The following is a 56,022-nucleotide window of genomic DNA, read 5'->3' as shown; positions in this document are numbered from 1 at the left end:
GCCCCTGACCCTTGAAGCGATTATAGGTATCGACCATCTGCGGCATTTCCTGCATGCAGGTCGCGCAGCTCGTCGCCCAGAAGTTCACGAGATAGACCTTGCCTTTCAGGTCGCCTGCGGTCGAGACCTTCTGGCCCGACAGCAGCGTGAACGTGGCGTCCGGCACGCTGGACTTGCCGTTGAACGCGAAGAAGCCGGCGACGGCGATCGCCGCGACGACGACGGCGGCGACGATGTAGCGGACGGGGCCGGCGCTGCGGCGGGCGGGAGGCGTGGTGTTCATCTGGTGCTCTCGGAGTCGGTCGATGACGCGGATCAAAGCAAAGGACATCGAAATTCGGCGCTCATTTTAGCGCGAATGCGGCGTGAGCACCGACGGCGGCCACACATCCCGGATTTCACGTTCGGCGGATAATGCCCGTTTTGCCTGCCCGATCCACGCCATGCCGAAGGAAGTCACCGATTCGTTGCGCCCCCTTTTTCGTCCGCTGCGACACTTCGCCGCGCTCGCGTGCGTGAGCGTCGTGCTGGCCGCATGCTCGCCGTCGTACGACTGGCGCACGCTGCACAACGACGCTGGCTACACGATTGACCTGCCGGCGAAGCCGACCGTCGAGCAGCAGCCGGTGGCGATCGGCGGCGCGTCGATGCCGATGCGGATGCAGGCCGCGCACGTGGACGGCGCGGTGTTCGCGGTCGGCACGCTGACGCTGCCCGACGACCGCGACGACACGCGCCGCGCGGCGCTCGAATTCCTGCGTGCCGGGCTGTCGCGCAACCTCGAAGGCGCGCCGCAGACGGCTTCGGTGCCCGTGCCGCTCGCGGCCGGCGGAGCAGTGAACGGGCTCGAGCTGCGCATCGCGGGCGCGGCTGCCGGCGGCGATCGCACACGCAAGACGATCGTCGCCCGGCTCGCTGCACGCGGCCGGCACGCGTACCAGGCCGTCGTGATTGCCGACGGGCCGCTTGCACAGGAGCAGCTCGACCAGTTTTTCGGGTCGTTCAAGCTCGACTGACAGCGGGCGGCGAGGGCGCCGGGACACTCTGTGACAACTGAAAGTTCATTCGCAGCTTTCGGCGCTAGTCGTCGGATTTTGCGAGGTTTTTTCGACTATCCACAGCGCATGTGGATAACTTTGTTGAAAAGTCGCCCGGATTTCCCGCCAAGCCGCGCGGGACGGCCTTCCGGCCCGTTTGGTCGCGCGCTCGTGTTTTGAGAAAAATCAATTAAAACAACGAGATACGGATTCCGTGCTGCAAAGGCCCCGCCGAGCCTTGATCCGGGGCCGGATTCGCGAAATTGTGCATAAGTCAAGTCTTGACAGCCGGATTTTGTCCTCCGAGGGCGCTCACAGCGCCGTCAGCGCGCGCCGGTAGCGGATCGCTTCGGCGATCTGCGCGGCCGTCGGCAGCGGGTCGCCGGCCAGGTCGGCGATCGTCCGCGCGACCTTCAGCACGCGGTAATACGCGCGCGCCGACCAGCCGAAGCGCTCGCCGGCTTCGCGCAGCAGCCGTTCGCCTTCATCGGTCGGCCGGCACAGGTCGTCGGTCTCGCGGCCGCTCAGCATGTGATTCGTCTTGCCCTGCCGGCCGAGCTGCAGCGCACGCGCGTGCGCGACCCGCGCGGCCACCGCCGCGCTCGGCTCGCCGGGCGCCGTCGCGCGCGACGCGAGTTCGGCCGGCGATAGCGCGGGCAGGTCGATCTGGATGTCGATGCGATCGACGAGCGGCCCCGACAGCTTGCGCAGGTAGCGCGCGGCGACATCCGGCGTGCAGCGGCAGCGCCCGGACGGATCGCCGTGCCAGCCGCACGGGCATGGGTTCATCGCGGCGATCAACTGGCATGCGGCCGGGAAATCGGCCTGCTGCGCCGCGCGCGAAATCGTGATCCGGCCGGCTTCCAGCGGCTCGCGCAGCATTTCGAGCACGTGCCGGTCGAATTCGGGCAGTTCGTCGAGAAACAGCACGCCGAGATGTGCGAGCGTGATTTCGCCCGGTTGCGGCGGGTTGCGGCCGCCGACCAGCGCGGCGGCGCTCGACGAGTGATGCGGTGCACGGAACGGCCGCCGGCGCCACTGCGCGGGTGAAAAGCCGAGGCGGCTTGCAGAGAGGAGCGCCGCCGAGGTCAGCGCCTCGTCGTCGGTCAGCGGCGGCAGGAGGCCCGGCAGCCGTGCGGCCAGCATCGACTTGCCGGCACCCGGCGGCCCGACCATCAGCATGTGATGGCCACCCGCGGCCGCGACTTCCAGCGCGCGGCGGGCGCCGCGCTGGCCGACCACATCGGCGAGATCGGGGGCGGCCGGCATCGGCAGGCCGTCGAGGCACGGCGCCGCGACCGGTGCGAGCCGGCCGTCAGGCACCCCGGCGAGGTGAGCGCACAACGCGGGCAGGTCCGGCGCGCCGAACACGGTGACGCCCGGCACGAGCGCCGCCTCGGCGGCGCTGGCGAGCGGCAGGTACAGCTCGGGGGCGTTTGACGCGGCGGTGGCGCCCGGCTCCGGGCCGGCCCCTTGGCCACCGTTGCTCGAACCGGAAAGCGCGCCGGCGCGCCAACCGGAAGCCGCGCCGCTTTCCGCGACCTGCCAGTCCCGCGCCAGCCCGCACGCCATCGCGAACGCACCGCGCATCGGCCGCAGCGCGCCCGTCAGCGACAGCTCACCCGCGAATTCGCGGCCGGCCAGTGCGTCGGCCGGGATCTGGCCGTTCGCGGCGAGGATGCCGAGCGCGATCGGCAGGTCGAACCGCCCCGACTCCTTCGGCAGGTCGGCCGGCGCGAGGTTGACGGTGATGCGGCGCACGGGGAATTCGAAGCCGCAGTTCTGCAGCGCGGCACGCACCCGCTCGCGGCTTTCGCGGACCTCGAGATCGGGCAGGCCGACGATCGAGAACGACGGCAGCCCGTTGGCGAGATGGACTTCGACGGTAACGTCCGGCGCACGGCCGGAGGCGGGCGCGCGGCTGCGCACCACGGCGAGCGACATGGCGAGGCTCCTGTAAACAAAACGGACGGGCGACGGCCATTCGTGACCGTGTGCCGCGGAAATCGGAGGAATCGGTGCGCGCTTGCCGGCGTGGCGCGGGAAAAGAACGAGGGACTGCGAAGAGCGAGGGGCTACGAAGAGCGGGGGGGCTGCGAAGAACGAGGGACTGCGAAGAGCGAGGGACTGCGAAGAGCGGGGGGCTGCGAAGAACGAGGGACTGCGAAGAGCGAGGGACTACGAAGAGCGAAGGGCTACGAAGAACGAGGGACTACGAAGAGCGGGGGACTACGAAGAGCGATGAACAGCGAAGAGCGGGGATGCTGCGGAGAACGACGGACGACGAACGGCGGCAGGGCGACTTCAGGGCTTCGGAGGCGGCGGGCGCGGGCCGCACGAGGCGGCCCGCGCCCGGACCTTGCGGCCGGGTGGGGCGTCAGGCTTGCGGTGCGGCGAGCTTCTGCTCGAGTTCCGCAACGCGCTTTTCGAGTTCCTCGAGGCGCACGCGGGTGCGGGCGAGCACTTGCGCCTGCGTGTCGAATTCCTCGCGCGTGACGAGATCGAGTTTCGAAAAGCCTTGCGACAGCATGGCCTTCACGTTGCGCTCGACGTCCTTGGCCGGCGAGTTTTTCAGCAGATCGCTGACGCGCGACTGCAGATCGTTGAAAACGTCGCTGGGTTGCTTCATGTGATTCCCCTTCCTTGCACAAAAAATGTGCATCTTCAGTTGCGTACGTGCCCATGATGCACGCATGACCGGAAATGGTGCGCCCGGAGCGCGAATTCCGGGCATGGCGCCCGCATGGGTGAATGCCCCGGCGATCCGGGACGTGCGTGCACTCTAGCAACGATCCTTTCGCCGCGCCAGCAAACCGGGCCACGTTGGCCATTCGGCCGGGCTTCCGTACCTTACATCACGGGATGCGACCCCTTGATGAAGCCCTTTGAAACGGTGCTCGAACCGACATGGCATGCGAGTTGCTGAGGAGAGTCCGTTACAACATTCCAACCAATTCGACGGGACAACCCAGCGAGAGGACTTCATGAAACTCATTACCGCAATCATCAAGCCGTTCAAGCTCGATGAGACGCGCGAGGCGCTGTCGGCGCTTGGCGTCTCGGGCATCACGGTCACGGAGGTGAAAGGGTTCGGGCGGCAGAAGGGGCACACCGAGCTGTACCGCGGCGCCGAATACGTGGTCGATTTCCTGCCGAAGATGAAGATCGAGGCAGCCGTGTCCGACGATCTCGTCGACCAGGCGGTCGAGGCGATCGAGCGGGCCGCGCGCACCGGCAAGATCGGCGACGGCAAGATCTTCGTCACGGCGATCGAACAGGTGATCCGGATTCGCACCGGGGAGACCGGCGCAGACGCGCTGTAACAGAACACACAAGACAAGCGACAAGAGGAAACCCAAGATGCGCAAACTTCTGATGTCCCTGCTGATGGCCGGCTCGCTGATCGCGGCCGGCGTCGGCTCCGCGCTCGCCGACGACGCGGCGTCCGCCGCGGCTGCGTCCGCGCCCGCCGCAACGGCTTCCGACGCCTCGGCTGCCGCCGCTCCGGCCGCTTCGGCCGCTTCGGCGCCGGCCGCAACCGATGCCTCCGCCACGGCCGCAGCCGCCGCACCGGCTTCGGGCGCCACCGACGCGTCGGCCGCCGCCGCCGCTTCGGCACCGGCCGCACCCGCCGCGCCGACCGCGCCGTTCTCCGTCGATTCGTCGAAGATCAACTCGGGCGACACCGCGTGGATGCTGACCTCCACCGCGCTCGTGCTGTTCATGACGATCCCCGGCCTCGCGCTGTTCTACGCGGGCATGGTCCGCAAGAAGAACGTGCTCGCGACCGTGATGCAGAGCTTCGCGATCACCGCGCTGATCACGGTGCTGTGGACGGTGGTCGGCTACAGCCTCGCGTTCACGCCGGGCAACGGCTTCATCGGCGGCCTGTCGCGCGCGTTCCTGCACGGGATGAACTACATCCACGGCGACAAGGCGACCACGCTGACCGTCAGCCACCTGGCGCCGACGATTCCGGAGACGGTCTACTTCGTCTACCAGATGACGTTCGCGATCATCACGCCGGCCCTGATCTGCGGCGCGTTCGCCGATCGCATGAAGTTCTCGGCGATGCTGGTGTTCATGACGCTCTGGTCGCTGATCGTCTATGTGCCGATCGCGCACATGGTGTGGGAGCCGACCGGCTGGCTGTCGTCGGACGGCGTGCTCGACTTCGCGGGCGGCACGGTGGTGCACATCAACGCCGGTATCGCAGGCCTGATGTCGTGCCTGGTGCTCGGCAAGCGCGTCGGCTACGGCCGCGAATCGATGGCGCCGCACAACCTCGTGCTGACGATGATCGGCGGCTCGATGCTGTGGTTCGGCTGGTTCGGTTTCAACGCGGGCTCGGCGGTCGCGGCTGACGGCCGTGCCGGCTTCGCGATGCTGACGACGCAAGTCGCGACGGCCTGCGCGGCGCTCGGCTGGATGTTTGCCGAATGGGTCGCGAAGGGCAAGCCGTCGGTGCTCGGCATCGTGTCGGGTGCAGTCGCGGGCCTCGTCGCGATTACGCCGGCGGCCGGCTTCGTCGGCGTGACGGGCGCACTCGTGATCGGCATCGCGGCCGGCGTCGTGTGCTTCTGGTCGGCGACGTGGCTCAAGTCGAAGCTCGGCTACGACGATTCGCTCGACGCGTTCGGTGTGCACGGCGTGGGCGGGATTCTCGGCGCGCTGCTGACGGGCGTGTTCGCGGTCAAGGACATCGGCGGCGCCGACGGCAGCCTGCTGCTGCAGGCCAAGGGCGTGCTGATCACGCTGGTGTACAGCGGCGTGCTGAGCTTCGTGCTGCTGAAGGTGATCGACATGACGATGGGCTTGCGCGTGTCGGAAGAAGAAGAGCGCGAAGGCCTCGACGTGATCCTGCACGGCGAGCATGTCGAATAAGTCATAAGGATGACCGGCGGGCCGCCGCGACGACGGCGCCCGCCATGAATGAGCGCAGCGACTTCGGCCCGCCCACCCGGCGGGCTTTTTTTCTCCTGCCGGCTGCTGCCGTAGCGCATAACCCTTCGCGCTATCGGGTCAATAGCCGAAAACTTCCTCCAAACCCTTGCGAAGCCGGGAACAATCCCCAAATGGGCGGGGCAATTGCTCTACAATCTTCATTCTCCCGCTCGCGAGTGATTCATGGTTCCCCACCTCGTTACCGCGTTGAACGGTCCGCTGCTCGAACTCGAGCAGAAGATCCTCGACGCGACGCCTGCGATCGAACGCTGGTTCAGGCTCGAATGGCAGGAACATACCCCGCCGTTCTATTGTTCGGTGGACCTGCGCAACGCCGGCTTCAAGCTGGCGCCCGTCGACGCGAACCTGTTTCCCGGCGCGTTCAACAATCTGCCGTCCGAAGTGCTGCCGCTCGCCGTACAGGCCGCGATGGCCGCGATCGAGAAGATCTGCCCGGACGCGAAGAACCTGCTCGTGATTCCCGAGCTGCCGACCCGCAACGCGTTCTATCTCGAAAACGTCGCACGCCTCGCGACGATCATGCGCCAGGCCGGCCTGAACGTGCGCTTCGGGTCGCTCGACCCGAGCATCACCGACATGACGCCGATCACGCTGGCCGACGGCCAGAAGATCGTGCTCGAACCGCTCGAGCGTTCGCAGCGCCGCCTCGGCCTGAAGAATTTCGACCCGTGCTCGATCCTGCTGAACAACGACCTGTCGGCCGGCATCCCGGGCGTGCTGGAAAACCTGCACGAGCAATACCTGCTGCCGCCGCTGCACGCGGGCTGGGCCGTGCGCCGCAAGTCGACGCACTTCTCGTGCTACGACGACGTCGCGAAGAAGTTCGCGAAGATGGTCGGCGTCGATCCGTGGATGGTGAATCCGTATTTCTCGCACGTGGAAGGCGTCGACTGGCAGGCGCATGAAGGCGAGCAGGCGCTCGCCGAGTCAATCGACAGCGTGCTGAAGAAGATCGCGCGCAAGTACCGCGAATACGGGATCAGCGAGAAGCCGTACGTCGTCGTGAAGGCCGACGCGGGCACGGCGGGGCGCGGCGTGATGACCGTGCACGACGCGGCCGAGATCGGCCGCATGTCGAAGGCCGAGCGCGCGCAGATGGCCGAGTCGAAGGCCGGCCTCGCGGTGCGCGACGTGATCGTGCAGGAAGGCGTCTATACGTTCGAGCGCGTCGGCGACGAAGTCGCGGAGCCCGTCGTGTACATGATCGACCGCTATGTGGTCGGCGGCTTCTACCGCACGCACGCCGGCCGCGAGCGCGACCAGAACCTGAACGCGCCCGGCATGCACTACGTGCCGCTCGGCTTCGAGCACACCGCGCTGCCGGACGCCGGCGCGAAGCCGGGCGCCGCGCCGCCGAACCGTTTCTACATGTACGGCGTCGTCGCGCGGCTGTCGCTGATCGCGTCGTCGATCGAACTGGAAAAGACCGATCCCGAAGCCATCCAGGTGTAACGGACCTTCGCTACGTACAGGACCTCATGGACATTCTCTTTATCGCCGACCCGCTCGAGCGCTTCAAGATCTACAAGGATTCGACCTACGCGATGATGGCCGAGGCGGCGCGGCGCGGGCATGCGGTGTACGCGTGCGAGCCGAACCACCTCGCGTGGACGGGGTCGGCCGTCGAGGCCGACGTGCGGCGCATCACCTTCGTCGGCGAACCGGACGACCTGCATCGCGAGACGTGGTACGAGGCCGGGCTTGTCGAGGCGCGCCGCCTCGAATCGTTCGGCGCGGTGCTGATGCGCAAGGATCCGCCGTTCGACATGGAATACGTGACGTCGACGTGGCTGCTCGAGCTGGCCGAGCGCGCCGGTGCACGCGTGTTCAACAAGGCGCAGTCGATCCGCGACCATTCGGAGAAGCTCGCGATCGGCGAGTTTCCGCAGTTCGTCGCGCCGACGCTCGTCACACGCGACGCGAAACGGCTGCGCGCGTTCCACGCCGAGCACGGCGACGTGATCCTGAAGCCGCTCGACGGGATGGGCGGGATGGGTGTGTTCCGCGTGAAGCCGGACGGCATGAACCTCGGCTCGATCATCGAGATGCTGAGCCACGACGGCACGCGCTCGGTGATGGCGCAGAAATTCATCCCCGAGATCAAGGCCGGCGACAAGCGCATCCTGCTGATCGGCGGCGAGCCCGTACCGTTTTCGCTCGCGCGGATTCCGCAGGGCAGCGAGGTGCGCGGTAATCTGGCTGCTGGCGGGCTGGGTGTCGCGCAGCCGCTGACGGCCCGCGATCGTGAGATCGCCGAAACGCTCGGGCCCGTGCTCGCGGCACGCGGGTTGCTGCTGGTCGGCCTCGATGCGATCGGCGACTGGCTGACCGAGGTGAACGTCACGAGCCCGACGTGCTTCCGCGAGATCATGGAGCAGACGGGCTTCGACGTCGCCGCGATGTTCATCGACGCGCTGGAGCGTGCGGCCGCGTAGGCCGTCTCCCGCGTAACCCCGGCGGCGGCCGCGCAGGTCCCCCGTCGCCGGAGCAGTTCGACCGGCCTGCTACAATGCCCGCTTGCCCGGTGCCGCGATCGCGCACCAAAGGCCCGGCGGTCGGGCCGAAACTGTTGCAAGGCTGAACATGGAACGTTTCCCACACTCGCTACGCTCATTGCCCCGCCGCGGGGTATCGGCCCGCCAGGGGCGGCCGGGAGCGATCTGACATGGCCGGGATCCTGATCATCGCGCACGCCCCGCTCGCCACCGCGCTGCGGGACTGCATCGCGCACATCTACGGCGGCGTGCCCGCCCGCATCGGCTGCATCGACGTGACGGCGGACAGCGATCCGACCCAGGTGATGGCGTTCGCGCACGCGGAGCTCGCTCGGCTCAAGGAAGAGAACGGCGTGGTCGTGCTGACCGACATGTACGGCGCGACGCCCGCGAACATCGCGGGCCAGCTTGCCAAGATCGACAACGTGCGCGTGCTCGCGGGCGCGAACCTGCCGATGCTCGTGCGGGCCGTCTGCTACCGCACCGTGCCGCTCGACAAGCTGGTCGACAAGGCGCTGTCCGGCGGCGCGAAGGGCGTCCACGAGGTGTCGTCCGGTACGCCGCCGCCGCCGACGGAAACCGGCTGCGGCCAGTGCGCACCGATTCCGCCCGAACCGCAGCCGCGCACCGAGTCGCACTGATTTCCCGTTTTCCGTTTTAGACAACACCGCCGACGCGCGCCGCCGGCGGCTCCGACCGACCCGACCGAGAATCATGCTTCAACAAGAAACCACCATCGTCAATAAATTGGGGCTCCATGCGCGCGCATCGGCCAAGCTTACGCAACTGGCCGGCAACTTCCAGTCGGAAGTCTGGATGACGCGCAACGGGCGCAAGATCAATGCGAAGAGCATCATGGGCGTGATGATGCTGGCGGCGGGCATCGGCAGCACCGTGACGATCGAGACCGAAGGGTCCGACGAGCGGGAAGCGATGGACGCGCTGCTGAAACTGATCGCCGACAAATTCGGCGAAGGCCAGTGATCGCCACGCGGGATCGTTGCCGTTTCCAGCCAGAATGCCGCGGATCTCGCGGCATTTTTTTCGCCGGAAGCATTGATGCGGAATGCGCAATGCTGCGGTGCATGCAGTCAGCGGGGGCGCGCGGAATTTATAATCGCTAACCGGGGTCATAAGCGCATCGCAGCAGTGTGCCGCGGCTTTACTTGTACAGAGGAGGTGCGCGTGTCCTTCACGCTGCATGGCATTCCCGTCTCACGTGGTATCGCGATCGGGCGAGCGTACCTGATCGCGCCGGCGGCGCTCGACGTCGCCCATTACCTGATCGACGCAAACCAGATCGATGCCGAGGTCGAGCGCTTCCGCACGGCACTCGAAGTCGTGCATCACGAACTCGAGGCGCTGCGCGCTGACCTGACCGACGATACCCCGAGCGAAGTCGGCGCATTCATCGACGTTCACGCGATGATCCTGAGCGACGAGATGCTCGTGCAGGAAACCATCGACCTGATCCGCGCGCGCCGCTACAACGTCGAGTGGGCGCTGACCGAGCAGCTCGAGCTGCTCACGCGTCACTTCGACGACATCGAGGATGAATACCTGCGCGAGCGCAAGGCCGACATCGAGCAGGTGGTCGAGCGCGTGCTGAAGGCGCTCGCCGGCGCACCGTCCGCGTCGCAGGCACTCGACCGCGCGGCCAGGAACGGCACGAACGATATGATCGTCGTCGCGCACGACATCGCGCCGGCCGACATGATGCAGTTCAAGTCGCAGTCGTTCCAGGCGTTCGTCACCGACCTCGGCGGGCGTACGTCGCACACGGCGATCGTCGCGCGCAGCCTCGGCATTCCGGCCGCGGTCGGCGTGCAGCACGCGAGCGCGCTGATCCGCAAGGACGACCTGATCATCGTCGACGGCGACCAGGGCATCGTGATCGTCGATCCGGCGCCGATCGTCCTCGAGGAATATTCGTACCGGCAGTCCGAGAAGCTGCTGGAGCAACGCAAGCTGCAGCGTTTGAAATTCTCGCCGACGCAAACGTTGTGCGGCACCAAGATCGAGCTGTACGCGAACATCGAACTGCCCGACGACGCGAAGGCGGCCGTCGAGGCCGGCGCGGTCGGCGTCGGGCTGTTCCGTTCCGAATTCCTGTTCATGCATCAGAAGGAGATGCCGGAGGAGGAAGAGCAGTTCGCCGCGTACAAGCGGGCCGTCGAGTGGATGAAGGGCATGCCGGTGACGATCCGCACGATCGACGTCGGCGCGGACAAGCCGCTCGAGGCGCTCGACGAGGGCTACGAGACGGCGCCGAACCCCGCGCTCGGCCTGCGCGCGATCCGCTGGAGCCTGTCCGAGCCGCAGATGTTCCTCACGCAGCTGCGCGCGATCCTGCGCGCGTCCGCGTTCGGCCAGGTGAAGATCCTGATCCCGATGCTCGCGCACGCGCAGGAGATCGACCAGTCGCTCGACCTGATCCGCGAGGCGAAGCGCCAGCTCGACGACGCGGGGCTCGCGTACGATCCGAACGTGCGCATCGGCGCGATGATCGAGATCCCGGCCGCGGCGATCGCGCTGCCGCTGTTCCTGAAGCGGTTCGATTTCCTGTCGATCGGCACGAACGACCTGATCCAGTACACGCTCGCGATCGACCGCGCCGACAACGCGGTCGCGCATCTGTACGACCCGCTGCATCCGGCCGTGCTGCACCTGATCGCCTATACGTTGCGTGAAGCGAAGCGTGCGGGTGTATCGGTGTCGGTGTGCGGGGAGATGGCGGGCGACCCGGCGCTCACGCGCCTGTTGCTCGGGATGGGGCTCACCGAGTTCTCGATGCACCCGAGCCAGCTGCTCGTCGTGAAGCAGGAGATCCTGCGCGCACACCTGAAGGCGCTCGAAAAGCCGACGGCCGACGTGCTCGCCGCGTTCGAGCCGGAGGAAGTGCAGGCCGCGCTGCAGCGGCTGTCGGTCGCCGAGCCGCGCGCGGACGCGGCCGCGTAGGCGAGCGCGTCGCCGCTCGAACGGTAGCGAAGTGTCAACACGCATGCGCCGGCTGGCGCATGCCCGTCGCGCGTCAGTGCCGGCCCCCGCACACGGGGCAGTCGGCCTGGCGCGCGATTTTCATTGTCGTCCATTCCATCCGCAGCGAATCGAGCATCATCAGCCGCCCGTTGAGCGTTTTGCCGATGTCGCCGATCACGCGCAGCGCCTCGGCGGCCTGCATCGCGCCGATGATCCCGACCGTCGGCGCGAACACGCCCATCGTCGCGCATGCGACTTCCTCGAACGGCTGGTCTTCCGGAAACACGCACGCATAGCAGGGCGCGGCCGGGTCGCGGAAATCGAACGTGCTGATCTGGCCGTCGAAGCGCAGCGCGGCGCCCGACACGAGCGGCACGCCGTGCGCGACGCACGCGCGGTTGATCGCGTGCCGCGTCGCGAAGTTGTCGGTGCAGTCGAGCACGACGGTCGCGCGCGGCACGTGCGCGTCGAGCCATGCGTCGTCGACACGCTCTGCGACCGCTTGCACCGTCACCTCGGGGTTCAACTGCGCGAGCGCGTCGCGCCCCGATTCGACCTTGCTGCGGCCGACCGATGCCGTCACGTGCAGGATCTGCCGCTGCAGGTTCGTGAGATCGACCGTATCGGCGTCGACGAGCGTGATCGTGCCGACGCCCGATGCCGCGAGGTACATCGCGGCGGGCGAGCCGAGGCCGCCCGCGCCGACGACGATCGCGTGCGCATCGAGAAAGCGCTGCTGCGCCTCGATGCCGATTTCGTCGACGAGGATGTGACGGGAGTAGCGAAGGAGTTGATCGTCGTTCATGGGGAGTCGTGGGCGAGGCGGCGTACGTGTCGTTATTTTAGGCGCGCATGAAAAACGGGCCATCGCGGTCTTCCCGCGATGGCCCGTCGGATGCCGGCCGGCGCTTACTGCGGTGCCGACGCGGGCTTCGGTGCGGCGGCCTTCGCGCCCGACGCCTTCGCGGCGGACGTGGCCTTGCCGGCCGGGCTCTTCGTCGCGCTCTCGGCGAGCAGCGACTTCGATTCCTGCACCGGCTTGCCTTCGAGCTTGTTGAGCGCCTGCTGCATCATGAAGTCGTCGGCGCTGCCGAACTCGATCGGCTTGCGATCGCGGTCCTTCTGGCGCTGCTCCGGCGTCTTCTTGTCGTTCTGCTCTTCGAGGATGCGCAGCTGATCCATCCGGCGCTGCTCGCGGTCTTCCTGTTCCTTCTTCTCGTTCGGATCCTGCGTGTTCGCGAGGTGGTTCGAGTAGTCGACCTCGCGCGTCACGAGCACGTCGTCCGGATCGCCGTCCGCGTACTGATCGACCGGCACGTCGGGCGTGATGCCCTTGTTCTGGATCGAACGGCCGCTCGGCGTGTAGTAGTACGCGGTGGTCAGGCGCAGCGCGGTGTCGGCCGTCATCGGGCGGACCGTCTGCACCGAACCCTTGCCGAACGTCGTCTTGCCCATGATCTGCGCGCGCTTCGAATCCTGCAGCGCACCGGCGACGATTTCCGACGCCGACGCCGAATAGGCGTTCGTCAGCACGATCATCGGCACCGTCTTGAAGACCGGCGGCAGATTCTTCAGCGGATCGCCGTCGAAGGACGGCAGGCGATAGTTGTCGTACGTATCGCGGTAGACCTGCTTCGAATCGGCGATCTGGCCGTTGGTCGACACGACGACGGAGTCGGGCGGCAGGAACGCGCCGGCCACGCCGACCGCGCTCTGCAGCAGGCCGCCGCCGTTGTTGCGCAGGTCGAGGACGAGGCCCTTCAGGTTCGGCTGCTGGCGTGCGATGTCCTGCAGCTTCTGCGCGAGATCGGGCGTCGTGCGCTCCTGGAAGCTCGTGATGCGGACATACGCATAGCCCGGATCGAGGATCTTCATCTTCACGCTCTGGACCTTGATGATCGCGCGCGTGACCGTGACCGGGAACGTGCGGTCGTCGCTCTTGCGGAAGATCGTCAGCGTGACCTTGGTGCCCGGCTCGCCGCGCATCTGCTTCACGGCCTTGTCGAGCGTCATGCCGCGCACCGGCTTGTCGTTGATGCGCGTGATCAGGTCGCCCGGACGGATGCCGGCGCGGAACGCGGGCGTATCTTCGATCGGCGAGATCACCTTGACGAGGCCGTCTTCCTGCGAGATCTCGATGCCGAGACCCGCGAAGCGGCCCTTCGTCTGCTCCTGCAGCTCGTCATAGTCGGTCTTGTCGAGGAACGACGAATGCGGGTCGAGGCTCGACACCATGCCCTTGATCGCGGCCGTCAGCAGCTTCTTGTCGTCGACCGGTTCGACGTACTCGCGCTTGATCTGTCCGAAGACTTCCGCGAACAGGCGGAGCTGGTCGAGGGGAAGCGGCGCCGTGGCGGTCTGCTCGGCCGATGCGGAAACCTGCAGCGTGGCGAACACGCCCGTGGCGAGGCCCGCGGCAATCAGGCCGATGTTCTTCAATTTCATTCGCATAGAGATCTGGTGCGGTCGGGAAGCGCGTGGCGGTAGCGGGGATGTAGCGGACAAGTATAACTGTTCGTCCGATAACTCAGTGGAACGGCGCGAAAAGCGTCGAAAAGGGCCCCGGGGAAGGCCCGGCGGGGCACCGCCGGACGCGCTGCGGGTTCGAAAGCGGATTCGACAGCGTCGGGCGCGCGAAGGTTCGCGCGGTACGCCGGGCGAGGGCCGGGGCCGGGCATGCCGCGCCGGACGCGGCTCACCCAGCCTGCCCGGCTCACCCGGCCGACGGGCGTCAGCCCGCCTTGCCCTGCTTCGCGACGGCGGCCTGCGCCTGTGCGATCGCGTCCTGGTCGCCGAGGTAATAGTGCTTGATCGGCTTCAGGTTCTCGTCGAGCTCATACACGAGCGGCACGCCGTTCGGGATGTTCAGGCCGACGATGTCGCTGTCCGAGATGCCGTCGAGGTACTTGATCAGCGCGCGCAGCGAGTTGCCGTGCGCGGCGATCAGCACCTGCTTGCCGGCGCGGACCGCCGGGGCGATCGACTCGTTCCACAGCGGCAGCACGCGCGCGACCGTGTCCTTCAGGCACTCGGTGAGCGGCAGCTGCTCGCGCGGCACCTTCGCGTAGCGCGGGTCGTTGAACGGCGCGCGTTCGTCGGTCGGCTCGAGCGCGGGCGGCGGCGTGTCGTAGCTGCGGCGCCACACGAGCACCTGGTCGTCGCCGAACTTCGCGGCCGTTTCCGCCTTGTTCAGGCCCGACAGCGCGCCGTAGTGGCGCTCGTTCAGGCGCCACGAGTGGACGACCGGCAGGTACATGAGGTCCATCCGGTCCTGCACGTGCCACAGCGTGCGGATCGCGCGCTTGAGTACCGACGTGTACGCGATGTCGAACGTGTAGCCGGCCTCCTTGAGCAATTCGCCGGCCTGGTAGGCCTCGTTGCGACCCTGTTCGGTCAGGTCGACGTCGACCCAGCCGGTGAAGCGGTTTTCCTTGTTCCACGTCGATTCGCCGTGGCGGATGAGAACGAGTTTGTACATGGATCTTGCGGTCGGTAGTGAAGGAAGCTGTGGCGCGTCGCGCAGGACCCGACCCGGGCCCGCCATCGCGCAAGACGGTTATTTTATAATGGCGGGATTGTCCTCATCCGATTTCTCTTTTTCCGGCGGAATTCCGTGACGTTCTTTACCGATTACACCAACCTGGCCCTTATCGCGATCCTGGTGGTATCCGGCGGCCTGCTGGCCTGGCCCGTACTGCGCCGCGGCCGCGGCGGCCTGTCGGCCGCAGAGGCGACGCAACTCATCAACCGCCGCAACGCGGTCGTGATCGACGTGCGCGCCGCGTCCGATTTCGCTGCCGGCCACCTGCCGTCGGCACGTCAGGTCGCGGCGGGCGAGATCGGCGCGAAGATCGCGCAGGTCGCGAAGAACAAGAGCACGCCGGTGCTGCTCGTCTGCCAGAACGGCCAGCAGTCGCAGAAGGCGGCGCGCGAGGTCGAGGCGGCGGGCTACGCCGAGGTGCACGTGCTCGAGGGCGGCGTGGCCGCCTGGCAGCAGGCCGGGATGCCGGTCGTCAAACAAGGAGTGGCGAAGTGAACAAGGTTTTGATGTACAGCACGCAGGTGTGTCCGTATTGCATCCAGGCCGAGCGCCTGCTGAAGCTGCGCGGTGTCGAGCAGATCGAGAAGGTGCTGATCGACCGCGATCCGGCCCGCCGCGACGAAATGATGACGCGCACGGGGCGCCGCACGGTGCCGCAGATCTATATCGGCGACACGCACGTCGGCGGCTACGACGATCTGTCGAAGCTCGACCGCGAAGGCGGCCTCGTACCGCTTCTGCAAGCGGCCTGATTAGGGCAGAATGGCCGCCGGCCGCGCTGCGGCTCGAGCGCGCAGGATTCATCCGTGGCGGCCGGCGAGAAGCCGGGCCGCTCCGTCACCACTTTTAGGGAAACACCATGTCCGACGTCGAAAACCAACCGTTCTTCAACATCCAGCGCGTCTACCTGAAGGATATGTCGCTCGAGCAGCCGAATTCGCCGGCGATCTTCCTCGAGCAGGACATGCCGTCGGTTGAAGTCGAAGTCGACGTCAAGGCCGACCGCCTCGCGGAAAGCGTGTTCGAAGTCGTCGTGTCGGGCACCGTCACCGCGAAGGTGAAGGACAAGGTCGCGTTCCTGATCGAAGCGAAGCAGGCCGGCATTTTCGACATTCGCAACATTCCGGACGAGCAGCTCGACCCGCTCGTCGGCATCGCGTGCCCGACGATCCTGTTCCCGTACCTGCGTTCGAACATCGCCGACGCGATCACGCGTGCGGGCTTCCCGCCGATCCACCTGGCGGAAATCAACTTCCAGGCGCTGTACGAACAGCGTCTCGCGCAGCTTCAGCAGCAGGCCGGTGCCGCAGCAGGCGCGCCGAACGGCACGACGCTGAACTGACGTTTTACTCGGAGGACCGGTGCTGGGTATGAAAGTAGCCGTTCTCGGCGCCGGTGCCTGGGGCACCGCGCTCGCGGGCCATCTGGCCGCGCGGCACGATACGCTTCTGTGGGCGCGCGACGCCGCGCTCATCGCCGGGCTGCAGGCCCGGCACGAAAATTCCCGTTATCTGGACGGTATCGCGCTGCCTGACGCATTGCGCTACGACGCCGATCTCGGCGCCGCGCTCGCGCATGGCGCCGCGGACGACGCACTGTGCGTGATCGCCGCGCCCGTGGCCGGGCTGCGCACGCTGTGCCATGCGATGCGCGACGCGGGCTGCGTGCCCGCGCACGTCGTCTGGGTCTGCAAGGGCTTCGAGGCCGACACGCATCTGCTGCCGCATCAGGTGATCGCGGCCGAGCTGCCCGAACAGCAGAGCAACGGCGTGCTGTCGGGGCCGAGCTTCGCGCGCGAGGTCGGGCAGTCGCTGCCCGTCGCGCTGACGGTGGCGAGCACGTCCGCCGAATGCCGCGAGCGCACGCTCGCCGCATTCCATCACGGTGCGATGCGGATCTATACAGGCGACGACGTGGTCGGTGTCGAGGTCGGCGGCGCGGTGAAGAACGTGCTCGCGATCGCGACCGGCATCGCCGACGGCCTCGGCCTCGGGCTGAACGCGCGCGCCGCGCTGATTACGCGCGGCCTCGCCGAAATGTCGCGGCTGGGCGTCGCGCTCGGCGGCCGTGCGGAAACCTTCACGGGTCTGACGGGCCTCGGCGACCTGATCCTCACCGCAACGGGCGACCTGTCGCGCAACCGCACGGTCGGCCTGCAACTGGCGGCCGGCCGCACGCTGAACGATATCCTCGGCGCACTCGGCCACGTGGCCGAAGGCGTGCGCTGTGCGCAGGCCGTGCTGGCCATCGCGCGCGCGCAGTCGATCGAAATGCCGATCACCGAAGCCGTGTGCGGCGTGCTGTTCGACGGTATCGCGCCGCGCGACGCCGTCAGCGGCCTGCTGCGGCGCGACGCACGCGCCGAGTAGCGCGAACCGGCGCTGCCCGGTGCGGTTGCGCCGGGCGCGCGGCGCCAAAGCGGACTACGCTTGAACAGTCTCCGGCGTTCCGGGAGGTTGTCATGCTGCAGATCCATTCCACCACGCTCGATGCGCAGGTCGTCGACATCACGACGCTCGATGTCGACGCGATCGTCAACGCCGCGAACGGCTCGCTGCTCGGCGGGGGCGGCGTCGACGGCGCGATCCACCGAGCGGCCGGCCCCGGCCTGCTCGCCGAGTGCCGCACGCTCGGCGGCTGCGAGGCGGGCGACGCCAAGCTCACGCGCGGCCATGGGCTGCCGGCGCGCTACGTAATCCATGCCGTCGGGCCCGTGTGGCACGGCGGCGGGCGCGGCGAGGCCGACCTGCTCGCGTCGTGTTACCGGCGTGCGATCGAGCTGGCCGAGGAGGTCGCGGCGACGTCGATCGCGTTCCCGGCGATCAGCTGCGGAATCTATCGTTATCCGGCTGAAGAGGCTGTCGACATCGCCGTGGGCACCGTCGCCGAAATGCTGCCGCAGGCGCCGAACCTCGCACGCGTGGTGTTCGCGTGCTTTTCCCCCGACATCTACGACCTGTATCGCGCGCGGCTCGCGCGGGCGTGACGCATCCCGCAGCGCGGGAGGCGCGGTGCGAGTGTCATGCGCCGCCTTCGAAGCCGGCCTGGCGCCACGCCTCGAACACGACCACCGCGACCGTGTTCGACAGGTTCAGGCTGCGGTTGTCCGGCCGCATCGGCAGGCGCACGCGCTGTTCGTTCGGGAAGCGCTCGAGCAGTTCGGCGGGCAGGCCGCGCGTTTCCGAGCCGAACACGAACCAGTCGCCGGGCAGGAACGCATGATCGTGGAAGCGGCCCGAGCCGCGCGTCGTGAACGCGAACATCCGCGCCGGATCCGGTGTTTCCGCCGCGAGGAACGCGTCCCAGTCGCGGTGTACGCGCATCTGCGCGTACTCGTGATAGTCGAGGCCCGCGCGGCGCATCCGCGCGTCGTCGAGCGGGAAGCCGAGCGGCTCGATCAGGTGCAGGTGCGCGCCCGTGTTGGCACACAGGCGGATCACGTTGCCGGTGTTCGGCGGGATTTCGGGGGCGACGAGGACGACGTTGAACATGTTTCGGTTTGGCTGGGCCGGCCGGGGCGGCGCTACGCGCGCGTTCCCGGCCGGCCGGTTCGGGGCGGCCGCCGCCGTGTCCGGTCGGTCGGCCTCTCTATCTAATTAATCCCTGGCGGTGCGCAGCGCAACCAGATTCGTCACGCGTGCGGCGCCGGCCGCCTTCAGCGCGTGTGCGGCGGCCGCGAGCGTCGCGCCGGACGTCATCACGTCGTCGACGAGCGCGACGTGGCGGCCGGCGACGCCACCCGCCACCGCGAATGCCGCCATCACGTTGTCGCGCCGCGCATGCCGGTCGAGCCGCGACTGCGGCGCGGTGTCGGCGACGCGCGCGAGCAGTGCCGCATCCGCGCGCACGCCGAGCCGCCGCGCCAGCGGGCGCGCGATCGCCCACGCCTGGTTGTAGCCGCGCGCGACGAGCCGCCGGTGCGACAACGGCACCGGCGCCACCAGGTCGAAGCCGCTGACACCGGGCGTATCGTCGATCAGCCGCGCGAGCCGTGCCGCGAATTCGGCGCCGAGCGCGAGCTGCCGGTGAAACTTCAGGCCGCGCGCGAGCCCGTCGAGCGGCGCGCGGTAATCCGCCAGCGCGAGCGTCGCATCGAACGGTGGCGGCGCCGTGCGGCACGCGTCGCAACGGTACGCGGCCGCGCGGCCGGCGCTGGCGTGAGCGCCGCGGGGCCGGTGCGAACGCGGTTGACCGACGCCCAGCGGCATGGCGCAGACGTCGCAGCGCAGCCGCGCTTCGTTCCAGTACGCGGCGTCGCAGGCGCCGCAAATCATGGTGTGTGACAAATTGCCGCACAGTGCGCAGCGATTCGGCAGTGCGAGCGCGGCGACGCGCGCTGTCAGCGCGCGAACCTGCGACAAAGCGACGCGCATCGTGCGTCGGGCGGAACTGCGGATCATCGCAACACTCCTGACACCCCGCCTCAATGAAGCCTGCGGGGCGAGCGAGTATACTTCGGGCTCTTCGCCAGTGTGCCCGACATGTCCCCAGCTTCGACTTCAACCGGCCGTCCGGCCAATGACGCAAGGCGCCTGCGGCGGATCTTCGACCGCCGTGCCGCCACGTTCGACGCGGTCGCGTTCCTGCCGCGCGAGATCGCGCAGCGCATGAACGAGCGTCTCGAATACATCAAGGTAAGCCCCGCGGCCGTGCTGGACGCGGGCTGCGGCCCGGGGGACGACCTGCCGGCGCTGCGCGCACGCTTTCCGGAGGCACCCGTATTCGGTGTCGACCTGTCCGGCGCGATGCTCGCGCGGGCCGGTCAGCGCGAGGTCGAGCAGACGAGCTGGCGCCGCTGGCTGCCGGCCTCGCTCGGTCGTGCGCTGGGCCAGCGCGGCCCCCGCGTCGCCCAGGCCGATTTCGCCGCGCTGCCGTTCCCGGGCGGCGCGTTCGACCTGATCTGGTCGAATCTCGCCCTCCACTGGCATTCGCGCCCGGACGCGGTGCTGCCCGAGTGGCAGCGCGTGCTGCGCGTGAACGGGCTGCTGATGTTCAGCACGCTCGGCCCCGACACGCTGCGCGAACTGCGCGCAGCCTGTGCGGACGCCGAAGCGGCGCTCGGCATCGCGCCGCCCGCCGCGCGCGTGATCGATTTCGTCGACATGCACGACCTCGGCGACATGCTCGTCGAGAGCGGCTTCGAGATTCCCGTGATGGATCAGGAAGTGCTGACCGTCACCTACAAAACCCCCGACTCCCTGCTGGCCGACGTGCGCCGCTGGGGCGCCTATCCGTTCGAGCGCGAGGCGCCGCAGCGCGCGACACGGCGCTTTCGCGCGGCGCTCGGCGATGCGCTGGAGGCGCGCCGGCGCGCGGACGGCACGATTGCCCTGACGTTCGAAGTGATCTACGGCCACGCGTGGAAGGCCGTGCCGCGCACGACCGCCGAAGGGCACGGGATCGTGCGCATCGAGGACATCGGCAAGGGACGTCCGAAGAATCGGTAGAGCGGTAAAGAGGGGTTTTGTTATGTCTGAAATTAGCAGCGCAAAGCAGGGTCGAATTGGCGCCTGAAATGGCCGGAAAGCTTGTCGCGCTTGGCTCGCGGGCCGATAGTCGCTTGCTTGTGGATGCCATTGAACCCGCCTATAATGCGTCAGCTTGTCGTCCCGGGGTCCCCGCAATACGGAGCGACGAGTCCGATGCAGGCATGCATCGCATGCCATTCGCGTGAGGCGGCGATGGAAGCAGCGAGGGTTTTGGCGGAGACGACGAACGGCGAGCCGGTCCTCGAAGACTGGCTGATGAAACGCAACTGTTCGGCGTCACCGCGCCAGTTCGTGCTGTTTTACGCGTCGCTCGCGGGTTTCTCGCTGGTGATCGCGACATTGCTGATGTGGCAGGGGGCCTGGCTCGTCATGCCCTTCACCGGAATCGAGTTGCTGGCGGTGGGTGTCGCATTTGCGATCTATGCTCGCCATGCGGTCGATTACGAACGCATCAGGCTGTATCCGCACCGGCTCGTGATCGAGCGGATGGATGCGGAGCGGCTCACGCAGATCGAATTCAACCCGCGCTGGGTGCGGGTCGAGCCGGGTGCGACGCCACGCGATCCGATTCGGCTGGTATCGCGCGGGCAGACCGTCGTAATCGGTCAGCATCTCGCGCAGTACAAGCGTGCGCAGTTCGCCGACGAACTGCGCGTGTCGCTCAGGCGCTGCGGCTGACGAGGCGCGGGCACCGGCCGCATGGCGGACGGTGACTTGCGACGGGGGAGGGTTTGAATGGAAATTTTGGGTAAGGATGCTATGAAAACAATCAAGCGAGCCCTCACGGGCGTGCTGGCATGCAGCGGATTGCTCTTTGCCGGTGCCGCCCTGGCGGTCGGTGATAGCCCGGGCGGCCCCCGCGTCAACGAGATCAACTTTCAGCCGCCGGTCACGAAAATCGCCGAGGAGCTCTACGATCTCCACACGATGATGCTGATCCTGTGCACGGTGATCTTCGTCGGCGTGTTCGGCGTGATGTTCTATTCGATCTTCGCGCACCGCAAATCCAAAGGCCACAAGGCCGCCAATTTCCATGAAAGCACGACCGTCGAGATCATCTGGACGATCGTGCCGTTCGTCATCGTTGTGCTGATGGCGCTGCCGGCCACGAAGGCCGTCGTCGCGATGAAGGACACGACCAACGCCGATCTCACGATCAAGGTCACCGGCTACCAGTGGAAGTGGGGCTACGACTACGTGAAGGGCCCGGGCGAGGGCATCGGCTTCCTGTCGACGCTGAGCACCCCGCGTGACGAAGTGATGGGCAAGAAGCCGATCACCGACACCTATCTGCAGGAAGTCGACAACCCGCTCGTCGTGCCGGTCAACAAGAAGATCCGCATCATCACGACCGCGAACGACGTCGTCCACTCGTGGTACGTGCCCGCGTTCGGCGTGAAGCAGGATGCGATCCCCGGCTTCGTGCGCGATACGTGGTTCAAGGCCGACAAGGTCGGTACGTTTCGCGGTTTCTGTACCGAGCTGTGCGGCAAGGAACACGCGTACATGCCGGTCGTCGTCGAAGTCCTGTCGGACGACGACTACGCGAAGTGGGTCACCGCGCAGAAGGCCAAGCTGGCCAGCGCCGCAGTCGATCCGAACAAGGTCTACACGATGGCTGAACTCGTCGCGCACGGCGAGGAAGTCTACAAGGCGAACTGCGCGGCCTGCCACCAGGTGAGCGGCAAGGGCCTCGGCGCCTTCCCGGCCATGGACGGCAGCCCGATCGTGAACGGCCCGATCGCCGGCCACGTCGAGCGCGTGCTGCACGGCAAGGGCGCGATGCCGTCGTGGGCCTCGCTGTCGGATCTCGACATCGCATCGGTCATCACGTACGAACGCAATTCGTGGGGCAACCACAAGAACGACCTGCTGCAGCCGAAGCAAGTGGCCGACGCGCGTAACGGCAAGATGCCGGAAGACACGGCAGGCGCCGCAGCACCGGCCGAGGCAGCTTCGGCACCGGCGCAAGCCGCGTCGGGCGCAGCCGAGCAGCCGGCGGCAGCGTCGGCATCGGCCGCACTGTCGACCATCTACTTCGAGACGGGCAAGAGCGAGCTGCCGGCCGACGCGAAAGCGGCGATCGCCGCCGCGGCCGACTATGCGAAGGCACATCCGGACGCGAAGCTCGCGCTGTCGGGCTTTACCGACAAGACGGGCTCGGCCGACGCGAACGCCGAACTGGCGAAGCATCGCGCACAGGCCGTGCGCGACGCGCTGAAGGCAGCAGGCGTGGCGGAAGACCACATTATTCTCAAAAAGCCGGAAACGATCTCGGGCGGGGCTGACGCGAAGGAAGCCCGGCGTGTCGAGATCGGGCCGGCGGCTTGACGTGTCGCTGAGTTAGTCGACGTATTCGCATTAGGAGATTCTCATGTCTAGCATCGGGCACGACGTAGCCGCGGACCACGCGCACGACGACCACGCGCACGAAATGCCGCACGGCTGGCGGCGCTGGCTGTTCGCCACCAACCACAAGGACATCGGTACGCTGTACCTGTTGTTCTCGTTCATCATGTTCCTGTCGGGCGGCGTCATGGCGCTCGCGATCCGGGCCGAGCTGTTCGAGCCGGGCCTGCAGATCATGCGTCCGGAGTTCTTCAACGAACTCACGACGATGCACGGCCTGATCATGGTGTTCGGCGCGATCATGCCGGCGTTCGTCGGTTTCGCGAACTGGATGATTCCGCTGCAGATCGGCGCGTCCGACATGGCGTTCGCGCGGATGAACAACTTCAGCTTCTGGCTGCTGCCGGTCGCGGCCGTGCTGCTGGTCGGTTCGTTCTTCGCGCCGGGTGGCGCGACGGCTGCCGGCTGGACGCTCTACGCGCCGCTGTCGACGCAGATGGGCCCGGGCATGGACTTCGCGATCTTCGCGGTCCACATCATGGGCGCATCGTCGATCATGGGCGGGATCAACATCGTCGTGACGATCCTGAACATGCGCGCACCGGGCATGACGCTGATGAAGATGCCGATGTTCGCATGGACGTGGCTGATCACGGCGTACCTGCTGATCGCGGTGATGCCGGTTCTGGCAGGCGCGATCACGATGGTGCTGTTCGACCGCCACTTCGGCACGTCGTTCTTCAACGCGGCAGGCGGCGGCGACCCGGTGATGTACCAGCACATCTTCTGGTTCTTCGGCCACCCCGAGGTGTACATCATGATTCTGCCGGCGTTCGGGATCGTGTCGCAGGTGATCCCGGCGTTCGCACGCAAGACGCTGTTCGGCTATAGCTCGATGGTGTATGCGACGGCTTCGATCGCAATCCTGTCGTTCATGGTCTGGGCGCACCACATGTTCGCGACGGGCATGCCGGTCACCGGCCAGCTGTTCTTCATGTACGCGACGATGCTGATCGCGGTGCCGACGGGCGTGAAGGTGTTCAACTGGCTCGCGACGATGTGGCGCGGCTCGATGACGTTCGAAACCCCGATGCTGTTCGCGATCGGCTTCCTGTTCGTGTTCACGTTCGGCGGCCTCACGGGCCTGATGCTCGCGATGGCGCCGCTCGACATCCAGTATCACGGTACCTACTTCGTGGTGGCGCACTTCCACTACGTGCTGGTGGCAGGCTCATTGTTCGCGCTGTTCTCGGGCTGGTACTACTGGGCACCGAAGTGGACGGGCTGGATGTACAACGAGACGCGCGGCAAGATCCACTTCTGGGCGTCGATGATCTTCTTCAACCTGACGTTCTTCCCGATGCACTTCGTCGGCCTCGCAGGCATGCCGCGTCGTTATGCGGACTACCCGGCGCAGTTCACGGACTTCAACCAGGTGGCGACGATCGGCGCATTCGGCTTCGGCCTCGCGCAGGTGTACTTCCTGTTCGCAGTCGCGCTGCCGGCCTACCGTGGCGGCGGCGAGCTGGAAAAGGCGTCGGACAAGCCGTGGGATGGCGCGACGGGCCTCGAGTGGACGGTGCCGAGCCCGGCTCCCTTCCACACGTTCGAGCAACCGCCGCACGTCGAATAAGTTTTACCCAGCGTTCCGCCGCTGCCTGCCGCGCAGGCAGGCGCGGCGGGCGCGGAATTGAAATTTCAGCGAAGTTTCAGATGACCCGGAATCCACAAGAAAGACGAACGCCCGAGCAGATCCGCGCGGGCAACAAGCGGCTCGGCCTCATCCTGCTCGTCATCGCCGCCGTTTTTTTTGTGGGTGTCGTGATCAAGCAGTGGTGGCTGTCCACTCACTGATGCAGCAACAGACGCAGTAGCGAGGAAGTTGTCGTATGTCGAAGCCGGAAGAGGGCGCCGTCGATCGCGCATTCAATCGTTCGATGCTGGTGAAGCTCTTCGTCGTGGCCGGGCTGATGTTCGGTTTCGGCTTCGCGCTGATCCCGATGTATCGGGCGATCTGCCAGATCACCGGCATCAACAACCTGGTGCAGCGCGACGTCAGCGAGCGCGAGGTGAAGAACTCGCAGGTCGACACCAGCCGCACGGTGTCGGTCGAGTTCGATGCGAACGCGCGCGGGCCGCTCGGGTTCAAGCCGGAGCACAACAGTCTCGACGTGCATCCGGGTGAGCTGACGACGATCGTGTACGACGTGACGAACGGGCAGGGCAGGCCGGTCGTTGCACAGGCGATTCCGAGCTACGCGCCGAAGCAGGCGACGGAGTTCTTCAAGAAGATCGAGTGCTTTTGCTTTACGCAGCAGACGCTGGCCGCGAACGAATCGCGCAAGATGCCGGTGGTGTTCGTGATCGATCCGAAACTGCCGAAGGACGTGAAGACGATCACGCTGTCGTACACGTTCTTCGAGCTGAATACGCCGGCCACGCCGGCGCCGGGCAAGACCGCGGCGCAGGGCGCGGCGAAGCCGGACGCATGACAACGGAGGCGGGGCGATGACGGAGGTCAAGCGGGGCGGGTCGTTCGGCCAGGCGCTGAAAGCCGTGCTGTGGTCGTTCTTCGGGGTGCGCAAGCGGCGCGACCTGGAGGCCGACGCGACGCAGCTCAATCCGCTGCACGTGCTGATCGTCGCGTTGCTGGCGGCCGGTGTGTTCATCGGTGTGCTGATCCTGATCGTGCGTGCCGTCGTGGGCTGAAGCCCGCGGCCACGAAAGAAGAATGCAGTGCGCGGCGCCACGGCGCCGCGTGCAGGAAGGAGCGGTGGTGGTCACGCCGCGCAAGAAATAAAGCCGGAGCGGTTTCCGGTACACAAATTGGACTGAAGTGGAGAATCAAGCATGAGCGGTCAAAACCAGACCCCGTACTATTTCGTGCCGCATCCGTCGCAGCATCCGATCAGCGCGGCCATCGGCCTGCTGGTCATGCTCGGATCGACAGCGCTGTGGATCAACGGTCACGACTGGGCGCCGTTTACGGCGCTGCTCGGCCTGCTTTGGTTGCTCTTCACGCTGTATCACTGGTTCGGCGACGCGATCGCCGAATCGGAAGGCGGTCATTACGGCAAGAACGTCGACAAGTCGTACCGCTGGAGCATGAGCTGGTTCATCTTCTCGGAAGTCATGTTCTTCGGCGCGTTCTTCGGCGCGCTGTTCTATGCCCGTGAAATCGCGCTGCACCAGCTCGGCAGCCTCGACTACAAGCTGATCTGGCCGGATTTCTCCGCCGTGTGGCCGAACGAAGGCCCCGCCGCGCTCGCCGGTCACTTCAAGACGATGGGCCCGTGGCCGATCCCGACGCTGAACACCGCATTCCTGCTGTCGTCGGGCGTGACGCTGACGATCTCGCACCATGCGCTGCGTGACGATCATCGCAAGAAGGCGATCGCATGGCTGGCCGCGACGCTCGCGTTCGGTATCTGCTTCCTGTTCCTGCAGGGCTTCGAGTACTACCACGCGTACAACGAACTGAACCTGACGCTGAACTCGGGCGTGTACGGTTCGACGTTCTTCCTGCTGACGGGCTTCCACGGCTTCCACGTGTTCCTCGGCGGCACGATGCTCGCGGTGGTGCTGGTGCGGATGATCCGCGGCCACTTCAAGCCCGATCACCACTTCGCATTCGAAGGCGCCGCGTGGTACTGGCACTTCGTCGACGTCGTCTGGCTCGGCCTGTACGTCGTCGTCTACTGGCTGTAAATGGAACAACGGCCCGCGCAGCAATGCGCGGGCCGTTTTCATTGGTGTTGACCGGGCAGCGGCTGGCTGCTGGCCTCACCACCCCGGCGCCGCCGCGACTCAGTCAGGCGGCGCTTTTGCTTGGTGGCACGGCCGTGCGGCGAAATGTCACAGCGGCCGTGGCGGCAAACGGATCAACGTCCGATCGGCAGGCCGGTCGAATGGATCCAGCCCATCCAGTTCGCGATCAGGATGAGCAGGAACAGCGACACCGACAGCCCGACGCGGGTGGCGAGCGACCAGACCATGCGTTTCGTGTGGCCGCGGTCGTGCATCATGAAGTAGAGCGCCGAGCCCATGCTGGCAATGATGAGGACGAAGGCGATGGGAACGAGTATGTGCATGACACGAACCGGACGACGGCAATTCGAAAGGAAGAGGATAATTATCGCACTTCGCTTTCCGGCACGTGCCGGGCGGGCCGCATGATGAAGATTCGCTGGCTGCCTGCGCTGCTGATTCTCGTCGTCGTCGCGGTCACGATCCGTCTCGGTTTCTGGCAGCGCGACCGTGCGCACCAGAAGGAAGCGCTGCAGGCGAGCATCGAGCGCTACGAGCAGGCGGTGCCCGTCGACGTCGGCGCGCAGCCGATGCCGCTGGCATCGATCGAGTTCCATCGCGTGCGCGCGAAGGGCCGTTTTTTGCCTGAGCAAGCCGTGTTCCTCGACAATCGGCCGTATAACGACCAGCCGGGTTTTTACGTCGTGATGCCGTTTAAACTCACGGGCGGCGGCGTCGTGCTCGTGAACCGCGGCTGGCTGCCGCGCAATATCTCCGATCGCACGGCGATCGAGCCGTTCGCGACGCCCGCGGGCGACGTCGAGATCGTCGGCATTGCGCGCGCCGACGCGTCGCGTGCGTTCGAGCTCGGCGAAGGCGGGTCGGCGGCGCACCAGAAGATCCGGCAGAACCTGGACGTCGCCGCGTATGCGAAGGAAACCGGGCTGGCGCTGCAGCCGTTCGTGATCCAGCAGACGAGCGACGACGGCGACAAGCTCGTGCGCGACTGGCCGGCGGCGACGACCGGCGTCGAGCGCAATTACGGTTACATGTTTCAGTGGTGGGCGATGGCGGCGGCCGCGCTCGGCTTCGGCCTGTACGCCGCGCGGCGTGCGGCGAAGAAGTCGGCCGGCGCGTGAGCGCCATGCCAGGACGCGGCGCCGGCGCCGCGGGTTCGTTTCGAGAGGTCTGATTTGTCCATGCAATCTTCCCGTCAGGGTCCGGCCGCAGCGCCGATCTCGCCGGCGGCCCGCAAGCGCGGGCGCTGGATGCTCGTACTGCTGGGTCTCGTGTGCGCCGCGCCGATGATCGCGTCGTACTTCACCTATTACGTGATCAAGCCGAAGGGCGGCTCGACCAACTACGGCACGCTGATCGAGCCGCAGCGTCCGATCCCCGCGGATCTGCAGGTGACCGACGAAGCCGGCAAGACCGTGCCGCTGTCATCGCTGCGCGGCGTGTGGCTGTTCGTGATGACCGACCGCAGCGCGTGCGACGATGCATGCGCGCAGAAACTCTATTTCATGCGCCAGATCCGCGTTACGCAGGCAGGCGAGCGGCACCGGATCACGATGGTGTGGCTGCGCAGCGATGCGGGCGCGACGCCGCAGAAGGTGCTGGATGCCTATCCCGATACGCGCCGGCTCGTCGCCGACCCGGCCGCGGTGGCCGCGTGGCTGCCGGCCGACGCGGGCACGAAGGACAGCGACCACATCTACATGGTCGACCCGAACGGCAACCTGATGATGCGCTTTCCGAAGGATCCGAACCCCGGCAAGATCAAGTCGGACGTGACGAAGCTGCTGAAGTGGTCGAGCATCGGCTAAGGCAAGACGAGAGGCAAAGAACCGATGTCGTATCTACTGCAACTCGGCCTGATCGGCTTGTGCATCGCGCTGCTGCCGCTGTCGTACGTGTGGGTGAAGGCCGACGACAACAAGTTTCGCAAGCTGGTATGGATCACCACCTTCCTGACGCTCGACCTCGTGATGTTCGGCGGCTTCACGCGGCTGACCGACTCGGGGCTCGGCTGCCCTGACTGGCCCGGCTGCTACGGCACGTCGTCGCCGTTCATCGCGCACGCCGCGATCACGGCCGCGCACCAGGCGATGCCGACGGGCCCCGTCAGCATGTCGAAGGCGTGGATCGAGATGATCCACCGCTATTTCGCGATGGCGATCGGCGTACTGATCATCGCGCAGGTCGTGATCGCGTGGTCCGCAAGGCTGCGCCGCCGCCCGTTGCACGTGTCGCCGTGGTGGCCGACGAGCCTGCTGCTGCTGATCCTCGTGCAGGGTGCGTTCGGCGCGTGGACGGTCACGATGAAGCTGCAGCCGGTGATCGTCACGATCCACCTGCTGCTCGGCCTCACGCTGCTCGGCACGCTCGGCTGGCTCGCGGCGCGGCAGACGCCGCTGCCGTCGTACGATCCGGAAGCCGGCCGCTATCGCGCGGCCGCGCTCGCGGCGCTCGCGCTGCTGGTCGTGCAGATCGCGCTCGGCGGCTGGGTGAGCACCAACTACGCAGTGCTCGCATGCACCGATTTCCCGACCTGCAACGGCCAGTGGATCCCGCCGATGGACTTCCAGCACGGCTTCCACCTGTGGCGTGCGCTCGGGATGACGAAGGACGGCGAGGCGATCACGCAGGACGCGCTGGTCGCGATCCACTGGACGCACCGCACGTTCGCGTTCGTGGTGGTCGCGTATCTGGTCGCGTTCGCGCTGAAGATGCGCCGCTTCGAATCGCTGCGGCGGCCCGCGAACGGCGTGCTGCTGGTCGTCCTGCTGCAGTTCGTGACGGGCCTGACCAACATCGTGCTGCAGTGGCCGCTGCCGGTCGCCGTCGCGCACAACGGCGGGGCCGCGATCCTGCTGCTGCTCGTCGTCATGTTAAACTTTCGCATCCTTTCAAGCCGCCCCGGCCGTGTCGCGCAGCCTGCGCGCGACGCCGCCCCGGCGTGACCGCCCCCATGCAAAGCACCCTTTCCCAATCGCCCGGTAGCCGGTTTTCGCAGTACATGGCGCTGACGAAGCCGCGTGTCACGCAGCTCGCGGTGTTCTGCGCGGTGATCGGCATGTTCCTCGCGACGCCGGGCATGGTGCCGTGGCACGTGCTGATCGGCGGCACCGTCGGCATCTGGCTGCTGGCCGGTGCGGCGTTCGCGATCAACTGCCTCGTCGAACAGAAGATCGACGCGATGATGCGCCGTACCGCGTGGCGCCCGTCCGCGCGCGGCGAGATCACGACGCCGCAGATCCTGGTGTTCTCGGCCGTGCTCGGCAGTGTCGGCGCATGGACGCTCTATACGTTCACGAACCCGCTGACGATGTGGCTGACGATCGCCACCTTCGTCGGCTACGCGGTGATCTACACGCTGCTCCTCAAGCCGATGACGCCGCAGAACATCGTGATCGGCGGCGCGTCGGGCGCGATGCCGCCGGCGCTCGGCTGGGCCGCGGTCACCGGCGCGGTGCCGGGCGACGCGTGGATCCTCGTGCTGATCATCTTCGTGTGGACGCCGCCGCATTTCTGGGTGCTCGCGCTGTATCGCCGCAAGGATTACGAGAACGCGGGGCTGCCGATGCTGCCCGTCACGCACGGCGAGAAGTTCACGCGGCTGCACATCCTGCTGTACACGGTGATCCTGTTCGCAGTCACGCTGATGCCGTTCATCTCCGGGATGAGCGGGGCCGTCTACCTGACGAGCGCGGTGCTGCTCGGCGCGGTGTTCCTCGCGTATGCGTGGAAGATTCATCGCGACTATTCGGACGAACTCGCCCGCAAGGCCTTCCGCTACTCGATCGTCTACCTGTCGCTGCTGTTCGCCGCGCTGCTCGTCGATCACTATGCACGCCCGCTGCTCGGCGTGTAACCGCACGGTTTGAACGCAATGCTCCACTCACGGTTCGGGCGCCGCGCGCGCCAAGGCTGGATGCTCGCATGCGCATTCACGGCAGCACTGCTGCTCGCCGGATGCGACAACGCGCCGAAATTCCAGAATCTCGACATCACCGGCAACACGCAGTTCGGCAGTGACTTCTCGCTGCCCGATACGGCCGGCAAGGTGCGCACGCTCGGCGATTTCAAGGGCCGTGCGGTCGTGATGTTCTTCGGCTATACGCACTGCCCGGACGTGTGCCCGACGACGATGGCCGAGCTGTCCGAAGCGCTGAAGCAGCTCGGGCCCGATGCCGCGAAACGCGTGCAGGTGCTGTTCGTCACCGTCGACCCGGAGCGTGACACGCCGGCGCTGCTCGGTCAGTACGTGCCCGCGTTCGATCCGTCGTTCATCGGCCTGCGGCCGGCCGACGAAGCCGCACTGAAGAAGGTCACGAAGGATTTCCGCGTGTACTACGCGAAGGTGCCCGGCAAGACGCCCGGCAGCTACACGATGGATCACACGGCCGCGAGCTACGTGTTCGACCGCGACGGCAAGTTGCGCCTGTTCGTGCGCGACGGCCAGGGCCCCGGCCCGTGGGTCCACGACCTGAAGCTGCTGGTCGACTGACCGGCAGCCACCGGGCGCCCGGCCCGGTGATCGCGTGACGGCCGCCACGCGCCGTCACGCTTGTTCTCCCCTCGTTGTTTGCATGCGCCGCCCGTCGGGCGGCGTGTCGGCCTGCGCGCGCATCGCGCATGTGTCGCGTGTCGCGTTACGGCAGCGCCGGCACGTTGAAGCCGGATGCGGCGCGCGTGATCCGGAATTCCGTCACGCGATACGTGGCGAGCCCCTCGGTGACGAACGGATCGGTCTTCAGGATCGCGTCCAGCTCGTCGCGATCGATGCGGGCCGCGAGGATCACGCCGCCTTCGCGCGGCACCTTCGGCCCGGCCGCGATGAAGATGCCCTTGTCGAACTGCGGCTGCAGAAATGCGCGATGGCGCTCGAGCGCATCGTCGATGCGCTCGAGCGATGCGGTGTAGTGGATGTCGATGACGTACATGGATGGCCCCCGGAATGATGCCGGCTCTTGGTGCGCCGGCCAGCCGGTCTTTTTAGCACAGCGGATGCGGGTTGTCGCACGGGCGGTCGCGGTGCGGGCGGTCTGCCGATCGGCGGTTTGCCGCACCCGGGCGTATTCAAGTTGTAAGCCTCGGTGCCGTAAATAAAAGGGCAAGCGTTTGCGCGCGGCAGGCCGTTCGCGCGCAGCGTGCGCATCGACATCGACAAAGGCACGCAGATGAGCAGAATGAGTTTGAACCGCAAGCTGTGGCTCGCGCTTGCGCTGGTATGGATCGGTCTCCTGGGCGTCGGCGCATGGAGCGCGTACGAGACGCGCGCGACGATGCTCGCCGAACGCAAGGCGGGCATCGCGAATCTCGTCGACTCGGCGGCCGGCATCGTGAAGGCGTATCACGCACTCGCGCAGAGCGGCACGCTGCCCGAGGCCGATGCGAAGCGCGACGCGCTCGCGAGCCTGGCCGCGATGCGCTACGGCGATTCGGGCTACGTGTTCGTGATGGATTCGAAGCCGGTCGTGCTGATGCATCCGACGCTGCCGAAGCTGGTCGGCACCGAGGTCGGCGACTATCTCGACCCGGACGGCAAGCCGCTGTTCGTCACGATCCTGAACGCCGCGAAGGAAACCGGCAGCGGCTTCGCCGAGTACCGCGGGCGCCTGCCGCACAGCGAAACCGCCGTGCCGAAGATCAGCTACGTCACGCGCTTCACGCCGTGGGACTGGAACATCTCGAGCGGCGTCTTCCTGAAGGACATCGACACCATCTATTACCGGACGCTGCTCGGCCACCTCGCGGTCGTGTTCGTGATCGGCTTCGTGATCAGCGCGGCGATGCTGGTGATCATCCGCAACGTGCGCGGCAGCCTCGGCGGCGAGCCCGACGAAGCGGCCGCGCTCGCGGCGCGCATCGCGCAGGGCGACCTGACGCAGCCGGTGCCCGTGCGCGCGGGCGACCGCACGAGCATGATGGCCGCGATGCACGACATGCAGGCACGCCTGCAGGCGACGATCGGCGGGATTCGCCAGTCGGCCGGATCGATCGCGTCGGCGAGCCGCCAGATCTCGGCCGGCAACGACGACCTGTCGCAGCGCACCGAGGAGCAGGCCGCGTCGCTGGAAGAAACCGCCGCGAGCATGGAGCAACTGACCGCGACGGTGAAGCAGAACGCCGACAACGCGCGGCAGGCGAGCGGGCTGGCGAACAACGCATCGGAGATCGCGCGCACGGGGAGCGACGTCGTGAACCGCGTGATCGGCACGATGGGCGAGATCGACGACAGCTCGCGCAAGATCGCCGACATCATCGGCGTGATCGAGGGCATCGCGTTCCAGACCAACATCCTCGCGCTGAACGCGGCGGTCGAAGCCGCGCGTGCGGGCGAGCAGGGCCGCGGCTTCGCGGTGGTCGCGGGCGAAGTGCGCTCGCTCGCCCAGCGCAGCGCGACGGCCTCGAAGGAGATCCGCGAGCTGATCGTCGCCTCGGTCGAGCGCGTGCGCAACGGGTCGACGCTGGTCGGCCAGGCCGGCACGACGATGGGCGAGATCCTGCAGGCCGTCGCACGCGTGACCGACATCATGGGCGAGATCGCGGCTGCATCCGAGGAGCAGGCGAGCGGCATCACGCAGGTCGGGCGCGCGGTCACGCAGATGGATCAGGTGACGCAGCAGAACGCGGCGCTCGTCGAGGAGGCCGCCGCCGCCGCCGCGTCGCTGCAGGAACAGGCCGCGCGGCTGCGCGACGCGGTCGGCGCGTTCCGGGTCGTCGATGCCGACGGCCTGTCGCCGCGCCGGGCCGGCGGGAAGACGGGCGAGCCTGCATTCGGCATGAAGGCGGCCGACCAGGAGGCGGTGGCGTGATGGGCACAGGTTGATGTGCGATTTACTAAAACGCAACTAACGGCCGAATCGCGCAGCCTCCGCCAGCACCGCTGCGGTGCATACCCATATGAGCGGGATGTATTTCACTTCCCGCCGATCCTGTGACACCATTTGCGCCTTCCTGCGAGTCGGGGCATACCCGTATCGCGCCCCATTTCCAGTAAGCAAGAAAGCGAGAAACAGATGAAGCGTCGCAGTCTCCTGAAGGTATTTTCCGTGCTGGCCACCGGTGCCGCGCTGACGCTGTCGGCAGGCGCGCACGCCGAAGACAAGGTGATCAAGGTCGGCACGGTCGCCGGCCCGGATTCGGAAGTGTGGCAGCTCGTGCAGAAGGTCGCGAAGGAGAAGGAAGGCCTGAACGTGAAGGTCATCGAGTTCAACGACTACGTGCAGCCGAATGCGGCGCTCGACTCGGGCGATCTCGACGCGAACAGCTTCCAGCACCAGCCCTACCTCGACAGCCAGGTAAAGCAGCGCGGCTACAAGATCGTCAGCGCGGGCCTGACCTACATCTCGCCGATGGGTGTGTACTCGAAGAAGTTCAAGGCGCTGAAGGACCTGCCGCAAGGCGCGAAGCTCGCGGTGCCGAACGATCCGTCGAACGAGAACCGCGCGCTGCTGCTGCTGCAGACGCAGGGCGTGATCAAGCTGAAGGCGGGCGCCGGCACGGGCGGCAACAATGCGACGGTACTCGACATCGCCGAGAACCCGAAGAAGCTGAAGATCTCCGAACTCGACGCCGCGCAACTGCCGCGCGTGCTGTCGGACGTCGACGCAGCCGTGGTCAACACGAACTACGCGCTGGCCGCGAACCTGCAGCCGACCAAGGACGCGATCGCGCTCGAATCGCTGACGAGCCCGTACGCGAACCTGATCGCCGTGCGCGCGAAGGACAAGGACCAGCCGTGGGTGAAGAAGCTGGTCAAGGCGTACCAGTCGCCGGAAGTGCGGGAATTCATCAAGAAGCAGTTCAAGGGCTCGATGGTCGCGTCGTTCTGAACGCCGCACACCGGTCGTACCGCTGAACAACAAGGGCCTGCATCGCGCAGGCCCTTTTTCATTGGCGCGGCCGGTCGAGGGCCGCAGGGTGTCTCGTGTTCAGCGCCGGCTCACATCTCGCCGCGCCGCGAGCAGATCGACATGATCTGCTGGATCGCATAGTTGTCGCGCACGCCCGGCAGCGATTGCACGACGCACTCGTGAAAGCGCCGCTCGCGCGGCAGCAGCATCGCGTTGTTGCGGTACAGCGCGTCGCACGAGCGCTGGATCAACTGGGCCGCCGCGCCGTTGCGGCTCTCGCGCAGCGCATTGAGCATGCAGTCGTCGTATTGCGCGCTGCCGTCGGTCAGTGCGAACGCCGCTCCCGGCAGCGCCAGCGCGACAGCCGCGAATGCGATGGCTCGGATCCCCCGTTTCATGTGGCCTCCGATGGCGTGGATTGGGTCGGCCGACAGCATAACGTAAAGCCGCAAGCGCGGCTGACGCGTTGCGCCGGGGCCGGCTGGAACCGCCGCCGGCCGGGCTTCACGCTCGCTCGCGCATGTCGGTGGGCGCTGCGATCCGGGGCGCGATGCGAAAGCGTGGAGTCAGGCGGTGGTCTGCGGAAATGGTATCCTCGTGCGTTCGCCGCTGCACGCCTTCCCGGGGCGTGCGCGGGCCGCTCGCCAACGCGTCGTACGCATGGCGGCGCCCGCCTGACGGCGGCGGGAATCCATCATCCAGAACCGATACAATACGGGGGAGACACACCCATGAAGCGTTTCAAGACTTTCGCGATCCGTTCGATCACGGCCGGCGTGGCCGCACTCGCGCTGGCCGGTGCCGCGCACGCACAGACCGTCAAGGTGCTGTCGATCGTCGACCATCCGGCACTCGATGCGATCCGCGACGGCGTACGCGCCGAGCTGAAGGCGGAAGGTTACGGCGACGACAAGCTCAAGTGGGAATACCAGAGCGCGCAGGGCAACACGGGCACGGCCGCGCAGATCGCGCGCAAGTTCGTCGGCGACCAGCCCGACGTGATCGTCGCGATCGCGACGCCGGCCGCGCAGGCGGTGGTCGCGTCGACGAAGAGCGTGCCGGTCGTCTATTCGGGCGTGACCGATCCGGTCGCCGCGCAGCTCGTGAAGGGCTGGGGCCCGTCGGGCACCAACGTGACGGGCGTGTCCGACAAGCTGCCGCTCGATCGCCAGGTCGCGCTGATCAAGCGCGTCGTGCCGAATGCGAAGACGGTCGGCATGGTCTACAACCCGGGCGAGGCAAATTCGGTCGTCGTCGTGAAGGAGCTCAAGGAGATCCTCGCGAAGCAGGGCATGACGCTGAAGGAAGCGGCCGCACCGCGTACCGTCGACATCGGCCCGGCCGCGAAGAGCCTGATCGGCAAGGTCGACGTGATCTACACGAACACCGACAACAACGTCGTGTCCGCGTACGAAGCGCTCGTGAAGGTCGCGAACGAAGCGAAGATCCCGCTCGTCGCGGGCGACACCGACAGCGTGAAGCGCGGCGGCATCGCGGCGCTCGGCATCAACTACGGCGACCTCGGCCGCCAGACGGGCAAGGTCGTCGCGCGCATCCTGAAGGGCGAGAAGCCGGGCGCGATCGCGTCGGAAACGAGCAGCAACCTCGAGTTGTTCGCGAACACGGGGGCGGCCGCGAAGCAGGGTGTGACGCTCGCGCCGGATCTGCTCAAGGACGCGAAGACGGTCATCAAGTAAGCCGCGGCCCGACCGCCGCGCTTGCGGGCCCGATCCGGGCCTGAACGACACCGCCGGACGGGCGGCTCCCACCCGGGGCCGCCCGTTCGCTTCGCCCGGCCGTACACGTCCGGCCGGGAAGCAACAGGATTTCCCCATCATGTCTCTGTTCTCGTTACTGGGCGCCCTGGAGATCGGCCTGATCTTCAGTCTCGTCGCCCTCGGGGTGCTGATCTCGTTTCGCATCCTCAACTTCCCCGACCTCACCGTCGACGGAAGCTTTCCGCTCGGCGGCGCCGTCGCCGCGACGCTGATCTCCGCCGGCTACGACCCGTTCAGCTCGACCTGCATCGCGATCGTCGCGGGCGCGGCGGCCGGCTTCATCACCGGCTGGCTCAACGTGCGCCTGAAGATCATGGACCTGCTCGCCAGTATCCTGATGATGATCGCGCTCTATTCGGTGAACCTGCGGATCATGGGCCGGCCGAACGTGCCGCTCATCACCGAGCCGACGATCTTCACCGTGCTGCAGCCCGACTGGATGCCCGACTACGTGCTGCGCCCGGCGCTGCTCGCGATCGTCGTCGTGGTCGCGAAGCTCGGCCTCGACTGGTTCTTCTCGTCGCAGCTCGGCCTCGCCATGCGCGCGACCGGCGCGAACCCGCGGATGGCGCGCGCTCAAGGCATCGCGACCGGCCGTGCGACGCTCGCCGGGATGGCGCTGTCGAACGCGCTCGTCGCGCTCGCCGGCGCCTTGTTCGCGCAGACGCAGGGCGGCGCGGACATCTCGATGGGGATCGGCACGATCGTGATCGGGCTGGCTGCCGTGATCATTGGCGAGACGCTGTTGCCGGCGCGCCGGCTCGTGCTGACGACGCTCGCCGTCGTGCTCGGTGCGATCGTCTACCGCTTCTTCATCGCGCTCGCGCTGAACAGCGAATTCATCGGCCTGAAGGCGCAGGACCTGAACCTCGTGACGGCCGCGCTCGTCACGATCGCGCTGGTGCTGCCGGCAACGCGCAAGAAGCTGTTCGCGCGCAAGAACGGAGGGGCCTGACATGCTGTCCGCACAAGACCTGAAACTCACGTTCAATCCCGGCACGCCGATCGAGACGCGTGCGCTGCGCGGGCTGTCGCTCGAGATTCCTGACGGCCAGTTCGTCGCGGTGATCGGCTCGAACGGCGCCGGCAAATCGACCTTCCTCAATGCGATCAGCGGCGACCAGGCCGTCGATGCGGGACGCATCTCGATCGACGGCACGGACGTCACGCGCAAAGCGGCGTGGGACCGCGCGCATCTCGTTGCGCGCGTGTTCCAGGATCCGATGGCCGGCACCTGCGAGGCGCTGACGATCGAGGAGAACATGGCGCTCGCGATGGCGCGCGGCGCGCGGCGCGGCTTCAAGGCCGCGCTCGACCGGCCGTCGCGCGAACTGTTCCGCGACAAGCTGCGGCTCCTGAACCTCGGGCTGGAAAACCGGTTGACCGACCGGATCGGGCTGCTGTCGGGCGGCCAGCGGCAGGCGGTCAGCCTGTTGATGGCGTCGCTGCGGCCGTCGCGGATCCTGCTGCTCGACGAGCACACGGCCGCGCTGGATCCGAAGACGGCCGCGTTCGTGCTGGAGCTGACTGCGCGCATCGTCGCCGAGAGCAAGCTGACGACGATGATGGTCACGCACAGCATGCGGCAGGCGCTCGACTACGGCGACCGCACGGTGATGCTGCACCAGGGGCAGGTCGTGCTCGACGTGTCGGGCGACGCACGCAAGGGCCTCGACGTGCCGGACCTGCTGCAGATGTTCGAGAAGGTGCGTCACGAGCAACTCGACGACGACGCATTGCTGCTCGGCTGACGGGCGGCCGGCGGGCCGGTGCGGTGCGGGGTGCCGCATCGTGCCGGTTCGCGTGCGGGTTGGCGTGTCGGCCAGGCGAATCGGGTCGGCAAATCGGACCGGCGATTCCGCCCGGATGGCGGTGGAGCGCGTTCGGGCGACATGATCCGGCCACGCCCGCTCCGGTGCGGCGTAACATGACTGCCGCGTCGGCTTTCCCGTCGTTTTTCCTCTGACGAAAACCGGTTTCGCACCGATGCTGTGCGACGCGAGCGCATTGCCATATACTGTATATCCATACAGTTGTGGGTGGCGTCATGCTCGCATCCTCCATTTCTCCCGAATCCCTTCATCCGTCCCTCTGGCGCGGTTCCCAGCTCGCGCGCGGCGGCCCGCGCACGATCGATACCGGCTTCGCGTCGCTGTCGGCCGAGTTGCCGGGCGGCGGCTGGCCGGTCGGCGGGCTCGTCGAACTGCTGGCCGCGCAGCCGGGCTGCGGCGAGATGCGGTTGCTCGCGCCCGCGCTTGCACGCACCGTCAGCGCGCGCCGTCCGCTTGCGCTCGTCGCGCCGCCGCAGTCGCCGCATGCCACCGCGCTCGCCAGTCTCGGCGTGCCGGCCGATGCGCTGCTGTGGCTGCGTGCCGGCAGCCGCACGGATGCGCTGTGGGCCGCCGAGCAGGCGCTCAAGACCGGCTGTTGCGGCGCGCTGCTGCTGTGGCAGGACGCGCGGCCCGATGCGCTGCGGCGCCTGCATCTCGCGGCCGCGCGCACGGGCGATACGCTGTTCGTGATGCTGCGGCCGCTGTCGGCCGCGCGGCAACCGTCGCCGGCCGTGCTGCGTGTCGAGCTGTACCCCGTGCCGGGCGGCGTGTCGCTCGACATCGTCAAGCGTCGCGGCCCCGCACGCAGCGAGCCGCTCGTGCTCGACCTGCCGTCGCCCATCGTGGAGAGCCGCTATGCGCGTCTTGCTCGGCATCCATCTGCCGCGCCTGCCGCTCGACGTGTGCGTCGCGCCGCCGTCTGACGGCGCTGCGGACGACGACGCAGGCTGCGCGGTGCTCGAGCAAGGCGTCGTGCTGATCGCCGATGCGCCCGCGCGCCGGCATGGCGTGCGCGCGGGCATGAAGCGCGGCGGCGTGCTCACGCTCGCGCCGCACACGCAGCTCGTCGAACGCGATCCCGCGCGCGAAGCCGATGCGCTGCGCGCGGTCGCGCTCGCGTTGCTGCGCTTCTCGCCGTGCGTCGCGCTCGACGACGAAGCCACGCTGATCGTCGACGTCGGCCCGAGCTTGCGGCTGTTCGGCGGGTTGCCGTCGCTGTGCCGTCAGGTGCGTGCGACGCTCGCGGCGCTCGGTTATGCGGCGCGCCTGTCCGCCGCGCCGACCGGGCGCGGTGCGTGGCTGCTGGCGCGCGTGTCGGCCCGTGCGCACATCCGGCGCCGTATCGCCGGCCAGATGTCGCTCGTTCGTTCGCTCGACCGGCTGCCGTGCGTGCTGCTGCCCGATGCGCGTCCGTATGCGGGCTGGTTCGACGGCCTTGGTTGCCGCACGCTCGCCGATCTGCGCGGCTTGCCGCGCGCGGGGCTGCAGCGCCGCTGCGGTCCCGCGTTGCTGGCCGCGCTCGATCGTGCGTACGGCGATGCGGTCGAGCCGCTGGCGTGGATGGCGGTGCCACCTGTGTTCGACGTGCGGCTCGAATTGCCGGAGCGCGTCGAATACGCGGAAGCCGTGCTGTTCGCCGCGCGGCGGCTCGTCGTGCAGCTGTGCGGCTGGCTGGCCGCACGGCAACTGTCGCTGGCCGCGATGACGTTCGATCTCGAGCACGAACGCGGCCGCCAGGCCGTGCCGCCGACGCCGCTCGAGCTCGCGTTCGCCGCACCCGTACGGGACGAGGCGCATTTCATGCGGCTGCTCGGCGAGCGGCTCGCGCGCGTCGAGTTGCCGGCCGCGGTGATTGCTGTGCGTCTGAAGGCCACGCGCGTCGAATCGGTCGCGCCGCCGGCTGACGATCTTTTCCCCGAGCCGGGCGGCACGCGCGAGACGCGCGCGCGGCTGTTCGAACTGCTGGTCGCGCGGCTCGGCGCGGAGAACGTGCTGCGCGCGGCACCCGTCGCCGATCACCGGCCCGAGGCCGCGAACCGCTGGCTGCCGCTCGATGCGCAGGCCGGCAAGCCGGCCGGCGGGCCGCCTGCGGTGCCGCCGAGGCCCGCGTGGCTGCTCGCCGAGCCGCTGCCGTTGTTGATGCGCGAGAACCGGCCGGTATTTCATACGCCGCTGAGGATGATGTCGTCAGCGGAGCGGATCGAGGCCGGGTGGTTCGATGGCCGGCTCGCCGCTCGTGATTACCACGTCGCGCAGGACGAAGCCGGTGCGTGCTATTGGGTGTTCAGGGAGCGGGCGGGGAGCGAGTCCGAGCCGCACTGGTTCCTGCACGGCTTGTTCGGGTGAACGGTCATGATTGCGGAATTCAGTTGGCTGCCCGATTACGCGGAGTTGTTCTGCCGCTCGAACTTTTCGTTCCTGCACGGTGCGTCGCATGCGGAAGAACTGGTCGAGCGTGCGGCGGAACTCGGCTATCGCGGGATTGCGATCACCGACGAATGCTCGCTCGCTGGCGCACCGCGCATGCATGTCGCGGCGAAGGCGAAAGGGCTGCCGCTCGTCATCGGTTCGTACTTCGAAGTCACGCCGGATGACGTCGCGCCCGGCCACGATCCGGGCCCCGGTGCGTTCGGGCTCGTGTTGCTTGCACAGAATCGCGAGGGGTACGGCAATCTTTCAGAGCTGATTTCATGGCGGCGGATGGCGTCGCCAAAGGGCACCTACAAGCTGACGTCGCGGATGCTGTCGGCGCCGCCTGCGGAGTTCGCACACCTGCGCGGCATGCCCGACTGCTTCGCGATTCTCGTGCCCGCGTACCCGGTGCGCGCGGACGTGCTCGATGCACAGGTCGCGTGGTTTCGCGCGACGTTCGTCGAACGTGCGCGGCTCGGGCTCGTGCAGTTGCAGCGTGCGCTGGATGGCGCGCAGCGCGAGGAGATTCGCGCGGCCGGCGAGCGGCGTGGCGTGCGCATCGTCGCGCTGGGCGACGTGACGATGCACCGGCGCTCGTGCAAGGAGCTGCAGGACGTGATGACGGCGATCCGCGTCGGGATGCCGGTTTCGGAGTGCGGTTATGCACTGGCGCCGAATGCGGAACAGCATCTGCGTTTGCGACAGCGCATCGGGCAGTTGTACTCGGCGGACGAGATCGCGCAGACGTGCGCGATTCTCGATGCGTGCGATTTCAAACTCAGCTCGCTTCGCTACGAGTATCCCGACGAGATCGTGCCGAAGGGGCTCACACCGACGAGCTATCTGGAACAGGAAACCCGGGCAGGTGCGGCGGAACGCTATCCGCAGGGTATTCCGGAGAAAGTCGAGAAGCAGATCCGCTATGAACTCGACCTGATTGCACGACTGAGCTACGAACCGTTCTTCCTGACCGTCTACGACATCGTCAAATACGCGCGCAGCCAGAACATCCTGTGCCAGGGGCGCGGCTCGGCGGCGAACTCCGTCGTCTGCTTCTGCCTCGGCATCACCGAGGTGAATCCCGAGCAGAGCACGATGCTGTTCGAGCGCTTCATCAGCGTGGAGCGCGGCGAGCCGCCCGATATCGACGTCGATTTCGAGCATCAGCGCCGGGAAGAAGTGATTCAGCATATCTACAAGAAGTACGGGCATGATCGCGCCGCACTTGCGGCCGCCGTATCGACCTATCGCCCGCGTGGCGTGCTGCGCGAGACCGGCAAGGCGCTCGGCGTCGATCCGATGCTGGTCGATCGCGTCGCGAAAGCGCACCGCTGGTTCGACGGCAGCCGCGACCTGCTGCAGCAATTCTCGACGACCGGGCTCGATCCCGAGACGCCGCTCATCCAGGCGTGGGCCCGGCTCGCCGCGCGGCTGCTGAACTTTCCGCGCCACCTGTCGCAGCACTCCGGCGGCTTCGTGATCAGCCGCGGCAAGCTCACGCGGCTCGTGCCGGTCGAGAACGCGGCGATGGACGGGCGGCGCGTGATCCAGTGGGACAAGGACGATCTCGAAGCACTCGGGCTGATGAAGGTCGACGTGCTCGCGCTCGGCATGCTGTCGGCGCTGCATCGCGCATTCGACATGCGCACCGCGTGGCGCGGGCCGCCGGAGCCGGATGGTGAGCCGTTCACGCTGAAGCACATTCCGCAGGATGACGAAGCGACCTACGACATGATCTGCCGCGCCGACACGGTCGGCGTGTTCCAGATCGAATCGCGTGCGCAGATGTCGATGCTGCCGCGCCTGCGCCCGCGTACTTACTACGATCTGGTGATCGAGGTTGCGATCGTGCGGCCGGGGCCGATCCAGGGCGGGGCAGTGCATCCCTACCTGAAACGGCGCCAGGGCATCGAAAAGGTCAGTTATCCAAAGGAGGACTTGAAGCCTGCGCTCGCACGGACGTACGGCGTGCCGATCTTCCAGGAACAGGTGATGCAGATCGCGATGATCGCGGCCGGCTTCACGGCCGGTGAGGCCGACCAGTTGCGGCGCGCGATGGCCGCGTGGAAGCGCAAGGGCAATCTGGAGCAATATCACAGCAAGATCGTCGACGGGATGCGCGAGCGCGACTATCCGCCCGAGTTTGCCGAACAGATTTTCGAGCAGATCAAGGGTTTCGGCGATTACGGTTTCCCCGAGAGCCACGCGGCCAGCTTCGCGAAGCTCGCCTACGCCAGCAGCTGGCTCAAATGCCACGAACCGGCGATCTTCCTCGCGGCATTGTTGAACAGCCAGCCGATGGGTTTTTACCCGCCGTCGCAACTCGTGCAGGACGCGAAGCGCCACGGTGTGCAGGTGCTGCCGATCGACGTCATGCAAAGCGGCTGGGAAGCGTCGCTCGAAGCGCTGCCCGGCCAACTGCCGCCTCACGGCCAGCCTGCAGTGCGGCTCGGCCTGTCGCTCGTGCGCGGCCTCGGCGAAGCCGCCGCGCGCCGCATCGAAATCGCACGCGCAGCCGGCCCCTTCGACAACGTCGACACCCTTGCACGCCGCGCGCAACTCGAACGCCGCGACCTCGAAGCGCTCGCCGCCGCGAACGCGCTCGCGACGCTCGCCGGCCATCGCCGCGACGCGTTGTGGCAGGCCGTCGCGGCGGCGCCGGAGCGCGACCTGCTGGCGACCGCGCCGATCGACGAGGAAGAGAAGCCTGCGCTCGGTGCGCCGTCGGAAGCCGACGACATCCTCGCCGACTATCACACCACCGGCCTCACGCTGAACCGCCACCCCGTCGCGCTGCTGCGGCCCGAGCTACGCGCGCGGCGGCTGTCGTCCGCGGCCGAATTGCACGACCGCCCCGACGGCCGGCTCGCGCGCGCGTGCGGGCTAGTGACCGCACGGCAGATGCCGGGCACAGCGAAAGGCGTGATGTTCATGACGCTCGAGGACGAAACGGGCTGCGTGAACCTGATCGTCCGGCCCGAGCTGCTCGCGCGGCAGCGCCGCGAAACCCTCGATTCGCGGCTGCTCGCCGCGTCCGGCGTGTGGCAGGTCGCGAGCGACGTGAGGCACCTCGTCGTGCAGCATTTCGAGGACCTGACGCCGCTGCTCGGCGGCCTGCGCACGTCGAGCCGCGAGTTCCACTGAAGCATGGCGCCGGCACGCCGCCCGCGTGCTGCCACCCGGTGCATACCAGTCAACTGAACTGGTTCTATTTCGGTATCGTTTCCAGCCCTCCAAACCCGGCAAATCCAGCGCCGGAACTGTCCCCTTGCATACCAATCCGGGTAAATCCCTATCCCGCATCACGTTGTAAACAAAGGATTTATTGCTACTAAAACGCTTGCCTGGCAAGGCTTTCGGCGATTTCCACGCCGCTAATACCAGTTCGTTGACTGGTATTATGGTGGTTATATAATGCGTTCACTTTCGACGGTCCGAGATCGTCGTCCGACACCCGGAGGCACATGGAAACCGGCTGGTCCGAACTGGCGCCCGATCCCCTCAGCGACACGCCGCTCTATCTGCAGCTCGCCCGCAACCTGGCGAGCGCGATCCACGCCGGCGCGTGGCGGGCCGGCGAGGCGCTGCCGTCGGAGCGGCTGCTGTCGGTGTCGGTCGGCGTGTCGCGGATCACGGCCCGTCGCGCACTCGCGCTGCTGGTCGAGCAGGGGCTGATCAAGCGGGCGCGCGGAGCGGGCAGCTTCATCACGCCGCGCGTCGCCGATCCGCTGTCGCGTCTCGTCGGCTTCACCGCGAAGATGAAGCAGCGTGGCTTCGTGCCCGATTCGGTGTGGCTGTCGCGCACGCTGCGCGCCGCGAGCCGTGACGAGATCACGCATCTCGGCCTCGCACCCGGCGCGACGGTGGCGCGGCTCGAACGGCTGCGCCGCGCGGACGGCATCGTGATGGCGGTCGAGCACTCGACGCTGCCGGCCGCGGTGGTGCCCGATCCGCAGGCACTCGGTGCGTCGCTGTACGAGTACCTCGAGGCGCGCGGCATGACCGTCGTGCGCGCGCTGCAGCACTTTCGCGCGGCGAACGCGACGCACGCGATCGCGAAATGGATGGCGGTTCAGCCGGGCTCGGCGCTGCTGGTGATCAGACGGATCGGCTACGGCGCCGACCAGCGCGCGATCGAAGTGAGCGAAACGTATTGCCGCGACGACTACTACGACTTCGTCGCCGAACTGAAACGCTGACGCGCGAGACTGCCCGCGCGCGACAGGCGCGAAGCAACGACACGAATTTGCAAATCACGACGCGGATGCCCGCGTCACCAGATCATCAAGAGAACGTCATGCTGACTGGAAACATCCTTACCCCCGACGGCTGGATTCACGGTTCGCTCGATAGCGAGAACGGCCGCATCACGACGCTCGACGGCAAGCCCGTCGATCCCGCGAAGAACGACGCGCCTTACATCCTGCCCGGCTTTATCGACCTGCATGTCCATGGCGGTGGCGGTGCCGACGTGATGGAAGGCGGCGACGCAATCGAGACGATCGCCCGCACGCACGCGCAATTCGGCACGACGAGCCTGCTCGCGACGACGATGACCGCGCCGCGCGACGAGCTGATGAAAGTCGTCGGCAACCTCGGCAGCGTCGCACGCACCCGCACGCCGGGCGGCGCGCGCGTGCTCGGCGTGCATCTCGAAGGCCCGTACATCAACCCCGGCAAGCTCGGCGCGCAGCCCGACGCGGCCGTATCGGCCGTGCTCGACGAAGTGCTGAAGTACCTGTCGATCGCGCCGATCCGCGTCGTCACGCTCGCGCCGGAAATCGCCGGCCACATCGAGATCATCGGCGAGATGGCCGCACGCGGCGTACGCGTGCAGCTCGGCCACTCGCTCGCGACCTACGACGACGCGGTCGCCGCGCTCAAGCACGGCGCGTGCGGCTTCACGCACCTGTTCAACGCGATGTCGCCGCTGCATCACCGCAACCCCGGCCTGGTAGGCGCGGCGCTTGCTCATGCCGAATACGCGGAAATCATTCCCGATCTGCTGCACGTGCACCCGGGCGCGATTCGTGCTGCGCTGCGTGCGATCCCGCGCCTGTACGTCGTGACCGACAGCACGTCCGCAACGGGCATGCCCGACGGCGAATACCGGCTCGGCAGCCAGCACGTGACGAAGTGCCTCGGCGGCGTGCGGCTGGCCGACGGCACGCTCGCCGGCAGCACGCTGACCATGGACCAGGCGCTGCGCAACCTCGTGTCGCTCGGCCTGCCGATCGCCGACGTGTCGAACCGGATGTCGCGCTACGCGGCCGACTACCTCGGCGTCACCGATCGCGGCCGCCTCGAGCGCGGCGCATGGGCCGACCTCGCGGTGTTCGACCGCGACCTGAACCTCACCGCGACCTACGTCGAAGGAGAATCGATTGTCGAATATGCTTAAGGAAGCGCGCGAGTCCGCCCAGGTCGTCGCCGCGCAGATCGCCGACACCGCGCGCGTCGAAGCGCTCGCCGGCCAATTGCTCGATCACCCGCCGGCCGTTGCGCTGACGGTCGCGCGCGGCAGCTCGGATCACGCCGCGAGCTATTTCGCGAGCCTGACGATGAGCCGCCTCGGCGTGCCGGTCGCGTCGCTGCCGATGTCGGTCGCCACGCTGCAGCAGGCGCCGCTGAAGGTGCAGGACCAGCTCGCGATCGCCTTCTCCCAGTCGGGCAAGAGCCCCGATCTCGTCAACACGATGGCCGCGCTGCGCGAAGCCGGCGCGCGCACCGTCGCCGCCGTGAACGTGCTGCCGTCGCCGCTCGCCGATGCGTGCGAGCACCAGTTGCCGCTGCTCGCCGGCCCCGAATTGTCGGTCGCCGCGACGAAGAGCTATATCGCGATGCTGTCGCTGTCCGCGCAGATCGTCGCCTACTGGCAGCGCGACGCCGCGCTGATGACCGCGCTGCGCGGCCTGCCCGACGTGCTCGCGCAGGCCGGCCAGCTCGACTGGTCGCAGGCCGTTGCCGCGCTGGCGGGTGTCGAGCGGATGATCGTGATCGGCCGCGGCCTGGGCCTCGCGATCGCGCAGGAAGCCGCGCTGAAGTTGAAGGAAACGTCCGGCATCCAGGCCGAGGCGTTCTCGAGCGCAGAAGTCCGTCACGGCCCGATGGAGCTGATCGATCGCGACTATCCGCTGCTCGTGTTCGCCCCGCCGGGGCCCGAGCAGGCCGGCCTGCTGCAGCTCGCCGCAGACATGCGCGCACGCGGTGCCGCCGTGCTGCTCGCGGCGCCGGCCGGCACGCCCGGCCTGACCGGTACGGTGCTGCCGCTCGCGCAGTCCGCCCATTCGGCGCTCGACCCGATCGCCGCCATTCTTTCGTTCTACGTGATGGCGGCGGATCTCGCCGTCGCGCGCGGCCGCAATCCCGACACGCCGCGCCACCTGAACAAAGTCACCGAAACGCACTGATAGCCGAGACAGCCGATGAGACGCGCCGAGGAGTCCCAGTTGAAGAGCCCCACCCATGATCAGATCGTCCTGCTTAGCCCCTTGACCGGGCCGATCGTCGCGCTGGCCGACGTGCCCGATCCGGTGTTCTCCGGCGGGATGTTCGGCGACGGCATCGGCATCGACCCGCTCGCGGGCCAGCTCGTCGCGCCGTGCGCGGGCGTCGTGTCGCATCTCGCGCGCACGGGCCACGCGGTGACGATCACGACGCCGCAAGGCGCGGAAGTGCTGCTGCACATCGGCATCGACACCGTCGAGCTGAACGGGCAGGGCTTCATCGCACACATCGAGGCCGGCGCACGTGTCGAGGCGGGCACGCTGTTGATCGAGTTCGACCAGGATGCGGTGGCGCGCAGCGCGCATTCGCTCGTGTCGGTGATCGCGATCGCAAACTCCGACGCGTTCGAAGTCGTCGATCGTGCCAGCGGTTTCGCGACGGCCGGCGAGACGCCGTTGCTCGCGCTGCGCGGCAAGGGCGAAGCGGCTGCGCAGGCGGCACAAACCGGCGCGGCGGCAATGAACGAAGTGCGCCGCGAGATCGTGCTCGCGCAGCCGGGCGGCCTGCACGCGCGGCCGGCCGCGCGTGCGCGCGAAGCCGTGCGCGGGTTCGACGCGAGCGTCGACGTGCTGTTCGACGGCCGCAAGGCATCGATCGCGAGCGTCGTCGGCCTGCTCGGCCTCGGCGCGGGCGAAGGCGCGACGGTCGAACTGGTCGGTCGCGGCGCGCACGCGCAGCAGGCCGTCGATGCGGTCGAGCACGAGCTGCTGCGCGAAGCGCACGGCGAAGTCGAGGAAAAGCCGGCGCGGCTGAGGTCGCCCGCACCGCAGACGATTGCGCGCAACACCGGCGTGCCAATCGACCCGAACACGCTCGCAGGCGTGTGCGCGGCGCCCGGCATTGCGGTCGGCACGCTGGTACGTCTCGACGATGCGGAGATCGTGCTGCCCGAGCAGGCTTCGGGCACGCCGGCTGCGGAAAGCCGCCAGCTCGACCAGGCGCTGAAGGCCGTCGACGCCGAACTCGACGAAACGGTGCGCAACGCATCGGCGCGCGGGGCGGTCGGCGAAGCGGGCATCTTCGCGGTGCATCGCGTGCTGCTGGAAGACCCGACGCTGATCGACGCGGCGCGCGACCTGATCAGCCTCGGCAAGAGCGCGGGCTTCGCATGGCGCGCGACGATCCGCACGCAGATCGACACGCTGTCGAAGCTCGACGATGCGCTGCTCGCCGAACGTGCGGCCGACCTGCGTGACATCGAGAAGCGCGTGCTGCGCGCGCTCGGTCATACGAACGGTGCCGCGCGAGCGCTGCCCGACGAAGCGGTACTCGCGGCCGAGGAATTCACGCCGTCGGACCTGTCGTCGCTCGATCGCCAGCGCGTGACCGCGCTCGTGATGGCGCGCGGCGGCGCGACGTCGCACGCGGCGATCATCGCGCGACAGCTCGGCATTCCGGCGCTGGTGGCGGTCGGCGATGCGCTGTACGCGATTCCGGACGGCACGCAGGTCGTCGTCGATGCGAGCGCGGGCCGGCTCGAACATGCACCGACCGCGCTCGACGTCGAACGCGCGCGGCACGAGCGCCAGCGCCTGGACGGCGTGCGCGAGGCGAACCGGCAACTGGCAGGCGTTGCCGCCGAGACGGTCGACGGCCGCGCGATCGAGGTCGCCGCGAACATCGCGACCCTCGACGACGCGAACACGGCGGTCGACAACGGCGCCGATGCGGTCGGCCTGCTGCGTACCGAGCTGATGTTCATCCATCGCCAGGTCGCGCCGACGGTCGTCGAACACCAGCAGAGCTACCAGTCGATCGTCGACGCGCTGCAGGGTCGCACGGCGATCATCCGCACGCTCGACGTCGGCGCCGACAAGGAAGTCGATTACCTGACGCTGCCGCCCGAACCGAACCCGGCGCTCGGCCTGCGCGGCATCCGTCTCGCGCAGGTGCGCCCCGATCTGCTCGACGATCAATTGCAGGGCCTGCTCGCGGTGAAGCCGTTCGGCGCGGTGCGCATCCTGCTGCCGATGGTGACCGACGCGGGCGAACTCGTGCGCCTGAAAAAGCGCATCGAAGAATTCGCGCGCGCACAGGGCCGCACCGAGCCGATCGAGGTCGGCGTGATGATCGAGGTGCCGTCGGCCGCGTTGCTGGCCGACCAGCTCGCGCAGCACGCGGATTTCCTGTCGATCGGCACCAACGACCTGACGCAGTACACGCTCGCGATGGACCGCTGCCAGGCCGATCTGGCCGCGCAATCCGACGGCCTGCATCCGGCCGTGCTGCGCCTGATCGACATCGCGGTGCGCGGCGCCGCGAAGCACGGCAAGTGGGTCGGCGTGTGCGGCGCGCTCGGCGGCGATCCGCTCGCGGTGCCGATCCTGGTGGGCCTCGGCGTGACCGAACTGTCGGTCGACCCCGTTTCGGTGCCGGGCATCAAGGCGCGTGTGCGCCGTCTCGATTACCAGTTGTGCCGTCAGCGTGCGCAGGATCTGCTCGCGCTCGATTCGGCACAGGCGGTAAGGGCAGCAAGCCGCGAGGTCTGGCCGCTCGACTGAACGTCGGCGGCGGGCGCGTGGCCCGTTTCGGTACAAGAGCGTAATTAGGTCAACGACGATTAACGACGAGACAAGGATTGGAGGACTGAATGAACGGGAATCCGTTTCTGAAAATACAGGGCCTGGGCCGGGCACTGATGCTGCCGATCGCGGTATTGCCGGTCGCCGGCATCCTGCTGCGACTCGGCCAGCCGGACGTGTTCAACATCAAGATGATCGCCGACGCCGGCGGCGCGATCTTCGACAACCTGCCGCTGCTGTTCGCGATCGGAGTGGCGGTCGGCTTCGCGAAGGACAATAACGGCGTGGCGGCACTCGCGGGCGCGATCGGTTACCTGATCGAAACCGCGATCATGAAGGACATCGATCCCAAGCTGAACATGGGCGTGCTGTCCGGGATCATCGCGGGCGTGGTCGCGGGCTTGCTGTACAACCGCTATAAAGACATCAAGCTGCCGGACTACCTCGCGTTCTTCGGCGGCAAACGGTTCGTGCCGATCATTACAGGCCTGGTCTGCGTGATACTCGGCATCGCGTTCGGGTACGTATGGCAGCCAGTCCAGCATGCGATCGACGCGGCCGGCCAGTGGCTGACGACGGCGGGCGCGATCGGCGCGTTCGTGTTCGGCTTCCTGAACCGCCTGCTGCTCGTCACGGGCCTGCACCACATCATCAACTCGCTCGCGTGGTTCGTGTTCGGCAACTTCACGCCGCCCGCCGGCGGCGAGATCGTGCACGGCGACCTGCACCGCTTCTTCGCAGGCGACCCGACCGCGGGCACCTTCATGGCCGGCTTCTTCCCGATCATGATGTTCGGCCTGCCGGCCGCGTGTCTCGCGATGCTGCATGAGGCGCCGAAGGAGCGCCGCGCGATGGTCGGCGGCCTGCTGTTCTCGATGGCGCTCACGTCGTTCCTGACCGGCGTGACCGAGCCGATCGAATTCAGCTTCATGTTCCTCGCACCGGTGCTGTACGTGATCCACGCGGTGCTGACGGGGCTGTCGCTCGCGATCTGCCAGATCCTCGACGTGAAGCTCGGCTTCACGTTCTCGGCCGGCGCGATCGACTACGTGCTGAACTACGGGCTGTCGACGAAGGGCTGGATCGCGATCCCGCTCGGCATTGCGTACGGCGCCGCGTACTACGGGTTGTTCCGCTTCTTCATCCGCAAGTTCAACATGGCGACGCCAGGCCGTGAGCCGGCATCGGCCGATGCCGCCGCGGAATCCTATGCATCGGGCGGCTTCGTCGCACCGGCTGCGGGTGCCGCCGCGACGGCCGCCGCACCGCGCGCGCAACGCTACATCGCCGCGCTCGGCGGGGCGGGCAACCTGTCGGTCGTCGACGCGTGCACGACGCGCCTGCGCCTGACCGTCGTCGATCCGGAGAAGGTCTCGGAGCCGGAACTGAAGTCGATCGGCGCGCGCGGTGTGCTCAAGCGCGGCGGCAACAGCGTGCAGGTGATCATCGGGCCCGAGGCAGACATCATTGCCGACGAGATGCGTGCCGCGATCGGTAGCGGCGCGACCGGTGCCACGTCGACGGCGACGGCTGCCGCGGCGCAGCCCGTCACGGGCGCGGCCGCTGGCCCGCTCGATCCGGAGCCGACGCGCTGGCTCGCGGTGTTCGGCGGCGCGACCAACGTCGTATCGCTCGACGCGATCGCGACCACGCGCCTGCGTGTGGTCGTGCGCGATCCGTCGGCGGTCGATCGCGATCGTCTCGGTGCGCTCGACGTCGCGTGGGTGTCGCTCGACACGTTCCACATCGTCTGCGGCAACGCGGCGGCACGCTATGCCGAACAACTCGGCGCGCGCCTGCCGCCGTCGGGCAGTGGGGCGGCCGCGCAACCGGCCTGATGCGATGAAGCCGGCCTGACCTGCGATGCGGGTTCGGGCCGGCCGGCAAAACGAAAACGGCTTGCGACGTGTGCGTCGCAAGCCGTTTTTCTTTGGTGCGGGCGATGGCGCGATGCAAGCGTTTGCATCGCGCGTCGCCCGGGTGTTCAGCCGTTCACGGATTCGTCAGCGTGAAGGTCGGCTTCCGGTAGCCGATGCCGGCCCGGTCGAGCTTCGGCAGTTCGCGTTGCGTGAGCAGCGTCGCGAATCCGGCCCAGTCGCGCTGCAGCGCGGCCGTGTCGACGTGATGCGTATCGCCGCGCTTGAAGCGCACGCCGGCCGCATACGGCAGCTCCCAGTCGGCCCGGTGCCACGCGCGCTCGGCGAGCGCGAGCAGCCGCGGATAGGCCATGTATTCGAGGAAGGTGTCGTTGCGCATCACCTCGCCCCACGCCTGCCCCTGCATGCCTTCGATGCGCGGCGCGGGGCCCGTTCCCGTGACCTCGAACGGGTTGCCGTCACGGTCGCCCATCACTTCGGCGTTCTGCGGCAGGTTCTCGGGCGCGAGCGAGAACACCTTGTACTCGTCCGTCGCGTGCGAGCCCCAGTAGTAACCGCGCTCGCGCGGGTTGAGCGTGTACGGGAAGTCGAAGTACAGGTAGTCGGGCAGTGCGAGCACCGTCAGGTAGCCCTTGCCGCTCAGGTCGCGCGCGCTGTCCGATGCGCCCCAGAAGATCGTGTCCCACAGCGACACCATCACGTGGCGCGTGCTGAAGTCCTGCGGCCCGTTCGCATGCTTGATGCCGTCCTGCCACGCGGCCATCGTGTCGATCCCGTTCGCGCTGACCGCCGCGCTCACCTGTTGCGCGAAACGCGTCGGCAGCTCGTCGATCGACTTGATCTCGCCGCGCTGGAGCAGCGCCGTGCACGCGGGCGAACGCGCCCACGGCTTGTCCTGCGCGGCGAGATCGATGCGCCCCTTGGTCGGATCGGTGCCGTTCAGCGGCTGGAAGCCCGCGCCGAGGAAGATGTTCTTCGCCTCGTCGCCGCCGTAATGCCAGATGTGCAGCGGCGCCTGTGCATCCGCATGCATTGCCGCGATCTCGCGGATCACCTTCGACGCGAAATTGAGCGCGCCCGGCACGCACGGGTTCAGGTCGCTGCGCCGGTCGTAGAACTGCACCGTCGTCAGGTTCGACGTGTCCTGCGGATCGAGCAGCCGGTATGCGTTCGCTTCCTGCTCGCGGCCGGCCGCATGCAGCCGCCGGTAACGTGCTTCCATCGTCACGACGGCCGCGCGCGCATGCGCGGGCATGTCGATCTCGGGGATGATCTCGACAAAATGCGCGGCCGCGTAGCGCACCAGTGACACGTAGTCGTCGCGGGTCAGGTAGCCGCCGCCCGAGCGGTTGTCCGGGCCGGAGCCGAGCTGCGGCAGCAGGCAGCGCGTCTCGCTCGGGTCGTGGCAGCGACGCGAGCCGATCCCGGTCAGCTCGGGCAGGCCGGGAATCTCGATGCGCCAGCCCTCGTCGTCGGACAGATGCAGGTGCAGGCGATTGAGCTTGTACGCGCTCATCTGGTCGATCAGGCGGCGCAGCGTCGCCGGGTGCTTGAAGTTGCGTGCGAGGTCGACGTGCATCCCGCGATGCGTGAAGCGCGGTGCATCCTCGACGAGCATCGCCGGGATCGGGCCGCCGCCGCCGGGGGTGAGCGAGTAGAGCGTCTGCACGCCGTAGTAGAGGCCGGCGCGATCGTAGCCTTCGATCAGCACGCCGCGCGGCCCGATCGCGAGCCGGTAGCCGCCCGGCGTCGCGATGTCGGCCGGCAGCCGGCGCGGCGCGACGGCGCCCCACACCGGCACGCGCGCGCCGTCGAGCCCGAGTGTCGTCGCGCGTTCGCGCAGCGCCGCGACCTGCGCGTCCGGCAGATCGGGCAGTGTGAGCTCGACACCGCGCAGGTCGAGCGTGCCGGGCAGCGGCTGCTCGCGCTTCACGCTCGGTAGCGCGCGGCTCGCGTCGGGCCGTGCGGCCACCGGCGGCACATTGCCGGTCGAGTTGTTCTGCGCGTCGGCGGGCAGCGATTCGACGTAGCGCAGCTCGTCGTCGGTGTCGTTGTAGCGGAGCACGGCGGGCGGTGCGCCATCGACGACCACGTACGGGCGCGGGATCACGTCGCTGTAGCGCAGCAGCCAGTATTCGGCGACGAACGGCAGTTCGATGCGTTCACCCGGCGCAAGCCGCACCGAGCCGGGTTGCGGTGTCAGTTCGTACAGGTCGCCGGTGAGCCGGCGCAGCGCGAAGCCGGGACGATCGATTCGCAGCAGGCGGCGGATGCTGTGCAGGTAGAGCTTCCAGCCGCCGTCGGCGATCGCCTGGTGGCCGCGGTTCTGCAGGATCAGGCGGCCCGTCGCGCAGGCCGCGCCGTCGGCGCCGAGTGAGGCGCACGGCACGCCGGCCGCGGCCGCGTGATTGTTGTCGACAGCGACACGCAACGCGAGGCCGTTCGACAGCCGCGCCGCGAGATCGGCCGGCGGCACGGGTGGACGGACGGCACCGGCCGCCGCGACCGCAGCGCTCGACGCTGGCGGCGCGCCGAGCGCGACCGGCGACAGTGCCGCGATCAGCAGGCCGGCAAAGAGGGTAGACAAGGTACGGTTCATGCGGACTCCTGAGAAAAAAGGGGGGCGTAGCGGCGTCACGGGATGACGTCGCTGCGTGCGGGTCTTTCAACGGAGCTGCGGGGACAACAGGGTGCGCGGGCAATGCGGCTGCCTCGCGCGCAGTCGGCACGCGGGCGCGTGCGTTACGGAACGGGGGGCGGGCAGGCGTGCCGGTCGGATCGGCGCGGGCGGGTGCATGTCTTCATCGGCGGCGCACGGCAGCGGCTGCCGCTGCCGCTGATGTTGATGCGGTGGCGATGCGCCCGGCGGCAAAGGCGCACGCGCGACCTGCGCGGACGATGATGGCGTCGCTCGCCGACGAAGCGCAACCGGCCGCCGTGCGGCGACGGCGAGATGGCGCGCACGCGCGCGCCACATACGGGATTCGCATGTCTCCCCCACCCAGATGGATTCGGCCTGTCAGCGACCGTGTCCAAAGATCTTATGAAACCTTTTATTGGTATTCAAGTGGTATCAATCTGGCGCTAAATTGGCATCGGCGTGTCGGGCCTGCCCGGCCGGCCTGAGCGAAAAAAAACCTCGCACGAGGCGAGGTTCCTTCCGGACGGCGGCCGCTAGTTCGGCCGTACGTGTCAGTCGCGGGGCACGCGTGCTTCCTGCGTCTTCTGCCGCGCTTCGAGCCACATCGCATTGACGATGCCGAACGACAGCGCGACGCCGATACCGAGAATCCAGCTGAAATACCACATGATCCGACTCCTTGCGAAACGGGGCGGCGGGGCGCCTGCGCGCCCCGGCCGGGTTCAATACATCGAATGCTTGTTCTCTTCGAGCACCTCGCGCGTGACCTTGCCGCGCATCACGCGATACACCCAGGCCGTGTAAAGCAGGATGAGCGGCAGGAACACGATCACCGCGAACAGCATCACCTGCAGCGTCATGTGGCTCGACGTCGAATCCCACACGGTCAGGCTGCTCTTCGGGTCGAGCGACGACGGCATGATGAACGGGAACATCGAGAAGCCCGCGGTGAGGATCACGCCGACGATCATCAGGCCCGTGCAGAAGAACGCCGTCTTTTCCTGCTTCGAACCGGCGAGCAGCAGCGCGAGCAGGCCGCCCGCGATGCCGACGACGGGCGCCGCGATCATCCACGGGAATTCGCTGTAGTTCGCGAGCCACAGGCCCGAGCCGGCGGCGACGTCCTTGAGCAGCGGGTTCGCGACCGTGTCGGTCGGCGCGGCGTGCGTGATGTGGAAGCCGCCGATGGTCGACGCGATCAGTACGCCGGCCAGCACGAACAGCACGACCGCGAGGAACGATGCCACGCGCAGCGCGACCGACGCGCGGCGTGCGATCACGCCTTCCGTCTTCATCTTGATGAAGGCCGCACCGTGCGCGACGAGCATCGTGAGGCTGACGAGCCCGCACAGCAGCGCGAACGGGTTCAGCAGCGCCCAGAAGCCGCCGTAGTAGGTCACGCGCAGGTCGCTGTCGAACTTGAACGGCACGCCTTGCAGCAGGTTGCCGAACGCGACGCCGAACACGAGCGCCGGCACGAAACCGCCGACGAACAGGCCCCAGTCCCAGCCCGCGCGCCAGCGCGGGTCAGGGCGCTTGCTGCGGTAGTCGAAGCCCACCGGCCGGAAGAACAACGCGAACAGCACGAGCAGCATCGCGAAGTAGAAGCCGGAGAACGACGCCGCGTAGACGAGCGGCCAGGCCGCGAACATCGCGCCGCCGGCCGTGATCAGCCATACCTGGTTGCCTTCCCACGTCGCGCCGACGGTGTTGACGATGATGCGGCGTTCCTCGTCGGTCTTGCCGAGGAACGGCAGCAGCGCGGTCGCGCCCATGTCGAAGCCGTCGGTGACGGCGAAGCCGATCAGCAGCACGCCGACGAGCAGCCACCAGATCAGCTTGAGAGTTGCATAGTCCATAGCGATTCCTTGTTCCGTTTCGGGTGCGTGCTCAGGCCGGGGCGCGCTCGCTGGCGGCCGCGAGTTCGTGGTGATAGCGGCCGGTATGCAGCGACGACGGGCCGAGGCGCGCGTACTTGAACATCAGCTT

The 56,022-nt window shown here is 67.6% G+C and carries 54 protein-coding genes (2 of these 54 only partly in view); 39 read left to right on the top strand and 15 right to left on the bottom strand.

The genetic code is table 11. From position 1 onward, the window contains the following. Positions 1-283 carry the 5' portion of a TlpA disulfide reductase family protein gene (locus tag ACPTTF_RS15575; protein ID WP_166965148.1) on the bottom strand. The gene continues 254 nt to the left of window position 1, outside the view, so only the first 283 of its 537 coding nucleotides appear in the window; its start codon is at positions 281-283; its stop codon lies off the left edge, out of view. A gap of 160 nt (positions 284-443) precedes the next feature. Here ACPTTF_RS15575 and ACPTTF_RS15570 point away from each other — a divergent pair, with 160 nt between their 5' ends. Next, on the top strand, positions 444-1,016 hold the full coding sequence (locus ACPTTF_RS15570) for a hypothetical protein (RefSeq protein ID WP_423371649.1): 573 nt from the start codon (positions 444-446) through the stop codon (positions 1,014-1,016). Positions 1,017-1,349: 333 nt separating this feature from the next. Here the strand turns inward: ACPTTF_RS15570 and ACPTTF_RS15565 are convergent, their stop codons facing one another. Further along, positions 1,350-2,981, bottom strand: a complete 1,632-nt coding sequence (locus ACPTTF_RS15565; RefSeq protein ID WP_423371648.1) for a YifB family Mg chelatase-like AAA ATPase — start codon at positions 2,979-2,981, stop codon at positions 1,350-1,352. 433 nt (positions 2,982-3,414) lie between these two features. Next, positions 3,415-3,666, bottom strand: coding sequence for an accessory factor UbiK family protein (locus ACPTTF_RS15560; protein ID WP_006489451.1), 252 nt, complete (start codon positions 3,664-3,666; stop codon positions 3,415-3,417). Positions 3,667-4,021: 355 nt separating this feature from the next. On the opposite strand from ACPTTF_RS15560, the gene ACPTTF_RS15555 reads away from it, so the two are divergent. The 7 genes from ACPTTF_RS15555 to ptsP (ACPTTF_RS15525) all read left to right on the top strand — a co-directional run bounded on the left by ACPTTF_RS15555 (position 4,022) and on the right by ptsP (ACPTTF_RS15525) (position 11,455). Further along, complete coding sequence (locus ACPTTF_RS15555) at positions 4,022-4,360, top strand: P-II family nitrogen regulator (RefSeq protein WP_027789049.1); 339 nt, start codon at positions 4,022-4,024, stop codon at positions 4,358-4,360. A gap of 37 nt (positions 4,361-4,397) precedes the next feature. Further along, a complete protein-coding gene (locus ACPTTF_RS15550; RefSeq protein ID WP_423371647.1) occupies positions 4,398-5,921 on the top strand; it encodes an ammonium transporter in 1,524 nt (507 codons plus the stop codon). A 243-nt stretch (positions 5,922-6,164) separates the two neighbouring features. Continuing rightward, positions 6,165-7,454, top strand: a complete 1,290-nt coding sequence (gene gshA / locus ACPTTF_RS15545; protein ID WP_166965139.1) for a glutamate--cysteine ligase — start codon at positions 6,165-6,167, stop codon at positions 7,452-7,454. A gap of 26 nt (positions 7,455-7,480) precedes the next feature. After that, the gene (gshB, locus tag ACPTTF_RS15540) at positions 7,481-8,437 is read left to right on the top strand and encodes a glutathione synthase (RefSeq protein WP_423371646.1); all 957 of its coding nucleotides are present in this window, start codon (positions 7,481-7,483) and stop codon (positions 8,435-8,437) included. 230 nt (positions 8,438-8,667) lie between these two features. After that, positions 8,668-9,138, top strand: a complete 471-nt coding sequence (locus tag ACPTTF_RS15535; RefSeq protein ID WP_166965136.1) for a PTS sugar transporter subunit IIA — start codon at positions 8,668-8,670, stop codon at positions 9,136-9,138. 73 nt (positions 9,139-9,211) lie between these two features. Further along, positions 9,212-9,481: an HPr family phosphocarrier protein gene (locus ACPTTF_RS15530; protein ID WP_031401331.1), complete on the top strand. Its 270-nt coding sequence runs from the start codon at positions 9,212-9,214 to the stop codon at positions 9,479-9,481. 201 nt (positions 9,482-9,682) lie between these two features. Continuing rightward, entirely contained in the window at positions 9,683-11,455 is a 1,773-nt protein-coding gene (gene ptsP / locus ACPTTF_RS15525; protein WP_423371645.1) for a phosphoenolpyruvate--protein phosphotransferase, read from the top strand. Between the two features lie 73 nt (positions 11,456-11,528). On the opposite strand, the gene ACPTTF_RS15520 is transcribed toward ptsP (ACPTTF_RS15525), so the two are convergent. From ACPTTF_RS15520 to gpmA, 3 genes are all read right to left on the bottom strand, one after another. Further along, positions 11,529-12,281 (bottom strand): HesA/MoeB/ThiF family protein, encoded by a 753-nt coding sequence (locus ACPTTF_RS15520; RefSeq protein WP_423371644.1) that lies wholly within the window; start codon positions 12,279-12,281, stop codon positions 11,529-11,531. A gap of 104 nt (positions 12,282-12,385) precedes the next feature. Continuing rightward, a complete protein-coding gene (locus tag ACPTTF_RS15515) occupies positions 12,386-13,927 on the bottom strand; it encodes a S41 family peptidase (RefSeq protein WP_423371643.1) in 1,542 nt (513 codons plus the stop codon). 280 nt (positions 13,928-14,207) lie between these two features. Further along, on the bottom strand, positions 14,208-14,954 hold the full coding sequence (gpmA, locus tag ACPTTF_RS15510; RefSeq protein WP_021164239.1) for a 2,3-diphosphoglycerate-dependent phosphoglycerate mutase: 747 nt from the start codon (positions 14,952-14,954) through the stop codon (positions 14,208-14,210). A gap of 135 nt (positions 14,955-15,089) precedes the next feature. On the opposite strand from gpmA, the gene ACPTTF_RS15505 reads away from it, so the two are divergent. The 5 genes from ACPTTF_RS15505 (at position 15,090) to ACPTTF_RS15485 (ending at position 18,003) form a co-directional block, all read left to right on the top strand. Further along, positions 15,090-15,512, top strand: coding sequence for a rhodanese-like domain-containing protein (locus ACPTTF_RS15505; RefSeq protein ID WP_166965128.1), 423 nt, complete (start codon positions 15,090-15,092; stop codon positions 15,510-15,512). Next, a complete protein-coding gene (grxC, locus tag ACPTTF_RS15500; protein WP_039346228.1) occupies positions 15,509-15,769 on the top strand; it encodes a glutaredoxin 3 in 261 nt (86 codons plus the stop codon). Before ACPTTF_RS15505 ends, grxC begins: the two co-directional genes overlap by 4 nt. A 107-nt stretch (positions 15,770-15,876) precedes the next feature. Then, a complete protein-coding gene (gene secB, locus ACPTTF_RS15495) occupies positions 15,877-16,359 on the top strand; it encodes a protein-export chaperone SecB (protein WP_011353285.1) in 483 nt (160 codons plus the stop codon). Positions 16,360-16,387: 28 nt separating this feature from the next. Continuing rightward, entirely contained in the window at positions 16,388-17,386 is a 999-nt protein-coding gene (locus ACPTTF_RS15490) for an NAD(P)H-dependent glycerol-3-phosphate dehydrogenase (protein WP_423371642.1), read from the top strand. A 92-nt stretch (positions 17,387-17,478) separates the two neighbouring features. Beyond that, positions 17,479-18,003 carry an O-acetyl-ADP-ribose deacetylase gene (locus ACPTTF_RS15485; protein WP_423371641.1) on the top strand — a complete coding sequence of 175 codons (525 nt, stop codon included), beginning with the start codon at positions 17,479-17,481 and terminating at the stop codon, positions 18,001-18,003. A 34-nt stretch (positions 18,004-18,037) separates the two neighbouring features. Here the strand turns inward: ACPTTF_RS15485 and trmL are convergent, their stop codons facing one another. Together trmL and ACPTTF_RS15475 are read right to left on the bottom strand one after the other, a co-directional pair. Continuing rightward, entirely contained in the window at positions 18,038-18,508 is a 471-nt protein-coding gene (trmL, locus tag ACPTTF_RS15480) for a tRNA (uridine(34)/cytosine(34)/5-carboxymethylaminomethyluridine(34)-2'-O)-methyltransferase TrmL (RefSeq protein ID WP_166965124.1), read from the bottom strand. A 105-nt stretch (positions 18,509-18,613) separates the two neighbouring features. Beyond that, positions 18,614-19,390 (bottom strand): ComF family protein, encoded by a 777-nt coding sequence (locus ACPTTF_RS15475; RefSeq protein WP_423371895.1) that lies wholly within the window; start codon positions 19,388-19,390, stop codon positions 18,614-18,616. A gap of 108 nt (positions 19,391-19,498) precedes the next feature. On the opposite strand from ACPTTF_RS15475, the gene ACPTTF_RS15470 reads away from it, so the two are divergent. The 8 genes from ACPTTF_RS15470 (at position 19,499) to ACPTTF_RS15435 (ending at position 26,563) form a co-directional block, all read left to right on the top strand. After that, positions 19,499-20,464, top strand: a complete 966-nt coding sequence (locus ACPTTF_RS15470; protein ID WP_166965120.1) for a methyltransferase domain-containing protein — start codon at positions 19,499-19,501, stop codon at positions 20,462-20,464. A gap of 195 nt (positions 20,465-20,659) precedes the next feature. Next, positions 20,660-21,184: a DUF2244 domain-containing protein gene (locus ACPTTF_RS15465; RefSeq protein ID WP_046196288.1), complete on the top strand. Its 525-nt coding sequence runs from the start codon at positions 20,660-20,662 to the stop codon at positions 21,182-21,184. A gap of 57 nt (positions 21,185-21,241) precedes the next feature. Next, on the top strand, positions 21,242-22,837 hold the full coding sequence (coxB, locus tag ACPTTF_RS15460; protein WP_423371640.1) for a cytochrome c oxidase subunit II: 1,596 nt from the start codon (positions 21,242-21,244) through the stop codon (positions 22,835-22,837). Positions 22,838-22,880: 43 nt separating this feature from the next. Then, on the top strand, positions 22,881-24,488 hold the full coding sequence (ctaD, locus tag ACPTTF_RS15455) for a cytochrome c oxidase subunit I (protein WP_031401318.1): 1,608 nt from the start codon (positions 22,881-22,883) through the stop codon (positions 24,486-24,488). Between the two features lie 80 nt (positions 24,489-24,568). Further along, a complete protein-coding gene (locus tag ACPTTF_RS15450) occupies positions 24,569-24,709 on the top strand; it encodes a cytochrome oxidase small assembly protein (RefSeq protein WP_034179107.1) in 141 nt (46 codons plus the stop codon). 35 nt (positions 24,710-24,744) lie between these two features. Continuing rightward, complete coding sequence (locus tag ACPTTF_RS15445; RefSeq protein WP_059663344.1) at positions 24,745-25,347, top strand: cytochrome c oxidase assembly protein; 603 nt, start codon at positions 24,745-24,747, stop codon at positions 25,345-25,347. 16 nt (positions 25,348-25,363) lie between these two features. Then, positions 25,364-25,564, top strand: a complete 201-nt coding sequence (locus ACPTTF_RS15440) for a DUF2970 domain-containing protein (RefSeq protein WP_021163748.1) — start codon at positions 25,364-25,366, stop codon at positions 25,562-25,564. Positions 25,565-25,705: 141 nt separating this feature from the next. Further along, a complete protein-coding gene (locus ACPTTF_RS15435) occupies positions 25,706-26,563 on the top strand; it encodes a cytochrome c oxidase subunit 3 (protein ID WP_011353274.1) in 858 nt (285 codons plus the stop codon). A gap of 173 nt (positions 26,564-26,736) precedes the next feature. Here the strand turns inward: ACPTTF_RS15435 and ACPTTF_RS15430 are convergent, their stop codons facing one another. Next, positions 26,737-26,946: a twin transmembrane helix small protein gene (locus ACPTTF_RS15430; RefSeq protein ID WP_011353273.1), complete on the bottom strand. Its 210-nt coding sequence runs from the start codon at positions 26,944-26,946 to the stop codon at positions 26,737-26,739. A gap of 84 nt (positions 26,947-27,030) precedes the next feature. On the opposite strand from ACPTTF_RS15430, the gene ACPTTF_RS15425 reads away from it, so the two are divergent. From ACPTTF_RS15425 to ACPTTF_RS15405, 5 genes are read left to right on the top strand one after another with little or no spacing between them, the layout of a single operon-like run. Continuing rightward, positions 27,031-27,741, top strand: coding sequence for an SURF1 family protein (locus ACPTTF_RS15425; protein WP_423371894.1), 711 nt, complete (start codon positions 27,031-27,033; stop codon positions 27,739-27,741). Between the two features lie 60 nt (positions 27,742-27,801). Continuing rightward, positions 27,802-28,428 (top strand): SCO family protein, encoded by a 627-nt coding sequence (locus tag ACPTTF_RS15420; RefSeq protein WP_423371639.1) that lies wholly within the window; start codon positions 27,802-27,804, stop codon positions 28,426-28,428. 24 nt (positions 28,429-28,452) lie between these two features. Further along, positions 28,453-29,565: a COX15/CtaA family protein gene (locus ACPTTF_RS15415; RefSeq protein ID WP_166965112.1), complete on the top strand. Its 1,113-nt coding sequence runs from the start codon at positions 28,453-28,455 to the stop codon at positions 29,563-29,565. A gap of 8 nt (positions 29,566-29,573) precedes the next feature. Beyond that, positions 29,574-30,476 carry a heme o synthase gene (gene cyoE / locus ACPTTF_RS15410; protein ID WP_085042142.1) on the top strand — a complete coding sequence of 301 codons (903 nt, stop codon included), beginning with the start codon at positions 29,574-29,576 and terminating at the stop codon, positions 30,474-30,476. Between the two features lie 18 nt (positions 30,477-30,494). Continuing rightward, entirely contained in the window at positions 30,495-31,112 is a 618-nt protein-coding gene (locus tag ACPTTF_RS15405) for an SCO family protein (protein ID WP_423371638.1), read from the top strand. A gap of 145 nt (positions 31,113-31,257) precedes the next feature. Here ACPTTF_RS15405 and ACPTTF_RS15400 read toward each other — a convergent pair whose 3' ends face one another. Continuing rightward, a complete protein-coding gene (locus tag ACPTTF_RS15400; protein ID WP_039346187.1) occupies positions 31,258-31,548 on the bottom strand; it encodes a YciI family protein in 291 nt (96 codons plus the stop codon). A gap of 237 nt (positions 31,549-31,785) precedes the next feature. On the opposite strand from ACPTTF_RS15400, the gene ACPTTF_RS15395 reads away from it, so the two are divergent. Together ACPTTF_RS15395 and ACPTTF_RS15390 are read left to right on the top strand one after the other, a co-directional pair. Next, positions 31,786-33,423: a methyl-accepting chemotaxis protein gene (locus ACPTTF_RS15395; RefSeq protein ID WP_423371637.1), complete on the top strand. Its 1,638-nt coding sequence runs from the start codon at positions 31,786-31,788 to the stop codon at positions 33,421-33,423. A gap of 204 nt (positions 33,424-33,627) precedes the next feature. After that, entirely contained in the window at positions 33,628-34,443 is an 816-nt protein-coding gene (locus ACPTTF_RS15390) for a MetQ/NlpA family ABC transporter substrate-binding protein (protein ID WP_423371636.1), read from the top strand. Between the two features lie 110 nt (positions 34,444-34,553). On the opposite strand, the gene ACPTTF_RS15385 is transcribed toward ACPTTF_RS15390, so the two are convergent. Further along, positions 34,554-34,862, bottom strand: a complete 309-nt coding sequence (locus ACPTTF_RS15385; protein WP_021164244.1) for a VF_A0006 family four-cysteine protein — start codon at positions 34,860-34,862, stop codon at positions 34,554-34,556. Positions 34,863-35,195: 333 nt separating this feature from the next. Between ACPTTF_RS15385 and ACPTTF_RS15380 the strand changes: the two genes are divergently transcribed. The 11 genes from ACPTTF_RS15380 (at position 35,196) to nagE (ending at position 51,353) form a co-directional block, all read left to right on the top strand. Further along, positions 35,196-36,161, top strand: a complete 966-nt coding sequence (locus ACPTTF_RS15380; protein WP_027789070.1) for an ABC transporter substrate-binding protein — start codon at positions 35,196-35,198, stop codon at positions 36,159-36,161. A gap of 139 nt (positions 36,162-36,300) precedes the next feature. Next, on the top strand, positions 36,301-37,197 hold the full coding sequence (locus ACPTTF_RS15375) for an ABC transporter permease (RefSeq protein WP_128846758.1): 897 nt from the start codon (positions 36,301-36,303) through the stop codon (positions 37,195-37,197). 1 nt (position 37,198) lies between these two features. Continuing rightward, on the top strand, positions 37,199-37,993 hold the full coding sequence (locus ACPTTF_RS15370) for an ABC transporter ATP-binding protein (protein ID WP_423371635.1): 795 nt from the start codon (positions 37,199-37,201) through the stop codon (positions 37,991-37,993). 296 nt (positions 37,994-38,289) lie between these two features. After that, positions 38,290-38,997, top strand: coding sequence for a translesion DNA synthesis-associated protein ImuA (imuA, locus tag ACPTTF_RS15365; protein WP_166965100.1), 708 nt, complete (start codon positions 38,290-38,292; stop codon positions 38,995-38,997). Then, a complete protein-coding gene (locus ACPTTF_RS15360) occupies positions 38,930-40,420 on the top strand; it encodes a Y-family DNA polymerase (protein WP_423371634.1) in 1,491 nt (496 codons plus the stop codon). The genes imuA and ACPTTF_RS15360 overlap by 68 nt, the downstream gene beginning before the upstream one ends. Positions 40,421-40,426: 6 nt before the next feature. Next, positions 40,427-43,630, top strand: coding sequence for an error-prone DNA polymerase (locus ACPTTF_RS15355; protein WP_423371633.1), 3,204 nt, complete (start codon positions 40,427-40,429; stop codon positions 43,628-43,630). Between the two features lie 320 nt (positions 43,631-43,950). Beyond that, positions 43,951-44,685: a GntR family transcriptional regulator gene (locus ACPTTF_RS15350; protein ID WP_423371632.1), complete on the top strand. Its 735-nt coding sequence runs from the start codon at positions 43,951-43,953 to the stop codon at positions 44,683-44,685. Between the two features lie 98 nt (positions 44,686-44,783). Continuing rightward, positions 44,784-45,887, top strand: a complete 1,104-nt coding sequence (gene nagA / locus ACPTTF_RS15345; protein ID WP_041492962.1) for an N-acetylglucosamine-6-phosphate deacetylase — start codon at positions 44,784-44,786, stop codon at positions 45,885-45,887. After that, a complete protein-coding gene (locus ACPTTF_RS15340) occupies positions 45,880-46,896 on the top strand; it encodes an SIS domain-containing protein (RefSeq protein ID WP_166965225.1) in 1,017 nt (338 codons plus the stop codon). The genes nagA and ACPTTF_RS15340 overlap by 8 nt, the downstream gene beginning before the upstream one ends. A 15-nt stretch (positions 46,897-46,911) precedes the next feature. Beyond that, positions 46,912-49,494: a phosphoenolpyruvate--protein phosphotransferase gene (gene ptsP, locus ACPTTF_RS15335; RefSeq protein ID WP_423371631.1), complete on the top strand. Its 2,583-nt coding sequence runs from the start codon at positions 46,912-46,914 to the stop codon at positions 49,492-49,494. A gap of 89 nt (positions 49,495-49,583) precedes the next feature. Continuing rightward, the gene (nagE, locus tag ACPTTF_RS15330) at positions 49,584-51,353 is read left to right on the top strand and encodes an N-acetylglucosamine-specific PTS transporter subunit IIBC (RefSeq protein WP_423371630.1); all 1,770 of its coding nucleotides are present in this window, start codon (positions 49,584-49,586) and stop codon (positions 51,351-51,353) included. A 154-nt stretch (positions 51,354-51,507) separates the two neighbouring features. Here the strand turns inward: nagE and ACPTTF_RS15325 are convergent, their stop codons facing one another. The 4 genes from ACPTTF_RS15325 to ACPTTF_RS15310 all read right to left on the bottom strand — a co-directional run. Next, the gene (locus tag ACPTTF_RS15325) at positions 51,508-53,991 is read right to left on the bottom strand and encodes a family 20 glycosylhydrolase (protein ID WP_423371629.1); all 2,484 of its coding nucleotides are present in this window, start codon (positions 53,989-53,991) and stop codon (positions 51,508-51,510) included. A gap of 593 nt (positions 53,992-54,584) precedes the next feature. Next, entirely contained in the window at positions 54,585-54,701 is a 117-nt protein-coding gene (cydX, locus tag ACPTTF_RS15320; protein ID WP_166965086.1) for a cytochrome bd-I oxidase subunit CydX, read from the bottom strand. Positions 54,702-54,755: 54 nt separating this feature from the next. After that, entirely contained in the window at positions 54,756-55,892 is a 1,137-nt protein-coding gene (gene cydB / locus ACPTTF_RS15315) for a cytochrome d ubiquinol oxidase subunit II (RefSeq protein ID WP_166965084.1), read from the bottom strand. Between the two features lie 31 nt (positions 55,893-55,923). After that, positions 55,924-56,022 carry the 3' portion of a cytochrome ubiquinol oxidase subunit I gene (locus ACPTTF_RS15310; protein WP_423371628.1) on the bottom strand. 1,482 nt of this gene lie beyond the right edge of the window, so 99 of the gene's 1,581 nt are visible here — the last part of the coding sequence; the start codon falls outside the window, past its right edge — the gene reads right to left on this strand; the stop codon is at positions 55,924-55,926.

Source organism: Burkholderia crassaminum, assembly GCF_964265005.1.
Taxonomy (GTDB): domain Bacteria; phylum Pseudomonadota; class Gammaproteobacteria; order Burkholderiales; family Burkholderiaceae; genus Burkholderia.
Note: the sequence above shows the minus strand (reverse complement) of the source record. Positions and strands in the feature narration are given on the sequence as shown.

Bases quoted from the DNA above. Each gene is read 5' to 3' on its own strand.
- ACPTTF_RS15485 (WP_423371641.1), top strand. From the start codon at position 17,479: ATGCTGCAGATCCATTCCACCACGCTCGATGCGCAGGTCGTCGACATC.
- ACPTTF_RS15380 (WP_027789070.1), top strand. From the start codon at position 35,196: ATGAAGCGTTTCAAGACTTTCGCGATCCGTTCGATCACGGCCGGCGTG.
- ptsP (WP_423371631.1), top strand. From the start codon at position 46,912: ATGAGACGCGCCGAGGAGTCCCAGTTGAAGAGCCCCACCCATGATCAG.
- nagE (WP_423371630.1), top strand. From the start codon at position 49,584: ATGAACGGGAATCCGTTTCTGAAAATACAGGGCCTGGGCCGGGCACTG.
- imuA (WP_166965100.1), top strand. From the start codon at position 38,290: ATGCTCGCATCCTCCATTTCTCCCGAATCCCTTCATCCGTCCCTCTGG.
- ACPTTF_RS15515 (WP_423371643.1), bottom strand. From the start codon at position 13,927: ATGCGAATGAAATTGAAGAACATCGGCCTGATTGCCGCGGGCCTCGCC.
- gpmA (WP_021164239.1), bottom strand. From the start codon at position 14,954: ATGTACAAACTCGTTCTCATCCGCCACGGCGAATCGACGTGGAACAAG.
- ACPTTF_RS15550 (WP_423371647.1), top strand. From the start codon at position 4,398: ATGCGCAAACTTCTGATGTCCCTGCTGATGGCCGGCTCGCTGATCGCG.
- ACPTTF_RS15440 (WP_021163748.1), top strand. From the start codon at position 25,364: ATGACGGAGGTCAAGCGGGGCGGGTCGTTCGGCCAGGCGCTGAAAGCC.
- ACPTTF_RS15530 (WP_031401331.1), top strand. From the start codon at position 9,212: ATGCTTCAACAAGAAACCACCATCGTCAATAAATTGGGGCTCCATGCG.
- nagA (WP_041492962.1), top strand. From the start codon at position 44,784: ATGCTGACTGGAAACATCCTTACCCCCGACGGCTGGATTCACGGTTCG.
- ACPTTF_RS15390 (WP_423371636.1), top strand. From the start codon at position 33,628: ATGAAGCGTCGCAGTCTCCTGAAGGTATTTTCCGTGCTGGCCACCGGT.
- ctaD (WP_031401318.1), top strand. From the start codon at position 22,881: ATGTCTAGCATCGGGCACGACGTAGCCGCGGACCACGCGCACGACGAC.
- ACPTTF_RS15535 (WP_166965136.1), top strand. From the start codon at position 8,668: ATGGCCGGGATCCTGATCATCGCGCACGCCCCGCTCGCCACCGCGCTG.
- ACPTTF_RS15470 (WP_166965120.1), top strand. From the start codon at position 19,499: ATGTCCCCAGCTTCGACTTCAACCGGCCGTCCGGCCAATGACGCAAGG.
- ACPTTF_RS15445 (WP_059663344.1), top strand. From the start codon at position 24,745: ATGTCGAAGCCGGAAGAGGGCGCCGTCGATCGCGCATTCAATCGTTCG.
- gshA (WP_166965139.1), top strand. From the start codon at position 6,165: ATGGTTCCCCACCTCGTTACCGCGTTGAACGGTCCGCTGCTCGAACTC.
- ACPTTF_RS15555 (WP_027789049.1), top strand. From the start codon at position 4,022: ATGAAACTCATTACCGCAATCATCAAGCCGTTCAAGCTCGATGAGACG.
- ACPTTF_RS15560 (WP_006489451.1), bottom strand. From the start codon at position 3,666: ATGAAGCAACCCAGCGACGTTTTCAACGATCTGCAGTCGCGCGTCAGC.
- trmL (WP_166965124.1), bottom strand. From the start codon at position 18,508: ATGTTCAACGTCGTCCTCGTCGCCCCCGAAATCCCGCCGAACACCGGC.
- ACPTTF_RS15395 (WP_423371637.1), top strand. From the start codon at position 31,786: ATGAGCAGAATGAGTTTGAACCGCAAGCTGTGGCTCGCGCTTGCGCTG.
- secB (WP_011353285.1), top strand. From the start codon at position 15,877: ATGTCCGACGTCGAAAACCAACCGTTCTTCAACATCCAGCGCGTCTAC.
- ACPTTF_RS15360 (WP_423371634.1), top strand. From the start codon at position 38,930: ATGCGCGTCTTGCTCGGCATCCATCTGCCGCGCCTGCCGCTCGACGTG.
- ACPTTF_RS15370 (WP_423371635.1), top strand. From the start codon at position 37,199: ATGCTGTCCGCACAAGACCTGAAACTCACGTTCAATCCCGGCACGCCG.
- ACPTTF_RS15475 (WP_423371895.1), bottom strand. From the start codon at position 19,390: ATGCGCGTCGCTTTGTCGCAGGTTCGCGCGCTGACAGCGCGCGTCGCC.
- coxB (WP_423371640.1), top strand. From the start codon at position 21,242: ATGGAAATTTTGGGTAAGGATGCTATGAAAACAATCAAGCGAGCCCTC.
- ACPTTF_RS15405 (WP_423371638.1), top strand. From the start codon at position 30,495: ATGCTCCACTCACGGTTCGGGCGCCGCGCGCGCCAAGGCTGGATGCTC.
- ACPTTF_RS15420 (WP_423371639.1), top strand. From the start codon at position 27,802: ATGCAATCTTCCCGTCAGGGTCCGGCCGCAGCGCCGATCTCGCCGGCG.
- ACPTTF_RS15425 (WP_423371894.1), top strand. From the start codon at position 27,031: ATGAAGATTCGCTGGCTGCCTGCGCTGCTGATTCTCGTCGTCGTCGCG.
- ACPTTF_RS15375 (WP_128846758.1), top strand. From the start codon at position 36,301: ATGTCTCTGTTCTCGTTACTGGGCGCCCTGGAGATCGGCCTGATCTTC.
- ACPTTF_RS15520 (WP_423371644.1), bottom strand. From the start codon at position 12,281: ATGAACGACGATCAACTCCTTCGCTACTCCCGTCACATCCTCGTCGAC.
- cydB (WP_166965084.1), bottom strand. From the start codon at position 55,892: ATGGACTATGCAACTCTCAAGCTGATCTGGTGGCTGCTCGTCGGCGTG.
- cydX (WP_166965086.1), bottom strand. From the start codon at position 54,701: ATGTGGTATTTCAGCTGGATTCTCGGTATCGGCGTCGCGCTGTCGTTC.
- ACPTTF_RS15325 (WP_423371629.1), bottom strand. From the start codon at position 53,991: ATGAACCGTACCTTGTCTACCCTCTTTGCCGGCCTGCTGATCGCGGCA.
- ACPTTF_RS15570 (WP_423371649.1), top strand. From the start codon at position 444: ATGCCGAAGGAAGTCACCGATTCGTTGCGCCCCCTTTTTCGTCCGCTG.
- ACPTTF_RS15385 (WP_021164244.1), bottom strand. From the start codon at position 34,862: ATGAAACGGGGGATCCGAGCCATCGCATTCGCGGCTGTCGCGCTGGCG.
- ACPTTF_RS15465 (WP_046196288.1), top strand. From the start codon at position 20,660: ATGCAGGCATGCATCGCATGCCATTCGCGTGAGGCGGCGATGGAAGCA.
- cyoE (WP_085042142.1), top strand. From the start codon at position 29,574: ATGCAAAGCACCCTTTCCCAATCGCCCGGTAGCCGGTTTTCGCAGTAC.
- ACPTTF_RS15415 (WP_166965112.1), top strand. From the start codon at position 28,453: ATGTCGTATCTACTGCAACTCGGCCTGATCGGCTTGTGCATCGCGCTG.
- ACPTTF_RS15340 (WP_166965225.1), top strand. From the start codon at position 45,880: ATGCTTAAGGAAGCGCGCGAGTCCGCCCAGGTCGTCGCCGCGCAGATC.
- ACPTTF_RS15450 (WP_034179107.1), top strand. From the start codon at position 24,569: ATGACCCGGAATCCACAAGAAAGACGAACGCCCGAGCAGATCCGCGCG.
- ACPTTF_RS15490 (WP_423371642.1), top strand. From the start codon at position 16,388: ATGAAAGTAGCCGTTCTCGGCGCCGGTGCCTGGGGCACCGCGCTCGCG.
- ACPTTF_RS15430 (WP_011353273.1), bottom strand. From the start codon at position 26,946: ATGCACATACTCGTTCCCATCGCCTTCGTCCTCATCATTGCCAGCATG.
- ACPTTF_RS15435 (WP_011353274.1), top strand. From the start codon at position 25,706: ATGAGCGGTCAAAACCAGACCCCGTACTATTTCGTGCCGCATCCGTCG.
- gshB (WP_423371646.1), top strand. From the start codon at position 7,481: ATGGACATTCTCTTTATCGCCGACCCGCTCGAGCGCTTCAAGATCTAC.
- ACPTTF_RS15350 (WP_423371632.1), top strand. From the start codon at position 43,951: ATGGAAACCGGCTGGTCCGAACTGGCGCCCGATCCCCTCAGCGACACG.
- ACPTTF_RS15355 (WP_423371633.1), top strand. From the start codon at position 40,427: ATGATTGCGGAATTCAGTTGGCTGCCCGATTACGCGGAGTTGTTCTGC.
- ACPTTF_RS15565 (WP_423371648.1), bottom strand. From the start codon at position 2,981: ATGTCGCTCGCCGTGGTGCGCAGCCGCGCGCCCGCCTCCGGCCGTGCG.
- ACPTTF_RS15400 (WP_039346187.1), bottom strand. From the start codon at position 31,548: ATGTACGTCATCGACATCCACTACACCGCATCGCTCGAGCGCATCGAC.